This window comes from Pseudomonas frederiksbergensis, from assembly GCF_003732705.1.
Classification (GTDB): domain Bacteria; phylum Pseudomonadota; class Gammaproteobacteria; order Pseudomonadales; family Pseudomonadaceae; genus Aquipseudomonas; species Aquipseudomonas frederiksbergensis_F.
The window spans coordinates 57,672-114,311 of sequence record NZ_MOBR01000007.1 but is presented as its reverse complement, the minus strand read 5'-3'; the positions used below and the strand labels follow the sequence as shown (position 1 = coordinate 114,311).

Sequence of the window (56,640 nt, the reverse complement as noted above, 5' to 3'; positions counted from 1 at the left end):
CAACGGCGCGAAGCCGAACAGCTTGACCTCCTTGATGTAGCCCTCGTGGGACAGCAGCGTCTCGATGTAACTCTGCTGCCGACTCTCCGGCGCCCGCCGAGTAAACAACCGAAATGCATCCCCGGAAAAATGCGCCTCGGCAAAAAACACCGGCAACGCTCCGACCACCAGCAACACCAGCGCCCACGGTGAAAAATGCACCAACAGCACACCGAAACTGATCAGCACAATCAGGTTCTGGATCAGCCCCAACGACTTCATCACCAACGCCAACGGCCGGGTCGAGGCCTCGCGCCGCACCCGCACCAATTTGTCGTAAAACTCGGAATTCTCAAACTGCACCAACGATAACGTCTGGGCCTTCTCCAGAATCATCGTGTTGACCTTCTGCCCCAACTGCACCCGCAACAACGACTGCTGAACCGACAACGCCCGTTGCGTCCCGGACAACAACGCCAACACCCCCGCCTCAAACAACACATAACGCACCACTGGCCACAACGGCGCACTGCCCTGCTGCACGTGCAACTGCATGGCGGTGACCACGGCGTCGACGATGCGTTGGCCGATCCACGCGGCCAGGGCCGGGAGGACGCCAGCGATCAGAGTGGCCAGGACCAGGCCGAGGAACAATCCGCGGGAGGTGCCCCAGACGAGTAGCAAGGCGCGTTTTGCCTGGTCGAGTAGCGATGTGAAGCGGGTGAGAGTTGGCATAAATCGACAAACTCAACGAAAGGTGGACGAAGACGCGCCATGCTACTTCAGAGCAGCGATGGGTCGCGCTTAATCCTTCTCCCCGATTTCTACAGAGGCATCAGCCAGCCTTTGATTCAGCGGTAGCATTCTTGGCTGTTTTCATATCGGCCGGGCACGCATCGACCCCTGTCACACTGGCACGAGGCACAAATTGCACGGCTTTGGATTCGGTCCTCCAAATACGAACGAAGTACACACCGTCGACCTCGGCGACCACACGCAATGGACGACTGTAGCCGGGTTTGGCTGGATCGGTGATCGCCTCAATGCTCTTACTGTCAGCGGAGAAATTCATTACGGTGCAGTTGCGTCCGCCCGAGGCTGTGACCTGCAAGGCAAATCCCGCCAGTTTTGAACTGGACGGAGGGTATAAACCCAGCAGTATCACCATGGCAAACACAACAGTGGCTACGAAGGCGACCGGATTTTGATGCCGACGTGTCTTCACGACCAAAAAAGCGCCCAGCAGTTGGATCATCCAAAGAGATATCAACTCAAGGAGCATCAGCGGCAAAAGCCACCAAATATTGTCGACGTAGGCACTGGCAACAGGCAAAACAACGCTCGTGACCGTAAGAATGACGAATACTTGAACGAGGGCAGACATCACACAAATAAAGCGGAAATCAGTCGAAACCGAGACCTTCACCCCACGAGTGATGAAAAGGGTGTTCGCCAACACCGTCAGCACCAAGGCCAGGACACCACCGCCAATCCACCAACCGCTGGGCGGCACATTGGGTCCGACAATACCCACCAGCACGCAGTAAATACCGAGAATCAGCAACCCTCCCGCCCAGCGCCAGATCAACCCACGATGGCGTGCAGTCAGCTCGGGGCTGGTCTGATCGAAACTGAAATCATCACTCAGCCGCCCACCGGCGTCACCCAATGGATGGAACAGGACGAAGATCGGCATGATGATGAACGCCACCAACATCGAAATGATGAACACCAACATCGCGGACATGGCCGGTAACGCAGTGATTACGGCGGAAGAGGTGATACTCAACGGGATCTTTTCATCCTGGATGTACTGGAAAAGGTACATTCCCGCTGTCAGCAAAATGCCAATACTCAACGGCCAGGCTCGTTCATTGAGCCAAAGCAGGCCCTGGCTTAACTGTGAGTAACGGTTGGGTGGCGGAGTTTGCAGTTTTGTTTCGAGGTTTTGGAAGTCAGTCACGTCGGTCGATTCCAGTCCATGGGCACAGCGTCCTTGTTGCAACAGTGTTGAACAGAGACAACGAGGCTCGACTTTACCGGCAGTGGCGCTGCAAAACAGCAGGCTTACAAGTTAATAGGCATCGACTTACACAGCGCTCGGCAACTCGCCTTGAAACCGCGCCCGATACCGCCCCGGACTCTCCCCCGTCCACTTCTTGAACGCCCGGTGAAACGCGCTAGGTTCCTGAAAACCTAACTGCTCGGCAACCCCCCCCACACTCGCCTTGCCATGGCGCAACTGCTCAAACGCCACCCCACGGCGCACTTCGTCCTTGATCTCCTGATACGAACAGCCTTCACGCTCCAGTTTGCGGCGGAAGGTGCTGGGGCTCAGGTGTTGTTCGAGGGCGAAGGCTTGCAAGGTGGGCCATTGGCTGTAATGGCTGTTGCGCAAACGTTGGTGAACCTGGGACGCGAGACCGTGCTGGTTGCGGAAGCGGATGACCAGCCATTGCGGTGCGGTGCGCAGGAAGATTTTGAGTGACGCCAGGTCCTGCACCACCGGCAGACGCAGGTAGTGGCTGGCGAATTCGATTTCGGTGCGTTCGGCGCCGAAGGTCAGGTTGGGGCCCCAGAGCAGACGGTCGTCGGTGAGGGAGACGCGTGCATGGCGGAAATCCGCGCGGTCGATGGGGATGCGCCGTCCACCGAGCCAGCACAGCAGGCTGATCATCAACACCAGGAAGGTTTCTTCGCCCAGGCGGCTAACGTCGCTGTCAGTCGAACGGGTTTGCAGGCTGATGATTGCGCGTTTGCCACGTACGGTCAGCGTGCCGCGAAAATCCCTGAGGAACAGGGCGAAGTTGGCCAGGCATTGGCGCATGGCTTTGTGCAGGTCGGGTTCCTGGATCAACGCCCGGCAGATCAAGGCGAAACTGCCCGGTGGCATGCCGTGGCTGTCGAGGCCGAAGAACTCGTCATCAAGCTCGCGAATCTGCAGCAGCCACAACGCGGCAAAGGCGCTGGCCGGCACGCGGGCCGTGGGCTGGTCGAGCAACGCCGGGTCGATATTGGCCTGTTCCAGCACGGCTGCCAGGCGCTGGGGGTTGTCCGCCAGCCGATGAATCATCGCCCGCACAAAGTAGGCCGCCACTGAATCCTTTTCCCGCATGTGAACGCTTTGCTCCCCATCGCCCGACTGGCAAAAAACACCAGTGCCGTTGAACAGTTGCGGCATAGGACAACCGCCCTGCCGGTTCTAGACTCGCGCCATAGTACGCCTTCGGCCGTTATGGCGGCCAAGGTATCGAAGGTTTGATCGCAAGGATTTCAAGCATGAATCTGCAACACATCGGCGTGATTGGCGCAGGCACTATGGGCAACGGGATTGCGCAGGTCTGCGCGGTGGCGGGCTTTAACGTGACCTTGATCGATATCAGCGAGAGCGCCCTGCAAAAGGCTGTCGCCACCGTCGGCAAGAACCTTGATCGGCAAGTCGCCAAAGCGATATTGACCGAAGATCAGAAGCTTGCCGCCCTCGATAAGATCCGCACCAGCACCGACTACAGCAGCCTGCAAAGCGTGCAACTGGTGATCGAGGCCGCCACTGAAAACCTCGACCTGAAACTGCGGGTGCTGCAACAGATTGCCGCGCAGGTCAGCGTTGAGTGCGTGATTGCGTCCAACACTTCATCGCTGTCGATCACTCAACTTGCGGCGAGCGTCAGACAGCCCGAGCGTTTCATCGGTCTGCACTTCTTCAACCCCGTACCGGTGATGGGGCTGATCGAAGTGATTCGCGGCCTGCAAACCAGCGACGCGACGCATAAGCTGGCGCTGGACATGGCCACCACCCTGGGCAAAACCGCGATCACCGCCGGCAACCGTCCGGGCTTTGTGGTGAACCGGATTCTGGTGCCGATGATCAACGAAGCGATCCTGGTCCTGCAGGAAGGCCTGGCCACTGCCGATGACATCGACGCCGGCATGCGCCTGGGTTGCAACCAGCCGATCGGCCCGTTGGCGTTGGCCGACCTGATTGGCCTGGACACGGTGCTGGCGATCCTCGAAGCGTTCTACGACGGCTTCAACGACAGCAAATATCGCCCGGCGCCGCTGCTCAAGGAAATGGTCGCCGCCGGCTACCTGGGACGCAAAACGGGGCGCGGCTTCCATGCCTATGCCTGAGCGTTGTTCGCGCTTCGCCGAGTACCGGGACAAAGTGCTGGAGCTGTTCGCCAGCAAGGGTTTCGGCCAGGTCGGCATGCGCGAACTCGCCACCTGCCTGGGCCTCGCGCCGGGCTCGTTGTACCACCATTACCCAAGCAAGCAGCACTTGCTGCTGGACTTGATCGAAGAGTTCTACGAAGAACTGCTGGCAACGCTTGGGCGTATCGAGAAAAAGACCAAGCGCGACATACTGCCGAGGCTGATTCAGGCGCACCTGAACCTGCATCGGGAAATGCCCTGGCATTTTCGTCTGGCGGAGCGCGACAGTGGCTGTCTGAATGACGATCAGCGGCGGGGCCGGCAGTTGCGCGAGCAATACGAACGCCGGTTGATGCAGATGCTAGGGCCCAAGGCCCGACTCGGTGAGCAGGGTCAGTTGGCCGCCGGTCACGCGATTGCCAATTTGCTCAACAGCGCGCCGGGGTGGTTGACGCAGCATATGTTGGCTGACGCCGAGCGTAATGAATTGCTGGAAAATCTGGTGAGTGGCGCCGTTGAAGGCCTGCTGCGCAGCCCAGCGGGAGCAAGCTCCCTTGCCAAAGCAAGCTCCCTCGCCACAGTTAGGCAATAAGCCGCGCCCGAGCTATAGAAAAAACGTCTGAACAAACCCGGCAAAACCCCGCCTCTAACGCTTTGCTACTTGAGGTCGACCCCTATTGAAGCTGAAGGCCGTCCTGGCCTTCAGCGCCACTTGGTAACCGGGAGCACACAATGAAAATCAATCCCTACCTGATCTTCAACGGTGACTGCAAAGCCGCCTTCACCTATTACGCCAAGGCCCTGCCCGGCACCATCGATGCCATGATGACCTTCGGCGAAACCCCGGCCAAAGATCACGTGCAGGCGGACTATCACAACCTGATCATCCACACCCGCCTGTCGGTGGGCGACCAGGCGATCATGGGCTCGGACACCACACCCGACCGCCCGACCGATGACATGAGCGGCTGTTCGATTTCGCTGAACGTCGACAGCATCGCCGAAGCCGAGCGTGTTTTCACCGCCCTGGCGGATGGCGGCACCGTGCAAATGCCCCTGGAGGCGACGTTCTGGGCGGCGCGTTTCGGGATGCTGGTGGACCGGTTTGGCGTGGCGTGGATGGTGAATTGCGAGAAGGATCAGTGAACTGACTGATGCCCCCTGTGGGAGCCGGCTTGCTCGCGAAGGCGGAGTGTCAGTCAACATCTTTGTTGGCTATTTTGTTGGCTATGAAATCGCTTTCGCGAGCAAGCCCGCTCCCACAGGTTGAGTGTTCATTCTTGGGCCCTCTGGCAACTCCATGACCGTCTGCTACCTTCAACACGCCGTCCCCGTAGCGTCAACGGAGGTTGAATGAATCATCTGCTGATCGCACTGATCGTATTCACGTGCCTGTTCGGCAGCGCGTTGGTGGGCTCGTATGTGCGGCAGCAATTGCCCTCGCACCACCTGAGCGATGAGTCCGTCGCCGTCCTGAAGCTCGCCACCGGCCTGATCGCGACCATGTCGGCGCTGGTGCTGGGCCTGCTGGTTTCTTCGGCCAAAGGCACGTTCGAAACCACCAACAACCAACTGGAAAGCGCGGCGGCCAAAGTCGTCGAGTTCGACCGGGTGCTGGCGCGCTATGGCCCGGACACCCAACCGATCCGCACACAGCTCAAACACAATTACGCGGAAATCGTGCAAGTCCTCGCCTCCCGGGACCCGTCCCGCCTGACCTTGCTCGACAGCCCCGAAGCGATCAAGCGTTCCGAAGCGCTGCAACAACAGGTCGCCGAGCTGTCCCCCACCACCGACACCCAACGCACCCTCAAGGCCTCGGCCTTGCAGATGATGGACGCCGTGTTCGCCGCCCGCTGGCTGACCATGCTGCAGGCCAACCAGTCGATCCCGCCGGTGATGCTGGTGATCCTCATCACCTGGCTGTCGATCATCTTCGGCTCGTTCGGCCTGTTCGCCCCGCGCAATGGCACGATTGTGGTGGTGCTGCTGATGTGTTCCGCGTCGGCGGCGGCGACGATCCTGCTGGTTGAAGAGCTGAATCGGCCGCTCGACGGATTGATCAGCGTGTCGCTGGAACCGATGGTGCATACGATGGAGCGGTTGGGTCAGTAGGTTGGCACTACCTTTGTGGCGAGGGGGCTTGCCCCCGTTGGGCTGCGAAGCGGCCCCCAGCATTTAGTCAGTGACACCGTGCAAGCCGACTTCACGACTGCTTCGCAGCCGAACGGGGGCAAGCCCCCTCGCCACAAAGGCATCAGATAATCCTTCTCTAGAACGCCATCGCCTCCACCACACACCGCTCCCCCAACGCATCCATCCGCGGCCGACCAAACAAATACCCCTGCCCCCACTCGCTGCCGCACGCAGTCGCCAAGGCGCGGTCGGCTTCGGACTCGATCCCCTCGATAATCACGCACGGCGCCAGGGTTTTGCACAGCTGCACCAAATGCCCAAGGGTCTGGGCGTTGTTGGTTTCCAGGCGGGCGCGTTGCAGGTAGCCCTGGTCGATCTTGACGATGTCCGGGCGGGTCTTGCGGATGAACTCCAGGGTGCCCAGGCCGGCGCCAAAGTCGTCGATGGCCACCCGGCAGCCCAGTTCACGCAGGCACAGGACGAATTCGATGGCCGCCGAGATGCTCGGCGGTGTGGCGCTTTCGGTGATTTCGATCACCAGTCGCGCGGCGACTGAGGGGGCGTCGCGCAGTTGTGCCAGGATTGGCTGCCAGTAGTCGTCGACGATGGCGCTTTGCGCGGAGATGTTACAGCCCAGGCGCAGGTGTTCGTTTTGCAGCAAGCGCTCGATCACGCTGTGCACCACGCTGCGGTCGAGTTCGCGCATCAGTTGATGTTTCTCCAGCATGGCGAAGGGATAGACGCCCTCACCCTGGGCATCGATGTGCCGCAACAACCCTTCCTGGTACAGCACCCGGCTGCTGCCAGGCAACCAGACCACCGGTTGAAACGCCAACACCAACCGGCCCTGTGCCAACTCTCGATAAAAGCTTCTGACTTCGTGCATGTCATATCCGTAGACAAAGCGGCGGCCGGCCGCGGTTGAGCGTTGACTGCCGGCCATAATCGACGCTCCCCCAGCCGGCAGGAAGTGTTCCCGGATACCTTTCGCTTGTCCTCGGAAACGTGCACATACCGTTTATCGACTGCGATCATTTGTTTATTGCGATCATGCGTTGGCTAGCGCGACATCACTTAGCCATCACCTCAGGTATAACCATGCACACAATGACCAGCGCCAGTTTTCGGGTGCTTGCCGATGTCCTGACCGACGGAGGGGCAAACGTAGGAGCCTTGCTCAAGCAGTTCGACAGTGGCGAGGAGGTCTTTGCAAACCCCAAGGGTGTCAGGCTGGAGCTGGTCTATAAGGTGATGGCGGAAGCGGCCAAGCGTACAAGCAATCCGGATATTGGCCTGCTGGCCTACACTCGGGCGCACCCGGCCAATCTGGAAGTGTTGGGTTACGCGGTGATGTCATGCGCCACGCTGGGCACGGCACTGCAACGGTTGGTGGACTATCACTCGCTGATCAGCAATGGCTTTTACCGGTGTCTGGACCACAAGCCCCGGGCACTGAAGATGATCGGTTTCGACATCAGCATCGAGCCGTCGCTGACGCCTCGTTCGTTCATCGACGCCGGTGCCGCGCAAACCCTGGGGTTGGTGCACTGGCTGCTGCCCAAGCACAAACCTCTGCCGTTGGCGGCGACGTTCACTTACCCCAAACCCGCTGACACGTCTCGACTGGAACAGCTGTTGGGCAACAATCTGTTGTTCGGCGCGGCGTACAACAGCCTGTCGTTCAGCCTCGACGATTGCTCGATCGCCTTGCCCACCGCCGACCCGGCGCTGGATGTGTTGCACGTCGAATACGCTCGCGCACGCTTGAACGTGCTGCTCAACGACTCAATGACTGCGCGGGTCCGACGGGTATTGTCCGAGCGCCTGGCCCTGGGCGTGCCCAGTGATCTGGACAAAATTGCTCAGGTGGTTGGTGTCAGTGCGCGCAGCTTGCAACGACGCTTGAGCAATGAAGACATGCACTTTTCGGCGTTGCAGGATGAGGCGCGGTTGATGCTGGCGCATAACTTTTTGCGCAACTCGGCGAGGAGCGTGAAGTACATCGGCGCGCTGTTGGGGTTTCGTGATCAGAGCAGTTTTCACAAGGCCTGCATTCGTTGGTTCGGGATGACGCCGGGGCGGTATCGGCAGACTTCTTGAATTGCAGCCACACCACTGAATCCCTGTGGGAGCGAGCCTGCTCGCGAAAGCATTCTGTCTGATACATAGATGTTGAATGTGCCGCCGCTTTCGCGAGCAGGCTCGCTCCCACAGGGTTTGTGTTCCTCCAGCTGACTCCACGCCCGCCACTTGTCGCCTCCCCCCACCACAAACCTCTTTCAGGGTCTTGCGCAACCAGTATTATGGTATACCATCATACGCACAGACACTTTTAACCTGATCGGGAGCCGTTCATGAGTTTCGAAATCCGCAAGATCGTTAGCTACGTCGAGGAAACCTTTATCGAAGGCGGCAAGGCCACGGACACGCCGGTGACGATGGTAGGCCTGGCGGTGGTGATGAAAAATCCGTGGCTGGGCCGTGGTTTTGTCGAAGATTTGAAACCGGAAATCCGTGCCAATTGCTCCGACCTCGGCGCACTGATGGTGGAACGCCTGGTGAAGATCATCGGCGGCGCGGACAAGATCGAAGCGTATGGCAAAGCGGCGGTAGTCGGCGCCGACGGCGAGATCGAACACGCCTCGGCGGTGATTCATACCCTGCGTTTCGGCAATCACTACCGCGAGGCGGTCAAGGCCAAGAGCTACCTGAGCTTTACCAACAAACGCGGTGGTCCGGGCACGTCGATCCAGATCCCGATGATGCACAAGGACGACGAAGGTCTGCGCTCGCACTACATCACCCTGGAAATGAAGATCGAAGACGCGCCCCGTGCAGACGAACTCGTGGTGGTGCTGGGCTGCGCCGATGGTGGTCGTCTGCACCCTCGCATCGGCAACCGTTACATCGATCTGGAAGAGCTGGCTGCTGAAAAAGCCCAGTAATCCCGCCGGTGCAACGCCAATAAAAAAAGCATGCAGGAGCGCTCCATGATTCGGCTCACCGCTGAACGCACCCCGGCTGGCACCAGTTACCTGGCGACCGGCCAAGGCCAGCCCGTGGTTTTGATCCACGGCGTGGGCCTGAATAAAGAAATGTGGGGCGGCCAGGTCGTTGGCCTGGCCACGAAGTACCGCGTGATTGCCTACGACATGCTCGGTCATGGCGCCAGCCCTCGCCCGCAAAGCGGCACCGGCCTGCTCGGTTACGCCGACCAGTTGCTGGAGTTGCTCGATCACCTGCAAGTGCCCCAGGCTGCAGTGATCGGTTTCTCGATGGGCGGGCTGGTGGCGCGGGCGTTTGCCCTGCATTACCCGCAACGCTTGCAGGGTCTGGTGGTGCTCAACAGCGTGTTCAACCGCAGCGAAGAACAGCGCGCCGGCGTCATCGCCCGCACGGCTCAAGCGGCTGAGCACGGGCCGGATGCCAATGCCGAGGCGGCGCTGTCGCGCTGGTTCAGCCGCGAGTATCAAGCGGCGAATCCGGCGCAGATCGCTGCATTGCGCCAGACCCTTGCGGGCAATGATCCCCAGGGATACTTGACCACGTATGAGTTGTTCGCCACCCAGGACATGTACCGCGCCGACGACCTGGGCAGCATTCAGGTGCCGACGCTGGTTGCCACCGGAGAACTTGATCCGGGCTCGACACCGCAAATGGCCGAAGAACTGGCCGAGCGCATTCCCGGCGCACGGGTTGCCGTGCTCGCCGAACAGCGGCATATGATGCCGGTAGAGTCGCCGCGCCTGGTCAACCAGTTGTTGCTGGAGTTTCTCGACACCGCGCACGCCCAACAAAAACCTATAAAGGGGATCGTTGCATGACACTCGCACGCTTCCAGATGTGCATCGGCGGTGAATGGGTCGATGCCCTGTCCGGTAAAACGTTTGAAAGCCTGAACCCGGCGCTGGCCCAGCCTTGGGCGGAACTGCCCGATGCGGATGAGGCCGATGTCGAACGCGCCGTGCAAGCCGCGCAAACCGCGTTCGACAGCCAGGCCTGGCGCGGTCTGACCGCCACCGCACGGGGCAAATTGCTGCGACGTTTGGGCGATTTGATCGCCGAGAACAAGGAACAACTGGCGCAACTGGAAAGCCGCGACAACGGCAAGTTGATTCGCGAAACCCGCGGCCAGGTTGGCTACTTGCCGGAGTTCTTCCACTACACCGCGGGTCTGGCCGACAAGCTCGAAGGCGGCACCCTGCCCCTCGACAAGCCCGACCTGTTTGCCTACACGGTGCACGAAGCCATGGGCGTGGTCGCCGCGATCATTCCCTGGAACAGCCCGCTGTACCTGACCGCGATCAAACTCGCGCCGGCCCTGGCGGCGGGCAACACCATCGTGATCAAACCCTCGGAACACGCCTCGGCGACCATCCTTGAACTCGCCCGACTGGCCCTCGAAGCCGGCATTCCGCCGGGGGTGGTCAATGTGGTCACCGGTTACGGCCCGAGCACCGGCGCCGCCCTGACCCGCCATCCATTGGTGCGCAAAATCGCCTTCACCGGCGGTGCCGCCACCGCGCGGCATGTGGTGCGCAGCAGCGCCGAAAATTTTGCAAAGCTGTCCCTGGAACTGGGCGGCAAATCGCCGAACATTATCTTTGCCGACGCCGACCTCGACAGCGCCATCAACGGCGCTATCGCCGGGATTTATGCCGCATCGGGACAGAGTTGCGTGTCGGGTTCGCGGCTGTTGGTGCAGGACGAAATCTACGACGAGTTCGTCGAACGCCTGGTGGAACGTGCCAAGCGCATCCGCATTGGCAACCCGCAGGATGACGCCAGCGAAATGGGCCCGATGGCCACCGCGCAACAACTCGCCGTGGTCGAAGGCCTGGTGGCGGATGCGATTGCCGAAGGCGCGCGTCTGAAGCTTGGCGGCAAGCGTCCGCAGAATCTGGGCGACGGCTGGTTCTACGAGCCGACGCTGTTCGAATGCGACAGCAACACGATGAAGATCATGCAGGAAGAAGTCTTTGGCCCGGTGGCCTCGGTGATCCGCTTCAAGGACGAAGCCGAAGCGCTGGCGATTGCCAACGACTCGCAGTTCGGCCTCGCTGCCGGCATCTGGACCCGCGACCTGGGCCGTGCCCATCGCCTGGCCCGGGACGTGCGTTCGGGGATTATCTGGGTCAACACCTACCGCGCCGTCTCGGCCATGGCGCCGATCGGCGGGTTCAAGAACAGTGGCTATGGACGCGAAAGCGGCATTGATTCGGTGCTGGCCTACACCGAGCTGAAAACGGTGTGGATCAACCTCTCCCAGGCGCCCATGCCTGACCCGTTTGTGATGCGCTAGGAGTCTTGCGAAATGATCGAACCCGGCATCTATAAAGAAGTCATGAGCTCCTTCCCTTCCGGCGTGACCGTGGTCACCACCCTGGACCCGGACGGCGGTATCGTCGGTATTACCGCCAGCGCCTTCAGTGCGCTGTCGATCGACCCGGCGCTGGTGCTGTTCTGCCCCAACTATGCTTCCGACACCTATCCGGTGCTGCGTGACAGCAAGCAATTTGCGATTCATTTGCTGTCCGCCGACCAGACCGCCGAGGCCTACGCGTTTGCCGGTAAAGGCAAGGACAAGGCCAACGGCATCGACTGGCATTTGAGTGAACTGGGCAACCCGCTGCTGGGCAAGGCCACGGCGATCATCGAGTGCGAACTGTGGCGCGAATACGATGGCGGTGATCACGCGATTATCGTTGGGCTGGTGAAGAATCTGATCCTGCCCGAGCAAGCGGTGACGCCAATGATTTATCACAAAGGCAAGCTGGGGCCGTTGCCTTCGCTGGCCTGACGGGTCTACACCGTACATGTGGGAGCGAGCTTGCTCGCGATAGCGGTGGGTCAGTCAACATTTTTGCCGAATGTGACGCCGCCATCGCGAGCAAGCTCGCTCCCACAGGGATTGCATGGGAGGCATCGAGATGAGCAACGAGAAGTACGAAAAAGGCCTGAAAATCCGCACCCAGGTGCTGGGCGAAGCCTATGTGCAGCGCTCCATCGACAACGCCGACGACTTCACCCGCCCGTTGCAGGAGATGGTCACCGAGTATTGCTGGGGCCATGTCTGGGGCCGGGAGGGTTTGTCGCTTAAAGAACGCAGCATGATAAACCTGGCCATGATCTCGGCCCTCAACCGGCCGCACGAACTCAAGCTGCATGTGCGCGGCGCCTTGCGTAACGGCCTGAGTCGTGAGCAAATACGCGAAATTCTGCTTCAGGTCGGCATATATTGCGGAGTGCCCGCAGCCGTGGACAGTTTCCGGCTTGCCCGTGAAGCCTTCGCCGAAGCCGATGCCGAGGCCTCAAGTTAACCCCTTGGCTGTTTGATCTGACCGAGCACGCCGATTCCAGTGATCGAAGTGCTCTTTTTGCAAGGACAGCCACACTCAGAGCGGACCCCATGAAACGCCTGCCACTCGACGACAGCTTCAAGGTCAATCGCAACCCCATTACCCTGCGCGAAATCGTGCTGGATAAACTGCGAAGCGCCATCATGAACTTCCAGCTCCTGCCGGGTGACCGTCTGGTGGAACGGGATCTGTGCGATCGCTTGGGCGTCAGCCGCACGTCGGTGCGTGAAGCCTTGCGTCACCTGGAATCCGAAGGGCTGGTGGAATTCGCCGATGCCAAGGGCCCGCGTGTGGCGATCATCACCTTGTCCGACGCCGGCGATATCTATGAACTGCGTTGCGTACTCGAAGGCCTGATCGTCCAGTTGTTCACCCTGCGCGCCAAGGCCAAGGACATCAAGGCCCTGGAAAAAGCCCTCGAGCTCAACCGCCAGGCCCTCAAGGACGGCGAGTTGCAACAGGTGATCGATTCGGTCCAGGGTTTCTACGACGTACTGCTGGAAGGCTCGGGCAACCATGTCGCGGCCACTCAACTGCGTCAGTTGCAGGCGCGCATCAGCTACTTGCGCGCGACGTCGGTATCCCAGGAAAACCGTCGCGGCGCCAGTAACCAGGAAATGGAACGCATGGTCGAGGCAATCAAGAGCGGCGATCCGTTGGTCGCTCATCAGGCGTGCGTCGACCACGTGCGCTCCGCTGCCAAGGTGGCCATGGACTACCTCAAGAGCAAGCAGGAAGAGACCGGTGAAATCCCGGAGATCACCCTGCCGATCGCCCTCAAAGAACCGCGCATAGGTCGATGAAAAATGTTCAGCCCGAGCTTTTGTCCCAAGTGCGGCGGCAGTGACCTCGGTCAACAGCTGCCGCCGGGCGATACGCACGAGCGCCTGATGTGCAACGGCTGCGGCTACATCCATTACATCAATCCGAAAATCATCGCCGGCTGCATCATCGAGCAGGACGGCAAGTACCTGCTGTGCCAACGGGCGATCCCGCCGCGTCCGGGCACCTGGACCTTGCCGGCGGGCTTCATGGAAGGCGGCGAAACCACCGAGCAGGCGGCGCTGCGCGAAGTGTGGGAAGAGAGCGGCGTGCGCGCGGAAATCCTCTCGCCCTACTCGATCTTCAGCGTGCCGAAGATCAGCGAGGTGTACATCATCTTTCGCGCCATCGCGCTGGAGATCACCGGCCAGTTCGGCCCGGAAACCCTGGACTACAAATTCTTCGCGCCCGAGGACATTCCCTGGGACAGCATCTACTACCCGGCGATCCGGCAGATCCTCGAACGCTACATCGAGGAACGCCAGGCCGGGGTCTATGGCATCTACATCGGCAACGATGACAGCGGCAGGATTCACTTCATTCGCTAGCAGCACCCACTGCTTTTGTAGGAGCAAGGCTTGCCCGCGATGGCGTTCTTGAAATCGCCTTCGCGAGCAAGCTTTGCTCCTACAGGGTTTTGCGTCGTCCGCACCATTCGCGTGTTGCCCGATCTTCCGTAGGAGCAAGGCTTGCCCGCGATGGCGTTCTTGAAATCGCCTTCGCGAGCAAGCTTTGCTCCTACAGGGTTTTGCGTCGTCCGCACAACTCGCATTTCGCCCCAATCCACTGTAGGAGCGAGGCTTGCCCGCGATGGCGTTCTTGAAATCGCCTTCGCGAGCAAGCTTTGCTCCTACAGGGTTCTGCGTCGTCCGCACAACTCGCATTTCGCCCCAATCCACTGTAGGAGCGAGGCTTGCCCGCGAAGGCGTTCTTGAAACCGCCATCGCGGGCAAGCCTTGTTCCTACGGGTTATGTGGCGTTTGTCAGGCCGGTGCCACGCCTTCCACGATGATGATATCGGCCAGCGCCACGCCCGCGCGGTGCCCTTTCGCCTCCTGATACTGCTCGGAGTGATAGCACGCCACCGCTTGCTCGTAGGAGTCGAACTCGATCACCACATTGCGCTGCGCCGCAGGCCCACCTTCCAGCGCTTCGCTGCGCCCGCCCCTGGCCAAAAACCGTCCGCCGTACAACGCAAACGCCGCCGGGGCGCGCTGTGTGTACTGCGTGTATTGATCGGGATCGGTGACATTCACGTGAGCAATCCAGTACGCCTTCATAGTGACCTCTCGGTTAATTTTGTATTATGGTATACCACGTTACGAACTCCCTAGACATCGAGAATCCAGCATGGCCTTCAACAGCATCGAAGACATCATCGACGATTATCGCCAAGGCAAAATGGTGATTCTGGTCGATGACGAAGACCGGGAAAACGAAGGCGACCTGCTGCTGGCCGCTGATCGTTGCACCGCGCAAGCGATCAGTTTCATGGCCCGCGAGGCCCGTGGTCTGATCTGCCTGACGCTAACCGATGAACACTGCCAGCGCTTGGGACTAGAACAAATGGTGCCGAGTAACGCCAGTGTTTTCAGCACCGCGTTCACCGTGTCCATCGAGGCTGCAACGGGCGTGACCACGGGCATCTCCGCCGCTGATCGGGCGCGCACGGTGGCGGCCGCCGTCGCCCCCGATGCCGGACCTGCCGACATTGTGCAGCCCGGCCATATCTTCCCGTTGCGCGCCAAGGAAGGTGGCGTGCTGACCCGCGCCGGGCACACCGAGGCCGGTTGCGACCTGGCCCGACTGGCCGGCCTCACACCCGCCTCCGTCATCGTCGAAGTGATGAACGATGACGGCACCATGGCCCGCCGCCCGGACCTGGAAGTGTTCGCACGCAAACACGGGATCAAGATCGGCACCATCGCCGACCTGATTCACTACCGTCTCAGCACCGAGCACACCGTGGTACGCATCGGCGAGCGGGAACTGCCAACGGTGCATGGCGTCTTCCGCTTGATCACCTTCGAAGACCGCATCGAAGGCGGCGTGCACATGGCGATGGTCATGGGCGATGTGCGCCGGGATGAACCGACGCTGGTGCGCGTGCATGTGATCGATCCGCTGCGTGACCTGGTCGGCGCGCAGTACAGCGGACCGTCGAACTGGACGCTGTGGGCGGCGTTGCAACGGGTGGCCGAAGAAGGCCGCGGCGTGGTGGTGGTGCTGGCCAATCACGAATCGTCGCAAGCGCTGCTGGAACGGGTGCCGCAACTGACCCAGCCACCCCGGCAGTTCAGCCGTTCGCAGTCGCGGATCTATTCTGAAGTGGGCACCGGGGCGCAGATTCTGCAGGACCTGGGCGTGGGCAAATTGCGTCATCTCGGCCCGCCGCTGAAGTATGCCGGGTTGACCGGGTATGACCTGGAAGTCGTTGAAAGCATTGCGTTTAGCGAATGATCGGGAGGCGTTCCCCGTACCCGTAAGAGCAAGGCTTGCCCGCGATGGCGATTTTAAGAACGCCATCGCGGGCAAGCCTTGCTCCTACACAGAACTCTGCAAAACCCGGATTTGGCAGATAGCCGGTACGGCAAAGTGCTTGCACAAAGTTTGGAATACCATAATATGATATTCCATAGACCGGACGGTCGTAATCGACCCGATGGACCTACTGCTCCCGATAGGGGCGTTGAAAAAGCCCCACTCATAAACACAACAATGAGGGCGTGAAAATGGTGTTGAACAAAGGTGCTACCGCAATCCTGTTTGCGGGTTTGTTGGCCACAGCCAGCCACGCGGCCATGGCGGCGCAAAGCGTCAACTTCGTCAGCTGGGGCGGCAGCACCCAGGATGCGCAGAAGCAGGCCTGGGCCGATCCGTTCAGCAAGGCCAGCGGCATCACCGTCGTCCAGGACGGCCCGACCGACTACGGCAAACTCAAAGCCATGGTCGAAAGCGGCAACGTGCAGTGGGACGTGGTCGATGTCGAAGCCGATTTCGCCCTGCGCGCCGCCGCCGAAGGTTTGCTCGAACCCCTGGACTTCACCGCGATCCAGCGTGACAAGATCGACCCACGGTTTGTCTCCGATTACGGCGTTGGCTCGTTCTTCTTCTCCTTCGTCCTCGGCTACAACGAAGGCAAGCTCGGCACCAGCAAACCCCAGGACTGGTCCGCGCTGTTCGACACCAAAACCTTTCCCGGCAAACGCGCCCTGTACAAATGGCCGAGCCCCGGCGTGCTTGAACTGGCCCTGCTCGCCGATGGCGTAGCCGCCGACAAGCTCTACCCGCTGGACCTGGACCGCGCCTTCAAAAAACTCGACACCATCAAGAAAGACATCGTCTGGTGGGGCGGCGGCGCGCAGTCGCAACAGTTGCTCGCCTCCGGTGAAGCCAGCATGGGTCAGTTCTGGAACGGTCGGATCCACGCCCTGCAAGAAGACGGCGCACCGGTCGGCGTGAGCTGGAAACAGAACCTGGTCATGGCCGACATTCTGGTGGTGCCAAAAGGCACGAAAAACAAAGGCGCCGCCATGAAGTTCCTGGCCAACGCCAGCAGCGCCAAAGGCCAGGCTGACTTTTCCAACCTGACGGCCTATGCGCCGGTCAACGTCGACAGCGTGGCGCGCCTGGACTCGGTCCTGGCCCCGAACCTGCCGACTGCCTACGCTAAGGATCAGATCACTCTTGATTTCGCGTACTGGGCCAAGAACGGTCCGGCCATCGCGACACGGTGGAACGAATGGCTGGTCAAATGAAAATGACGGCCGCGTCCCGTCAATCCACTCCGATCGGGAGCGCCGCTGGCGCTGCCGGTCCGGTTCCCGGCAAGGCGGCTGTGATGAAGCAATCCCCTTCACTGGCCCAGCGCTGGCGCGGTGCCGGCAACCTGGCCCCCGCCCTGCTGTTCCTCGGCGTGTTCTTCCTGGCGCCGCTGATTGGTTTGCTGCTGCGCGGCGTGCTTGAGCCGGAACCGGGCCTGGGCAACTACCAGCAACTGTTCGCCAACTCGGCCTATGCCCGGGTCTTGCTCAACACCTTTTCGGTGGCCGGGCTGGTGACCGTGTTCAGTCTGCTGCTCGGTTTTCCATTGGCCTGGGCCATCACCCTGGTGCCCAAAGGTTGGGGGCGCTGGATCCTGAGCATCGTGCTGCTGTCGATGTGGACCAGCCTGTTGGCGCGGACCTATTCCTGGCTGGTGTTGCTGCAAGCGTCCGGGGTGATCAACAAGGCATTGATGGCCATGGGCATCATCGATCAGCCGCTGGAAATGGTGCACAACCTCACCGGCGTGGTGATCGGCATGAGCTACATCATGATCCCGTTCATCGTCCTGCCGTTGCAGGCGACCATGCAGGCCATCGACCCGATGATCCTGCAGGCCGGCTCGATCTGCGGCGCCAGCCCGTGGACCAACTTCTTCCGGGTGTTCCTGCCGCTGTGCCGGCCGGGGCTGTTCTCCGGTGGTTTGATGGTGTTTGTGATGTCGCTCGGGTACTACGTCACCCCGGCGCTGCTCGGTGGTGCGCAGAACATGATGCTGCCCGAGTTCATCATTCAACAGGTGCAGTCGTTCCTTAACTGGGGCCTGGCCAGCGCCGGTGCCGCGTTGCTGATCGTGATTACGCTGGTGTTGTTCTACTTCTATCTGAAGCTTCAGCCGGAATCCCCGGTTGGCGCCAGCAACGCGAGGTAAGCCGTCATGCTCCTGACCCCCAATGCCATGAGCCGGCGCATGCGCTTGGGCCTGTATTTCACCACGGGCCTGATCGCGTTGTTCCTGCTGTTGCCGATTGTGTTCATCGTGCTGCTGTCATTCGGCTCCTCCCAGTGGCTGGTGTTTCCGCCGCCGGGTTGGACGCTGAAATGGTACGGCCAGTTCTTTTCCAACGCCGACTGGATGAACGCCGCGTTCGCCAGCCTCAAGGTCGCGGTGCTGACGACAATTTGTGCCGTGGCCCTCGGCCTGCCCACCGCGTTCGCCCTGGTGCGCGGACGCTTCCCCGGCCGGGAAATGCTCTACGGTTTGTTCACCCTGCCGATGATTGTGCCGCTGGTGATCATTGCCGTGGCGGTGTACGCACTGTTTCTCAAACTCGGCTACACCGGGACGATGTTTGCCTTTGTCGTCAGCCACGTAATCGTCGCGCTGCCGTTCACCATCATCTCGATCATCAATTCGCTGAAGCTGTTCGATCAGTCGATCGAGGATGCGGCGGTGATCTGCGGTGCCTCGCGCTTGCAGGCGGTGTTCAAGGTGACCTTTCCGGCGATTCGTCCGGGCATGGTCGCCGGTGCACTGTTCGCCTTCCTCGTGTCGTGGGATGAAGTGGTGCTGAGCGTGATGATGGCCAGCCCGACCCTGCAAACCCTTCCGGTAAAAATGTGGACCACCCTGCGTCAGGACCTGACACCCGTGATCGCCGTCGCTTCGACGCTGCTGATCGGCCTGTCGGTGCTGGTCATGGTGATCGCCGCCGCCCTGCGCCGGCGCAATGCAATCAGCGCCTGAGCGCCCAGGAGTAAGAAATGAGTGCCGTGATCAAAGACCCCGCGCAGCAGAACAACAAGACCCTGGTCAGCCTGCGCAACCTGAACAAGCACTACGGTGACTTTGCCGCCGTGGACAACATTTCGCTGGACATCCAGGACGGTGAATTCCTCACATTCCTGGGCTCCAGCGGCTCCGGTAAAAGCACCACCCTGTCGATGCTCGCCGGCTTCGAAACCCCGAGCAGCGGCGAGATCCTGGTCAGCGGCCAATCGCTGGTCAACGTACCGCCGCACAAGCGGGACATCGGCATGGTGTTCCAGCGCTATTCGCTGTTCCCGCATTTGTCGGTGCGCGACAACATCGCGTTCCCGCTGGCGATTCGCAAACTGGCGACTGCCGAACGTGAGCGCCGGGTGGATGCGATGCTCAAACTGGTGCAACTGGAAGAATTCGCCCATCGCCGACCTTCGCAACTCTCCGGTGGTCAGCAGCAACGGGTGGCGATTGCTCGGGCGTTGGTTTATGAGCCACGTATCCTGCTGATGGACGAACCGCTGGGTGCCCTGGATAAGAAGCTGCGTGAGGACCTGCAAGATGAGCTGCGCCAACTGCATCGGCGCCTCGGCATCACCATCGTCTACGTGACCCACGACCAGGAAGAAGCCATGCGCCTGTCCCAGCGCATTGCGATTTTCAGCCACGGCAAAATCGTCGGGCTGGGCAGCGGTTATGACCTGTACCAGAACCCGCCGAATGCGTTTGTCGCTTCGTTCCTCGGTAACTCGAACTTCCTCAAGCTCAAGGCCCAGGGCAATGCGGCGGCCAGTTTTGAAGGGCAGATGCTGTCGATCCGCCTGACCGCCGGCCTGCACACCGATCAGGATGTGCTGCTGATGGTGCGCCCGGAAAAAGCCCAGGCGTTGAGTGTTCAGCAGGCGATCCAGGAACCGTTGGCGGCGGGTTGGAACGAGGTGTCGGCCAAAGTCGTGGAGGTGTTATTCCTCGGTGAAAGCCAGACTTGCAGCGTGGTGACGTCGGGCGGGACTTCAATGACCGTCAAGGCGCTGTCCGCGGCGGGTATGCCGCTCAAGGCTGGCGACCCGGTGCAAGTGCGTTGGGCGACGGCGGATGCCTGCGTTTACACCCAATGGGCCGAGAGTGATCTGAACAAGGCGGCGGGTGCGCATTGACCTGAAAGTGCCTGTGGTCCTGTGGCCACAGGTCGCCTCACTTTAATAAGCTCTTGCAAACAATGTATTACGGTATACCATAAGACCAACAAACATAAAAACCCGCCGTACACCGCCCGAGGACCCTCCAATGATCGATGCCGCCATCTACAAACAAGTCATGGGTTCGTTCCCGTCCGGAGTGACCGTCATCACTACCCTGGACGACGACGGGCAAATCGTCGGCCTCACCGCCAGCGCCTTCAGCTCGCTGTCCATGGACCCGGCCCTGGTGCTGTTCTGCCCCAACTACAGTTCCGATTCCTACCCGATCCTGATCAAGAACAAACGCTTCGCCATCCACGTGCTTTCCGGCGGCCAGCAGAACGAAGCCTATGCCTTCGCCCGTAAAGGCAAGGACAAGGCCCAAGGCATCGAATGGACTTTGAGCGAACTGGGCAACCCGCTGCTGAGCAACGCCACGGCAATCATCGAATGCGAGTTGTGGCGCGAATATGAAGGGGGCGATCACGCGATCATGGTCGGTGCTGTGAAGAACCTGATCGTGCCGCAGCGCACCACCGGTCCGCTGGTGTACTGCCACGGCAAAATGGGCGCCCTGCCCGTCCTGGCTTGAAGCGCCCGTCAAAAATAAAAATCCGAGGTAAGCGTCATGAAATTTTCCCTGTTCGTGCACATGGAACGGTGGGACGACAGCATCAGCCATCGTCAGTTGTTCGAAGACCTGACCGAACTGACCCTGATGGCCGAGGCCGGTGGCTTCAGCACGGTCTGGATCGGCGAACACCACGCCATGGAATACACCATTTCGCCGAGCCCGATGCCGCTGCTGGCCTACTTGGCCGCCAAGACCACCACCATTCACCTGGGCGCCGGCACCATCATCGCGCCGTTCTGGCACCCGATACGGGTGGCTGGCGAATGCGCATTGCTGGACGTGATCAGCAACGGGCGGATGGAAGTCGGTTTGGCCCGTGGTGCGTACCAAGTTGAATTTGATCGCATGGCTGGCGGCATGCCCGCTTCGTCCGGCGGTCAGGCGCTGCGGGAGATGGTTCCGGTGGTGCGCGCCCTGTGGCAAGGCGACTACGCCCACAACGGCGAGATCTGGAAATTCCCCACCTCCACCAGCGTGCCCAAACCGATCCAGAAGCCCAACCCGCCGATGTGGATCGCTGCCCGCGACCCGGATTCGCACAACTTTGCGGTGGCCAACGGCTGCAATGTCATGGTCACGCCGCTGATGAAAGGCGATGAGGAAGTCCTCGACCTGAAAAACAAATTTCAGGCTGCGCTGGACAACAACCCCGACGTGCCGCGCCCGCAACTGATGGTGCTGCGTCACACCCACGTGCACGCGGCCGATGACCCGGACGGCTGGAAAGTCGGGGCCAAGGCGATTTCCAAGTTCTACCGCACCTTCGATGCCTGGTTCGGCAACAAAGAAGTACCGGTCAACGGCTTCCTGGCGCCGAGCCCGGAAGAGAAGTTCGCCGCGCGGCCGGAGTTCGAACTGGAGAGCCTGCACAAGACCGCGATGATCGGCACCGCCGAAGAAATCATTCCGCGTATCAAGTACTACCAGGAACTGGGGGTGGATGAGTTCAGCTTCTGGTGCGACAACAGCCTGCCCCATGCCGAGAAGAAGAAATCGCTGGAGTTGTTTATCAAACAGGTGGTGCCGGCGTTTCGCTGACCTCGAGGCATCAGAGATACATTGTGGGAGCGAGCCTGCTCGCGAAAGCGGTGTGTCAGTCAATGCAGAAGTTGACTGACACGACGCCTTCGCGAGCAGGCTCGCTCCCACATTGGTTACTGCGCTCTAAACTCCCCCGCGACATCCTATCCATCCGCTGCCGGTGGTAGACGGCCACCCTCCACTGGTAACCTGCGCCCTGCTCTTTCAATGACGACGGTGACGCATTTGATCAGCAGTACCCCCACCCTGGCCCGGGATATCGACGGTAAAGCCATCTCCGCCCAGGTGCTCGACGAGGTCCGGGAAGAGGTTTTGGCCCTGGCCGGGCAGCAGATTTTTCCCGCTTTGGCAGTCCTGCTGGTCGGCGACGACCCGGCCAGCCATGTCTACGTGCGCAATAAACTGCTGCGAGCCAAGGAAGTCGGGATTCGCTCCCTCGAATACCGTCTGCCGGACACTGCCAGCCAGGCGCAAGTGCTGGAGCAGATTGCGCAACTGAACGCCGACGCCTCGGTGAACGGCATTCTGGTGCAGTTGCCGTTGCCGGGGCATATCGACCAGGCGGCGGTGATTCACGCCATCGACCCGATCAAGGACGTGGACGGCTTTCATCGCGAAAACGTTGGCGGACTGGTGCAAGGCATGGAAGTGCTGACGCCGTGCACGCCCAGCGGCTGCATGCGTTTGCTGAAGGAGACGTGCGGCGATATCAGCGGCTTGCACGCGGTGGTCATCGGCCGGTCGAACATTGTCGGCAAACCGATGGCGACCTTGCTATTGCAGGCGCATTGCTCGGTCAGCGTGGTGCATTCACGCAGCGTCGATGCGCCGGCGCTGTGCCGGTTGGCGGATATCGTTGTCGCGGCGGTCGGCCGGCCACACTTGATCGATGCCAGTTGGCTCAAGCCTGGGGCGGTGGTGATCGATGTCGGGATCAATCGCGTTACCGATGAATCCGGTAGCCATTTGGTGGGTGATGTTGACTACGCCAGTGCACGGACCGTTGCCCGTGCGATCACGCCGGTGCCGGGTGGCGTGGGGCCGATGACGATTGCGTATTTGCTGAAGAACACGTTGATCGCCGCCAAGTTGCAGCGCGCCGTCAAGGCCCGTGAGCCGGACCCGGATGGGTGTGATTCGGATATCAACTGACCGACACAAATGCTGTGGCTGACACTGACCTTATGGCGAGGGGGCTTGCCCTCGTTGGGTCGCGCAGTGGCCCCTGCATGCTGTGAGTGAAACCGTGCAAGCAGGTTTTGCGACTGCTTCGCAGCCGAACGGGGCGGTGCGGCGGTCCGACAAGCCCCCTCGCCACAGCAAGCCCCCTCGCCACAGGGTTCAGTGTTAGCCCCAGAGTTGCGCTGAGAAATTAGAAGCGCGGCTTAACCGTCTTCCACTCTGGCTTGTAACGCTGCATCTGCCGCACATCATCACGCTGACGAATGCCACACGTCAGGTACTGATCATGCAGCTTGCCCAATTGATCGTGATCCAGCTCCAGGCCCAAACCCGGCGCCCGAGTGATCCTCACGCAGCCATCCACAATCGGCAGCTTGCCCCCCTTGATCACCTCTTCATCCGGTTCCTGCCACGGGTAATGGGTGTCGCAGGCGTAATCCAGATTCGGCACCGACGCGGCAACGTGCGCCATCGCCATCAGGCTGATGCCCAGGTGCGAATTGGAATGCATGGACACACCCAGACCAAAGGTCTGGCACATCTTGGCCAGGGCCTGGGTGTCGCGCAGGCCGCCCCAATAATGGTGATCGGCGAGTACGATCTGCACGCTGTTCAACGCTACGCTGCGGCGGAATTCATCGAAATCGGTAACCACCATATTGGTCGCCAGCGGCAGGCCGGTGCGCTTGTGCAGCTCGGACATGCCTTCCAGCCCCGGCGTCGGGTCTTCGTAATATTGCAGGTCGTCGCCCAGCAGTTCAGCCATGCGAATCGAGGTTTCCAGCGACCAGTTGGCGTTCGGATCGATGCGCAGCGGGACACCGGGAAACGCTTTCTTCAAGGCCTTGATGCACGCCACTTCGTGTTCCGGTTCCAGCGCCCCGGCCTTGAGTTTGATGCTCTTGAAACCATAGGTTTCGATCATGCGCCGGGCCTGGGCGACGATCTGTTCTTCATTCAGCGCCTCGCCCCAACTGTCCGGTTTATAGGGCGAATCGATGTGCTGCGCGTACTTGAAAAACAGGTAGGCGCTGAACGGAATTTCATCACGAATCGCCCCGCCCAACAGGTCCACCAACGGCACGTTCAGCGAGTGCGCCTGCAGGTCGAGAAACGCCACTTCGAACGCCGAATATGCATTGCTCACCGCTTTGCTGGCGTGGGAACCCGGCGCCAGTTCGGCACCGGCAATGCTCGTGGTTTTATTGGCCGCCACGGTCGCCTGGACGATGGCGCGCAACTGGTTGAGGTTGAACGGATCGAGGCCGATCAGTTGATCCTTGAGTTGCATCTGGATCGCCAGCGCCGGGGCATCACCGTAGCTCTCGCCGAGGCCGATGTAGCCGTTGTCGCTCTCGATTTCGATGATCGAGCGCAGCGCAAAGGGTTCGTGAATGCCGCTGGCGTTGAGCAGTGGCGGATCGCGGAAGGCGATGGGAGTCACGGTCACTCGTGTGATTTTCAAAGGGTCAGGCTCCGATTATCCAAGTCTTAATGTGAAGCGGCGTGGCTCGGCACCACGACGTCGTTGCGCGGGGTTGGCTTGCCTGCTTTGGGGGTGGTGCGGGCAAAGAAGATCACCACGGCGGCCACCAGCGACGTCGCCGCCAAGCCATACAGGCCGCCCTCAATGGAACCGGTGGATTGCTCCAGGAAGCCAAACGCCGTGGGTGCGACGAAACCGCCGAGGTTGCCGATGGAGTTGACCAGCGCAATTACCGCTGCGGCGATGCGGGCATCCAGATAACTTTGCGGAATCGGCCAGAACAGCGCCGAGGCAGCCTTGAAACCGATGGCGGCAAAACAGATCGCGACAAAGGCAAAGACCGGGCCGCCGGTGGTGGACATGAACATGCCGATCGCCGCGATTACCAGGGTCAACGCCACCCAGGCTTGCTGGAATTTCCATTTGCTGGCCATTGCGGCAAAGCCGTACATCGCGACGATAGAAATGATCCACGGTATCGAATTGAACAGGCCCACCTGGAAGTCGCCCAGGTTGCCCATCTTCTTGATCATGCTCGGCAGCCAGAACGTAGCGCCGTAGATCGTCAGGGCGATGGAAAAGTAGATGAAGCAGAACAGCGCAATCTGCCGGTCGGCCAACAGCTTGAACATCGACGGCTTGGGCCCTTTCGCGGCTTCGCGGATTTGCTGTTCTTCGGCGATGGCGTTGATCAGCGCGCCACGCTCCTCGTCGCTCAGCCATTTCGCCTCGCGCGGATGGGATTGCAGCCAGAACCAGACAAAACCGCACAGCACGATGGAAGCAAAGCCTTCGATCAGGAACATCCACTGCCAGCCATGCAGGTTCAGGCCATTGACGTTCAGCAGCGCCCCGGACACCGGGCCGGAAATCACCGAGGCAATCGCCGAACCGCTGAGGAACACCGCCATGGTCTTGCCGCGCTCAGACGCCGGCAGCCACTGGGTGAAGTAATAAATGATGCCCGGGAAAAACCCGGCCTCTGCCGCGCCGAGGATAAAGCGCAGCACATAGAAACTGGTTTCACCTTTGACGAAGGCCATTGCCATCGCGGCGGCGCCCCAGGTGAACATGATCCGCGTCAGCCAGACGCGCGCGCCGTAGCGCTGCAACAGCATGTTGGACGGCACTTCGAACAGCGCATAACCGACGAAAAACAAACCGGCGCCCAATCCATAGGCCGCGGCGCCGATGCCGAGGTCCGTCTCCATGTGGCTGCGCACGAAACCGATGTTGACCCGGTCGATGTAGTTGACGATGAACATGACCACGAACAGCGGCAGCACATGGCGCTTCACTTTCGCAGCGGCACGGGCGAGTACCGTGGGTTCCGGCGAACTCTGGAGGGTATTCAAGGGGCAACTCCCGATCTTGTTTTTTTGGGGACGAACCGATCATGGACGTGGCAATTGATCCCGTCTAATCTAACTTGGCATTCGATTGATACCTGGATTAGATCAATGTTCGAACTCACCCAGCTGCGCTGCTTCACCACAGTCGCCACCGAACTGAATTTCCGTCGCGCCGCCGAACGGCTGAGCATGACGCAACCGCCACTCAGCCGGCAGATTCAATTGTTGGAGCATCACCTGGGCGTCGAGCTGTTCACCCGCACCACCCGCAGCGTCGCCCTGACCGCCGCCGGTCGCGCGTTTTTCATCGAAGCGCAGAACCTGCTGGAGCGTGCCCAACAAGCAGCGGTCACCGCCCGGCGCTTCGCCGAAGGCGACATCGGCACGGTCAACATCAGCTTCGTAGGCAGCGCAGTGTATGAATTCCTGCCCAGGGTCATTGCTGAAGCACGGCTCAAGCAACCTCACGTGAAAATCGATCTGTCGGAGATGAACACCTACCAGCAGCACGAAGCCTTGCGCGCCCGCCGCATCGACCTGGGCATCGTCCGCGCGCCGTTGCTGGAACCGGGCTACGCCACCGAATGCCTGGTGCGCGAGCCGTTCCTCCTGGCGGTGCCGAGCAATCATCGGTTGGCCAGCGCCGAAAGCGTGTCCGTGCAGGACCTCGATGCACAACCTTTCCTAATGTACTCCCACGCCGCTTACCCGCCGTTCAACGAACTGCTGACCGGTATGCTGCGCTCGGCGCGTGTGGCCCCGGAATACGTGCAATGGCTCGGTTCGTCCCTGACCATCCTGGCCCTGGTCAACGCCGGCATGGGCCTGGCCCTGGTGCCGCGCTGCGCTTCAAGTGTGGTGTTCAAGAATGTGGTGTTCCGCGATATCGACCTGGGGGAAGGCGTGCAAAGCGAGCTGCACCTGATCTGGCGCGAGAACAATGACAACCCGGCGTTTGCGATGTTGCTGGAAGGGATTCGACGGGCGGTCAGGGACGGTTGGGGTACACCGTAAAAGACATTTTAAGCAGGCGTGAAAAAGCCCAACCGTTGCAGATTGGGCTCAGGTATTCATCACTAGTAGCGGTGGTATTCCTGACCTCCGTAGTAACGACCGTGATCACGTCCATGCCCATGCCCATCATGCCAATACGGCCAGCAGCCGCCGAGCAGCAGGGTTACTGCAATCACCAACAGTAAAGGGGTCGTGCGTTTCATTTGATCATCTCCGGGCAGGCAATGCCTGACGCTGTAATCATTTGAACTGCACAAAAACAGGATGGTTCAGAACGCTCGGATCAACGGATCAGTCGGCGCTTCGCAGAAGCGGTTCTGATCCAGCACTCACCCTCGACACATTTACGGTGTTCGATCCCACCTCACTGCCCAAGCGCTCACTGGTTGCAAACATCTGCCATGGGTTATGGGTGCAGACGGCCGCTGAGCAAAGAACCCGCATTCGGCACCATCGGTTCAAGTTTCAGATGGTCCAGCATGCGCCGCACCGTGCACACGGCCGTGGAGATCGTCGCAACGCCCAACCTGTCTTCAATGAGCTGAATCGCAGGCAGTGAAGGCATTTGTACACAGGCCGAGGCGACGACCACATCGGCGCCTTGGGTGTTCAGCCGCTTGACGTCTTCGAGCAGTTGCAGGGGATCGCGCAGACCGACTTCCAGGTTATCCGGAATTTCAAAGCTGATGGCGTCAATCACTTCGATGCCTTCGTGCTGGATGTAGTCCACGACCAGCTCGGTCAATGAACACATGTAAGGCGCCATCAATGAAATACGTTTCGCGCCCATGATCTTCAAACCCTCAATCAGCGCGCCCGCAGACGTCATGACGGTCGCCATGCACTGATTCGCCCGGACCACCTCCAGCAGCTCACGCTCGGTTTGTCGGTGATAGCCTCGGCCGCTGGCCATGATCGCCACCAGGCAAGCGGTACTCATCACGTCCACGCGCGCGTCCGACAGTTCAGCGGCGCAACGCAGAGCCTCCTTGTTCATCGCCGCCAGTTCTTCTTTGGTGACTTTGTGCATGCGCATACGGCTGGAATGAAAGGTAAATCGCTCAGGCAGTATGGCTTCCCGTGCATGGAGCATCGCGGGGATTTCGGTCTCCATGGTGGTATTGGAGCTCGGTACGATCTGGCCAATTCGATAGGGGCGAATCAGGGTCATGGCTCTCTCCGGAAATGAGCAGGATGATCATTCCGAATTTACCAACTTTGACACACATGTCAAATATACAACCCAAAAGACTGACAAACTGTCAGCGCTCAATTGATGACTTCAAAGTCCATTGTGAAGGGACATACCGCCGGTTTTTCTATCGCGGCCACCTCGTTAGGGTAAGCACCAGACACATTGATCGGTTACGTCTCAGGAGACTTTTTCATGAATCAAGCTGCCGATACCGCCCTGTTCACCCTCGCCCAAGCGCTCGAAGAAAAACGATTGAGTCTGATGATAGACGCCAATATCGACGGTTTTGAGCAACTGCTTTCCAGTGACGTGGTTTACGTCCACTCCAGCGGTTATGCCGATGACAAGGCCAGCTACCTGAAAAAATTCCGTGACGGCGTGTTCGTCTACCACGGCGCTGAACAGCATCTGGAAAAAGTCAGTGCCTTGGGTGATGACGCGTTCATGGCCACCGGCAGCATCAGCATCGACGCCACCATCGGCGGTGTGCTCAGGCACTTGCAGGCGTTGTTGCTGGTGGTCTGGCGCAAGGAATCGGGCACATGGCGCTTGCTGGGCCATCAAACCACCTCGCTGCCGCAAGGTTGATGCCCGGAGGAAACCCATGAATCAGTCACTCGCCCTCCCCGCCGGGCTGGCCGAACACCCAGGCTACACGCGGGTTTTTCGTCCTGGTCACCTGAGCATCGGCTTCGTTGCGCCATTGGAGGGCTACCCCGACAGCCCCGCGCCGACCATGGCCAACCACGCGGTCATGGCTAGGTTGGCAGACGATGTCGGTATCGCGGCCCTGTGGTTGCGGGATGTGCCGTTTTATGACCCGACGTTCGGTGACGTCGGGCAGATTCTCGACCCGATGGTCTACGCCGGCTGGTTAAGCGCCATGACCCGCAACATAGCCATTGGCACTGCAGGCATCGTCGCCCCGCTACGGGATCCTCTGATCGTTGCCAAGCAAGCCACCAGCGTCGATCAGCTGCTCGACGGACGCTTCTTGCTCGGGCTGGCCTCGGGTGACCGGCCCGGGGAGTATCCCGCGTTCGGGCAGCCATTCAGTCAGCGTGCAGCGCGTTTTCGCGAGGCGCTGGAGATCATTCACACCGTCAGCGAAAAGGAATTTCCCAGCTATCGCTCCCAGCATCACGGCAGCATGGACGGCGCGTTGGACCTGATTCCAAAACCCGCAGCCAAACGCCTGCCATTCATTGCCACCGGGCGTGCGGGAAAAACGCTTGACTGGCTCGCCGCCCATGTCGATGCGTGGATCTGGCACGGCTTCGACCCACGCGGCATGACCGACGTCATTCCTCAGTGGCGCCAGGCTTGCGCCGAACACGGCTACAAGCCGTATGGCTACGGCTGCTGGTTCGATCTGGATCCCGATCCTGATGCGCCGATCGAACCGGGCCGGGTGCTGCGGGGTGGGCGTCATGCACTGATCGAACTGTGGCAGGCCCAACAGGAAGCCGGGGTCACTCACCTGGTGCTCAATCTCAAACCGACCCGACGCCGCCCGCAGGACATTTTCGAAGAGCTTGGCCGATATATCTTGCCGCTGTTCCCGGCGCACACACCGACGATAAGGGAGTCGGCCCGATGACAACGCATGGGATCGCCTCCCCCCGTGCGGCCATTCTTGAACGGCTCGATCACTTCACCTCGGGATGGGCGCTGGGCACGCCGTTAAGCCTGTTTGAATCTTCAGCGACGCTGTCCAGCAGCGCCCACGGCGAACACCATGGCGCCGCAGCCGTGGCAGACGTGCTGGCGCTGGATTGGCCCGACGGGCACGCCGTCCACATTGAGTCCACCAATCATTACGTCGGTATCGACGGCGACCGCGCCGTGTTGGGCGCCTATCTGTACGGGCGCGTCACGCCTGCCAACACGGCACCGTTGCTGTTCGGCGCGCTGCTGGTGGGCGAGCTCGCAACCTCCGACAGCGGATGGTTGTTCACTCGGTTGCAGTTGACCGTCAACTGGCTGGACGGCAATCACGCGCTCGTTGCTCGGTGGAATCCGCCACGACCACGACGTTTCTGGGACGTCGGCGACAACGCCCCGCATCTGGTCAACGAGCTGGATTCGCCCTGGGCGCGCCTGCCCGGTGCGAAAGTCGCCGGAACCGCCGAGGATGAAGTCGCCGAGGTGTTCATGCGTTACATCTGGGCCATGGACCAGGCGGATTTCGGGCAGATGCGCGACACCCTGGCCGAGGACATCGCTGGCGCCTTCCCGCCCATTGGCGACCTCAAGGGCCGGCATGAGGTCATGGGCCAACTCAAGGATTTCCGTCAGGCCTGGCCATGGATGCAGCATTTCTGCGTGCCACTGCGCATCGACATTGAGGGTGATCACGCGCAGATGCTGCTGGGTCGGGTGATCGCACAACGACCGACAACCGCCGAGGGCGCGCCGCTTTATGGCGCCCATTACCGCATCGAACTGCGTCGGCAAAACCTGCGCTGGCAGATCTTCTGGTTCGAATACGTCGAAGGCTGGATCACCACGCCTCCCGACGCGTGACGCCTTTTTTTGATAATCAGGATATTCCCATGACGCAAGCTCCAATGATCACGCTAAACGACGGTATCCAGATTCCTCAATTGGGCCTGGGCGTCTGGCAACTCGACGACGCCCAGGCCCATGCATCGTCAAAAGCAGCCTTGCAGGCGGGCTATCGGCACATCGATACCGCCATGATCTACGGCAACGAAACCGGGGTCGGTCGCGCAATCGCTGAAAGCGAACTGCCCCGCAACGAGATCTTCATCACCACCAAACTGTGGAACGCCGATCACGGTTTCGATCAAACCTTGCGGGCGTTTGACGCGAGCCTGAAACGCCTGGGGTTGCAAACCCTCGATCTGTTCCTGATTCACTGGCCGTTGCCGATAAAAAACGCCTACCTCGACAGCTGGAAAGCCATGGTGCGTCTGCGTGATGAGGGTCGCGTGCGTTCCATCGGCGTGTCCAACTTCCACCAGGAACATCTGCAGCGGGTTATCGGTGAAACCGGCGTCACGCCGTCCGTGAACCAGATCGAGATTCACCCGGACTTCACTCAAGCGCCGCTGGTGGACTTCTCCCGGCGGCATGGCATCGCCACCGAATCGTGGAGCCCGTTGGGCCAGGGTGGCGCGTTGCTCGATGAGCCGGTGCTGACGCGCATCGCTGCCAGGCTCGGCAGGAGCACTGTGCAAGTGATCCTGCGCTGGCACGTGCAAAGCGGTCATATCGTCATTCCGCGTTCGACCAACGCCGAACGCATCGCGGCGAACATCGACGTCTTCGATTTCAGGCTGGACGCCGAAGACCTCAGGCAAATTGCCAACATCGTTCAGACCGGTCGTCTCGGGCCCGATCCCGACACCTTCGACTTGGGCGCCTGATTTATTTAACCCGTGAAGTAGAGGTTTTCATGACCATCCCTAGAACCTACGTCATCACCGGCACCGCCTCCGGCATTGGCCGCACCACTCGACAATTACTCGAATCCCAAGGGCACCGGGTGATTGGCGCCGACCTGCGCGATGCCGAGATCATCGCCGATCTGTCCAGCGCCGAGGGTCGTCAGATCCTGATCGATCAAGCCACCGAACTCAGTGAAGGCATGGTTGACGGCGTACTGGCGGTGGCCGGTGTCGACATCGCCGGTCCGGCCACCGTCGCGATCAACTACTACGGCGCGCTGGCCACGCTGGAAGGCTTGCGACCGCTGCTGCTCAAGGCAAAAGACCCGCGTGCGGTGGCAGTGTCGTCCATCGTGTCGATTCACGCGTTCGATCAAGCCTTGGTGGATGCAATGCTGGATGGCACCGAAGCCCAGGCTTTAGCCCGTGCTGAAGAGGCGCCCTACGCCTACGCCAGTACCAAACAGGCGCTGTCACGCTGGATTCGCCGAGTGGCCTTGAATGCCGAATGGGCCGGCGCAGGGATTCCTTTGAACGCCATCGCGCCCGGTCTGGTGAAGACAGAATTGCTGTCGCGCCTGTTCGAGGACCAGGCGACCAAGGACCGGATCAATGCCGGTTGCCCGATGCCGTTGAAAGGTCCGTATGAACCGATGGCGGCGGCAGAGTTGCTGGCGTTTCTGGCCAGCGAGAAGAATGGTCACATGACGGGCCAGACGATCTTCATCGACGGTGGTGCCGATGTGGCACTGCGCGGCGATTCAGTCTGGTAACGATGTAATGTTTGCGCCCGGATCGCCGGGCGCAGGCCTTTTGTCAGTCAGTGACAATCATGCCTTCCAGGCGGTCGATGTCTTCGCGCAACAAGCCGATCATTTGCGCAATCCCCCCAGCGCCCGACGCATCGCGTCCGGCAATCAAGCCTTCAAGCGCCACCGCCGTCAGCTGGCTGGAGAGCTGTTCCGGGGTCAGGTCACTGGTTTTCTCGCCATGGGGATACCAGAAAGCCACCCAATTGCAGACACCCAACAACGAGAACGCCGCCATTTCATCGTTGACCGCACGACAGGAACCTTCGCGGATCGACTGCGCCACCAGATCGGTCAGTGCGGTCAGGGTGCGTTTTCGAGCGGTACGGTACTGCTTGGCCAGGGCCTCTGGAAACGCGCCTTCACTGGTCAGCAACAAACGAAAACGCTGCGGATGCTGGGCCACCTTGCACGCCATGTTGGTTACGCCTTCGCGCAAGCGGTCTATCGCGGTGCCGCTCTCGGCCCCCGCCAGACGCTCCAGATCCCGAGCGGTTTCCAGGGTGAACCCCTTCACCAGGGTCTCGAGCATTTCATCCTTGCCCTTGACGTAGTGGTAGATGCCGGTGCGCGTCAGGCCGACGGCCTCCGCCAGCTCCTGCAGCGAAGTGCCCGCCACACCCTTCTGCGCAAACAGGCGTTCAGCCGCTTCCATCAACTGGTTCATCACCAGCTCGTAACGGGCCGGTGTCTTGATTTTTGTGGTTTTGGACATGAGGTGCAGTAGATCCCGTGCAAAGTAGCCGCAGCATGCCAGCGCCAGCGGCACAGGACAAGATCGCGCATGCCCGCTGCACACCGGCAAGGCGCGCAGCGGGCCGTTGATCAGAGCGTCCAGCCGCCATCGATGGCGATTTCCGCGCCGGTGATGAAGGCGCTCTCCTCACTGGCCAGGAACGCCACCAGGGCGGCTATCTCCTGCGGTGTGCCCTGGCGTTTGAGGGGTGTCGCCAGGGTTCCGGCATCGTTGCTCGCCTCGCTGTTGGCCTTGAGCATGTCGGTACTGACGTAGCCAGGGTGCACCGAGTTGACCCGGATCCGGTGTTCGGCAAACTCATTGGCGGCGACCTTGGTCATGCCGCGCACCGCCCATTTGGTGCTGCCGTAAGCCACGGTCGCGGCCGAGCCACGCAAGCCGACCACCGATGAAATGTTGATGATCGAACCACCCCCCCGGCGCTTCAGGGGTTCGACCGCGTATTTCATGCCCAGGAACACCCCGAGCTGATTGACCCGGAACATTTTCTCCATCAGCTCGGTGTCCGTCTCGGCGATGGTGGCCGGTCGGTAGATGCCAGCATTGTTGACCAACACGTCGCAGCCGCCGAAGGTTTGCTCGACCTGGCCGAACAGTTCGCGCCACGAGCTTTCGCTGGACACATCGTGGTCAATAAACATCGCCCGCTCACCGAGGCTGTCGGCGAGTGCCTGGCCGTCCTCGGTGAGCAGATCGCTGACCACGACATTCGCGCCTTCCTGGTGAAACCGGCGAATCTCCGCCGCGCCCTGCCCTCGTGCCGAACCGGTCACGACCACAGTCTTGCCATTGAAACGAGTCATCTGGGTGTCTTCCTTTATTGTTGTTTACACGTCGATTGATTGCCGTCTGGCAGGCATGGCAAGCCCCTCATCAGGTTTGCCGAGTGCAAGGTTTCCACGTCGGGCTCGTCGAGCCGACATCGAGGTATCGGTTTTCTAAAGTGAAAAACGCAGTGGTTTCAGGACGCCGAAGCAGGCGTCACTACCGCTGAAGAAGGAGCGCGCAACACCGGGCCCGGCAAGCCGCCCTTGGTCCAGAACAGTAGACTGGCCAGCATCGCCAGCAGCGCCGGGATGGCGGCGGCCAGCAGCAGCGATTGCGGGGTCCAGCCCAGGCGCATCAGTTCGCCGCCAATCACCGGGCCGAGGATCGAGCCCAGGCGCCCGATGCCCAATGCCCAGCCAGCCCCGGTGGAACGCATGGTCGTTGGGTAAAACACCGTCGCCAGCGCGTTGAGTGCGCTTTGCCCGCCGAGAATGCAGAAGCCCGCGATGGCGATGACCACACAGGCGCTGACCATCGACGTTGCCACCTGACCGAGCACGGCGATCGCCACTGCGGCCACCGCGAACATGCACACCAGCACCGGTCCGAAGCCGCGACGGTCGACGAGCCAGCCCAGCACCAGATTGCCCACAATGCCGCCCATCCACAGCAACGTACCGGCCAGTACCGCCGACGAGGTGTCGTGGCCGGCACCGTGCATGATCACCGGCAGCCAACTGGCGAGGAAATAGGCGCCCAGCAGGTTCATGAACAGGATGATCCACAGCATCGCCGTGCCCAACCCGCGTGAGTCTCGAACCAGATCCAGCATCGAGGAGCGCTTGCCGGGCAGCGCATCCCTGACCTGTAACTGAACCGCCTCATCCAGCCGCAGTGTGCCGTCGATACGCCGCAACCAGTCTCTGACACGGCTCAACTGGCGCTGACGCAGCACCATGAATTGAATCGACTCCGGCATCAGCACCATCATCAAAATGGCCAGCAGCAACGGCGCCACCGCCCCCACCAAAAACACCGACTGCCATCCCAGCGGCTCGATCATCATCACCGCCAGGGTCCCGCCCAACGCGCCACCGACCACGAACCCGCAGGACGTCAGCATCATCAGGGTGACGCGGATGCGCGCCGGGCTGAATTCACCGGCCATGGCCATGGCGTTGGGCACAATGGCGCCCATGCAGAACCCGGCGAGAAAACGCAGTATCAGGAGATCGCGAACGCTGTCAGCCGTCGCAGTGGCCGCCATGCCGGCACTCAAGCCGACCAGGGCGATGATCAGAATCAGCCGTCGGCCAAAGCGATCGGCAAGGATCCCCGCCAGCGGCGCCCCCAGGGCCATGCCGATCAACCCGGCACCGAACACCGGCCCGAGGTCCGATTTGTTGATGCCCCACTGTTGAATGATGGCCGGCGCGACGTAGCCCATGGCCTGAACGTCGAACCCGTCAATGATCATGCAAAACCCGCACAGCACCAGTACCAGCACTTGCAAACGGCTCAGCCGACTGTTGTCGATCACCTCGCCCACGTCGATCGTGTTCATGATTGGCTCCATCAAGCATCGTTTATTGTTGTTATTGATTGATTGATATGCGTCGTGCGGCCGAGGCCGCACAGCCTCGGGTCTAGCCAGTTGCGACCTGCAATGAGGGAGCACGCTTTTCCACCGCCGCGATGAAGTGCGGATCACGCTGGCGCAAGTCATCGTGGGAGACCTGGCCGGTGCGCCCCATGTAGTCATAGGCGAAGCTGACCGGGTCCAGGTGCAACTTGTCGGCGACGTTTTCGTACCAGTCGAGACTGCGCGCCGCAGCGGCCTGGAAGCTGCTGGAGGCCCCGCGCCGCGCCGATTCGAACAGGTCAAATGCCGCGCGCACATCGGCCGGGTGCTCCACCAGCGCTCGATGCAAAGCGATGGCATCTTGCATGGCCATGCGCGTTCCCGAGCCCAGGGAGAAATGCACCGTGCGCAGGGCGTCACCCAGCAGGACGACGTTGCCGTGGGTCCAGCGTTCGTTGCGCACGACGTTGGCTTCGAACCACTGGGAACGGTTGCTCAGCAACTCGTTGCCACCCAGGTCGGCGGCGAAAATCTCGCCGCAAATCCGTCGGCTCTCGTCCTCACTGGCGTGTTCCAGACCGGCCCGCTGCCAGGTCTGCGGATCGACTTCCACCAGAAAGGTGCTCAGTTGCGCGCTGTACTGATAGCTGTGGGCAATGAACACACCGTATTCACTCTCACGAAAAATCAGCGACACCGGGTGGAAGCGTTGTCGGGTGCCGTACCAGGCGAACTTGTTGCGCCGACCTTCGAAGCTCGGTTTGAACTGTTCGGCGTAGTGGGCACGCACCCGACTGTTGGTGCCATCGGCAGCGACCAACATATCGACCTGGCTGGCCAAGGTGTCGAAGTCTTCGATGCGCTGGCCGTAATTGACACGCACGCCGGCACGCTCACAGGCGTTCTGCAGGGTGTGCAGCATGTCGATTCGCGAGGTCCGGGAAAAATGATTGCCGTGAACCTGCACGTGGGTGTCGCGGTGGACAATTTCGAGGAAATCGCAAGCCACGTGATGGGCGATGAATTCCTTGTGAAACTCCGGATCCGCCTCGGCAAAAGCCGCCAGCCCGACATCGGAAAACACCACGCCCCAGCCGTAGGTCGCATCGCGGGCATTCTGCTCGTAGACCACGATGTCATGACGCGGGTTATGTTTTTTCGCCAACAGGGCGAAGTACAGACCGGCAGGACCGCCACCGACGATTGCGATTTTCATAAGGACACCTCAGAAGCCTTTGCGTGATTACGCTGATAGCTCAACAGCGCTTCGCGGAACACGTGCGGAATGACAATGCCTATGCGTTCGTCACGGGCGATGCACACCGGGGTGTGCGTGGCGATGAACACGATGTCACCGGTCTGGGTGCGTGCGGTCAACGTCAGCACGAAGCTGCGATTACGGACTTCGCTGACCTGCACCTCGGTATCGAATTCGTCATCGGGGCGCAACGAGCCACGGAAATCGAAAGCCAACGCCCGGGTCGGCGTACCGAAGCCATGGCGTTGTTTGGCGTGCTGGGGCGACATGCCCAGCAGTTGTTCGTAGAACAACTCGGCGATGGAGATCACGTACTCGCCGAACACCGGCGTGTAGACCACGCCCGCCGGATCGCAATCACCCCACTTGACCCGGCGCCGCACAATAAACGGCACCTGGCTGATCACCGCTTCGGTGCTATTCATGATGCGCGAGCCTCTTCCAGGGCCATGCGTTCAGCCAGAACGCGCTTGAGTGCAGGCTTGTCCAGCTTGCCGACTTTGGTCACCGGGAACACGTCGATCAGCTCGATGCGCTCCGGCGACTTGAACTTGGCCAGGCCCTGCCCTACCAGAAACTCACTGAGTCCTTTGAGGTCCGGCAACACCGCGCCGGTGCGCGGGATGATAAAGATGCAGCCTTTCTCGCCGTAGATCGGATCGGGCATTGCCACCAGTTTCGCGTCGGCAATCGCCGGGTGGCGACAGACGAAGCTTTCCACTTCTTCACAGCCGATCTTCTCGCCACCGCGATTGACGTTGTCCCGCAAACGGCCTTCGAAGGTGTAGTGGGTCACGCCCTCGATCACATGGGCCGTCATCATGTCGCCCGAGCGGTAGAAACCGTCCGAAGTGAACGCACCGTGATTGGCCGCCGGATCATCGAAATAGCCGTTCAGGGTCGACGGGCCGCGGAAGCACAACTCGCCCATCTGCCCGGGGCCGACCGGTTGTTCGCTGTCAGGATCGAGCAGGCGTAACTCGTCAAAGACGCAGCCCGACGTGCCCTGGGTCTGATGCCGCACGAATTGCGGCGCATCCGGAGCGGCGCCAAACAACAGGCCCTCGGTCAAGCCGTAGAGGTTGGAACACGGCACGTTCAGATGCGCTTCGAGAATCTCCGAGCGACTCATGGTGGCGAACATTTTCAGTGAACGCAGGTCGTGCTTTTTCACTTCTTGATAGGCCAGCAACTGCGGAGCGACCGGGCCGATGGACAAGGCGTGCGTCACCTGGTGTCGCTCGATCAGGTCGAGCATCAAAGGAATGTCGACTCGGGACATCAGAACGGTGGTCATGCCGAACAGCAGCGGCGGCAGCAAGGCGTAGAGCTGCCCGGCGTTATGCAGCAGCGGCAGCGACCAGATGACTTTGCTGTGCTCATCGACCTGATACAGCTTGGCCAGGTCCCGAGAGTGGCCCAGGTATTCGGCGTGGAAGCGCGGGATGATTTTCGGTGTCCCGGTAGTACCGCCGGACAGTTGAAAGCTCAGGACATCTTCGCTGCCCAGCTTCACCCGCGCGAGACGCTTGCGGGCAAGGTTCAGGGGCATGTCGGCAATCAGCGAATCGACATTGGCCAACCCGGCCAATGCACCGCGCACCACGATCAGGTGCTTGAGGGTGCTGCTTTGGGCCAGCATGCCGCGAGCGAAGGCCACCAGGTCGTCACGGCCGAAATCTGCCTGGACGAAGTAGCCACGGGCCGATGCCTTGTTGGCCAGTTGACCGATTTCCACTTCCCGGTGCTGCGGCAGCGAGCACACCGGAACGATCCCGGCCTTGAAACACGCCATCAGCACAATCACGGTTTGCAGCGATGTGCCGAGCTGGAAGATCGCCCGGTCACCGGTGTTCAGGCCCATTTCCAACAGGGCTGCGCCCAGCCGTTCGCTGGTGTCGTCCAGTTCGGCGAACGTCAGGCTGACATCGTCGCAAATGAACGCGATGCGTTCCGGGTGACGCTGGGCTGTTTCACGAAGGATCTGGCCGACAGTCGCATCGACCCAGGCATCGTTGGCAAAATATTCCGTGGCGCGTTGCGCCAATGGATAAACCACCCCGGCGATGGGGCTGTGTATACCTTTCATTACTGCTTGCCTCCTGCTCCGGAAAACCATCCCGTAGCGGTTACTTATTTTTATGCAAGTGCACGGTATTCAGGGCATTTTCGGGACGGTTGCTTTCACGCCAGGCCTGCAACTCGATGTCCCGTTGCTCTTAACTCGCCAGGGCCGGCGCGATGCGCACGCGGTCCCGATCCAATACCTCGATAGTGCCGTGAACGCCACCGGTGAACAGCCCGTACCAGATGGCCGGTTTGACCCCGAGCACGCTGCGCTGGAATTCGATGGGCCCATCGGCATCGATGCGGTCGTAACCGGTCATCGGCACCACCCGGCAATCACCACGGTGAGCCGCGTCCTTGACGATCGAGGAAAACTCTTCGACCTGTGGGATATAGAGCCGGATCGGTGCGCTGCCGCTGCCGTTCCGGGCATCGATCAGTTGGGCTTTGCGCGCCCACACCTCGTCAATTTCAGTGACCCGGCGACCCTCCTCCCGCGCCTTGTCTTCGGCGTCCAGCGCGGCTTGCAGGGTCAGCAGACCGTCGCTGGCGTCCAGCGCACCCAAGGCGCGCAACTTGCGGGTGAACTCGATGAAATAACCATTGGGGTCGCGTACGTAAATCGACTCAATGACTTCATGGCGGGTTTCCACCGAGACGTTCAAACCGTGAGATTCCAGACGCTGTTTCCAGGCCTGCAATTCACCTTCACTCTGCACTTCCCAAGCGGTGTGGGTGGCGTCGAACACGTGGTCGTCCGGCGCCGGACGCATGTCGCTGCGACCTTCGAGAGCATCGGGCTGATCCGAGCCCAGGTAGTAGAAAAAGGCGATGGTGCTGCCCTTCCCGCTATCAAAGAAAAAGTGCAGGAAGTCGGGATGGGTTTCCGGTCCCCAACCTCTTGCAGAAATCACATGAATCAGCGGCAGACCGAGTTTGTCGCGGTAGAACTCGATGGTTTCTCGCAGCTTCCAGGTTGGACGCGCGGTGTGGTCGACACCGTGCAGCTGCAATGTAACGGGGGTGGGTTCCAAAGCGGTCATGGACGCCTCCAGCGTGGATCGAACGGGTTGGGTTACTGAGCAAAATGCTGATGCAGCCAGGTCGCCAGACGTTGACCGGCCTCACGACGGCCTAACGGGCCACCAGGCTGAATCGAACGACCGTGGTGGTCGCCGCTGACGCGATGGTGCTGTTTGTCCGCAGCACCGAGTGCATCGAAAATCTTTTGCACATCACCGGGAAAACAGGCCTGGTCACCGGTGTATTCGACCACCAGCGTGGGCTGGGTCAAGGCGTAGGCTGCTCGCGCCAGCGATGCATTGGACGACAACGCCGACCAGGTGGAGAGCCAGCTTTCGGGAGTGCATTGGCGGGCGAAGCCGACCGCGCCGTAGTTGGAAACGTAGGGATCACTGCCCCACAACGATCCAAAACGGCGCTCGGACGGGTCCAGGTTCAGGTCGAAACAGCGCAAGTCGGCGTCGGTGCGCCAGACATTGATAATCGGGGTGTGCGCGGCAACACGACGGTCTTCGGCGCTGGCGTCGCGGCCCAGTTCCTTGACGCGTTTGCGGGCAGCCTGGCGACGCTGGATCAACTCACGGGCCTGCTGATCGAGTCGTGCGACGCGTTCGTGCTGAGCCTCGCGATAGCGCTGGATGAAGGCTGGCGAATAGCGAGTGTCACTCGGGCCGTTGAAGCCATTGCCTGGGTTCAAGGGATCCAGTGCAGGATCGATCGACAGCGGATCGTTCTCGTCAGTCACCGACGGGTCGATGCAGTTCATCAACAGCGCGCCCTGCCCCGGATGCGGACCGATGAATACCAGTCCGGCCGGGATCGGCATGTTCAGCTCGGCCAGCAAGGTCGGACGCCCGCCCGGGGTTTTGGCGATGCGCTCGTCACCCGGTAGCGAAGCCTGTTCGGTGTAAAACGCATACAGGCCGGCACCACCGGAATTGCCGAGCAGAATGATTCGTTTGAAACCGATGGATTGCAGGTGATTGAGGCCGGCGGCCACGTCGTGCAGCGCCAGTTCGTGTTCCAGGCGCAGGTCGTTGCCGACCGAACGTGGTGCCTGGGACCAGGCGGCGTAGCCGGCTTCAACGATGTCCGGGATCAAGTAATGACAGGCCATGAACTCCCGTGGGTGCATGACGCAGACCACGGTATCGGTAGCGGTGGCTGGCTGGTACAGCGAACCGGAGGTCGCGGCCTTATCGGCAGTGCGCAGCACCACATTAGTGGTCGTGGTACTGGCGGGCACGTTACGTGGATTCCAATCGGTATTGAGGAATCCGGCAGTGGCTTGGGAAGACGCATGACTGTTCATTATTTTTCTCCAAACATCCGGGCAGCGATGTGCACGAATCTAAATTCGCTCAATTCGACACTTGTGTCAAATAAAAAACCAATTAGTCGACAAAAACAAAAAAACGCTCTCAACGCTCAATGCCAGTCACTGCAATCCATGTGTGAGCGGGCTTGCTCGCGAAAGCGGACTGTCAGCCACCCTTGATGCTGAATGACCCGCCATCTTCGCGAGCAAGCCCGCTCCCACAGGGCTTGCGGTGTCCTTGACTGAATGCCTGACCGTTTCAGGGCCAGGCATCGGCAACCAATGACGACCTCAGGAATCAGTGCCCTGCTTGGATTCCCAGCCCGTTAACGGCGTCTGGTAATGCAATTCGAACCGGCGCACCACAAAGCCCCAGCGTCCATTACGGCGTTCGAATGTGTCGGTGTAGAGCCCGCCGATCTGGGTCGGTCCGTCGTCGTTATCGATGACGAAGCAGTCCAGCGCTGCACGTGATGTGGCTTTATCGCCGTCGACATCGATGATGACGTTGGCCATCCAGTGGTGCATATGACGGATCTGGCTCCAGAACCCGTCGGCGGCTTTGACGATAGCGTCAAGTCCGTCGTAGTCACCGAACGACCCCATCAATAGCCTGGAATCGTTGAACCACAACGACTTCACCAGCGCCGGATCGCGGCTGTCGAATCCTTGGGCGTAACTGTTGATCAGGCGTTCGATGGCGATGCGACTTTCCAGGGCATCCAGGCGAGCAAGCAGTGTTTGGTCAGTCATGATGTTTCCTCGTTTTTATTGAACATAAAGTTTACTAATAGACATCCACGTCAATTATCGGGCGCAAAAAATCGCGACTCACTGCGCGGTATAGCCACCGTCGATGTACAACTCGGTGCCGGTAATGAACGCCGCCTCATCGCTTGCCAGAAACAGCATGCCCGCCGCGATATCCTCCGGCCGGCCCATATGCCCCATCGGCGTCTGGGCGATAACCCAGGCGTTCTTCTCCTCGGCTTGTTGATCGACAATCGGCGTGCGGATCAGCCCCGGGTGCACCGAGTTGACCCGAATGCCACGCTTGGCATAGGTCAACGCAGCGTTTTTGCTCAAATGACGAACCGCGCCTTTGCTGGCGTGGTAACTGGCAACGCCTTCAACCGCCACCGTGCCCCAAATCGAAGAGGTGTTAACGATGGCGCCCTTGCCCTTCTTCAGCATGCCGGGGATCACCGCGCGCATGCCCAGCATTACGGCGGTCTGATTGACCGCGATGACCTCGTTCCATTTATCCAGCTCGACCTCGTGCAGCGGGGTGTGGTCGATGATCCCGGCGTTGTTGATCAGCACGTCGATGTTGCCGAAGCGACCTTCGAGTTCGGCGACCAACGCGCTCCAGAATTCAGGATCGGCAACGTTACCCTGGCGGAATTCCTGGCCCGGAAGCAGTGGGTAACGGGGTTCCTCGCGATCGACCACGACCACCCGTTTCGCGCCCTCGGCAGTAAAACGGTCGCAAACCGCGCGGCCAATACCGCCGGTTCCGCCGGTGACTATGGCAATTCTTCCTTCAAGCTTCATCGTGAACGTCCTCTCTTGTTTTGATTACAAGCGCACCAGTCCACCGTCGGCCATGATGGTCTGGCCGGTCACCCAGGCACTGTCCTCGCTGGACAGAAACATCACGGTGCCGACGATATCCTCGGCGGTGCCGGGGCGCTTGATGGCCTGGGTCGCGGCGAGCATCTGGATCACCTCAGGATCGATACCCGACTTGCCCCCAGGTGTCAGTGACGCGGTGGGCCCCACGGCGTTGACGGTAATGCCATGCTCGGCGACGTCAGTCGCCAGCCCGCGAGTAAAACCGATGACCCCGGCCTTGCTCGACATGTAGTGGGCCAATCCGGGGGCTGCCAACCCCAGCGAGTTACTGGTCAGGTTGACGATGCGACCCCAGTGGCTCTTGATCATCGACGGCAGCACAGCCTTGACCATAAGGAACTGCGAATCGAGGTTGATCCTGTGCACTCGCTGCCACAGGGCGAAATCCACTTCGGCGAAAGGCTTGTTCGGATAAATCCCGGCGTTGTTGACCAGGATGTCGCACCGACCGAATGAGCTATCGATCAATTGCTGCAGCAGCGCGGTGGATTCCGGGTTCGAAACGTCGGCCCTGAGCCCCACGAAACGCGCGCCCAGGTCGGTCACTTTCGTGGCGGTTTCGGCGCAATCGGACAGGTCGACGCCGATCACATCGACGCCACGCTTGGCGAAACCGACGCTGATCGCCTGGCCGAAACCCTGAGCAGCGCCGGTCACGACGGCCACTTTACGAATGTCACTCATGATGGTTCTCCAATGAGGGCCGACCTTCAGCCGGCCGATAATGATCAGGCTGAGCGTTCAGCGGCCTCTTCAGCGAAGGTCGGTCGGCTTTTCTGTCGGGCAGCGTTGAGCCCCGCGACGTAGCCCATGGTGATGATCGGCCCCAGCGTGGCGCCACCGGCCCAATAACTGCCACCGGACATGGCGCCCGCGCAGTTGCCCACGGCATACAAGCCGTCGATGGGGGCGCCGGAGCGATTCAGGACTTGTGCGCTGACATCGGTGCGCGGACCGCCCTTGGTATCGAGGGTCGCCGGCGCGAGCAATGTCGCGTAGTAAGGCCCTTCGCTTGAAATCGGCCAGAGCGTTTCGTTTTTGTCGTTGCCGGGGCGTGCGCCCATGTTGAAATACAGCTCGATGGGCGTTTCGCCGCGATGAAAATCTTCGTCGCGCCCCTTCTCGGCAAAGCCGTTGAAGCGTTCGATGGTGCGATGGAGATTATCGAGAAAGCCGCCGTCCAGATTGAAACCGCCGGTATGGGTGGCAAAGCTGTCCAGACGCTCACGGAGCTTGCCTTCCAGCTCTGCCAGTGTGGCCGCTTCAAGAATGTGCGAGGTGTCGCCGCCATCCGGGCCGGTACCGCCGGAACTCTTGGCCCGGCCGATGGGATTGCCGTACTTGTCGCCCGCGTGAAATTGCCGGGTGGCCTCGTCCCAGAGCATCACCAGAATCAGATTCGGGTATTCGGCCTTTTGTGACTCCCAGGCCCAGAACGTCGGCACGATGTCTTGATACGGGGCTTTCTCGTTCACCACCCGACGGCCAAAACGATTGACGAAAATCATGCTGTCGCCGGGAATACTGAACGAACAAGTGGCGTCCGGCCGGTTGGCGATGGCACGGTCCAGCACCATCGGTGCCAGCCAGGAACCGTTCATGTTGACCAGTTCGGCACCCAATGCCTGGGCAATGGGAATGAAGTCGCCGGTGTTGGATTTGGCCGCACAGCCGCCAAACACCGGGCCTGGTAATGATTGCGTGCGCAGTTCGACGTTGTGGGTAAAACCACCGCTGGCGAAAATCACGGCTTTGCGCGCTCGAATCGCAACGGAGCCCGCGTCGGTGTGAGCGATGACACCCACCACCTGTTGCTGATCATTGACCACCGCCTGGCTCACGCGGTGCCCGGTACGCAGGTCGATGCCCTGCCCTTCAGCGGCTTTGGCGAAGACTTTGATCATGTCCGTGCCGTCGCCGACTTCATCGACGCCACCGCCGAACAGGTGCGGATAAATGATGCGGCCGTAGGGTGCCTTGTTTTCCGGCATTTGCGCGTAGTAGTCCGGCTGAATATCCCAACGTACCGGCTCCAGCGCGCCCCACTCGGTCAAATGCTCGATGGCTAAACCTGCGTTGTCATAGAACGCTTCGGTCATGCGGTATTCCCATTCGGTCAGGCCCAGATGAGGCTTGCCGGGGTCGTAGGACGCAGGGCGGGTCAGACGCGCCATGTATTTCAACGCGTCGGTCTTGGGGTCCTTGCGGCCATCGCCGCGCATAAAGTGATTGTTCGGCACCCAGTAGGCGGCCGCGGCTTTTTTCGTGGTACCGCCGATGTGCGCAGCCTTTTCCAGCTGGATCACCGAAGCGCCGTGCCTGCTCGCGGTGATCGCTGCCGAGAAGGCCCCGGCACCGGAGCCGACGACAACGATATCGGCTTCATCATCGAAGCGAACAGCGGATTCGTGAATCAATTCAGTCGCAAATCCTGAAAGGGACATGATGCTTCCTCGTTGTTTTTGTTATCGGGAAGGCTGGCTTGTCGAGCCAGCCTGACAGCGTGGTCTCGCAACTTGACTGGCGGTCGCGCCAATCAATAGGGGTAAGGCGGGACCTCCATCCGTGTCGTCACCCACTGCCACTCGGTGAACTGATCAGCGTTGGTCAGCGTGCTGTGGTTGAAACCGTTGCCGGACACGCCGACACCACCGATGGGACCGTAGACTTCATGCAGCACGGTCTGATCATTGATGTGAATGATCCCGGAATGCAGACGGTCAGCCATGCGTTGGGCGCGTGCCAGATCAGGCGTGACGATGGCGGCACTGAGGCCATAGTCGGTCTGGTTCGCCAGTGCGATGGCCTGCTCGTCGTTGCTGAACGTGGTGATGGCGGCCACCGGACCGAAGATCTCTTCATCGAACAACGACATGCCCGGCACGACATCTCGGATCACGGTCGGTTGGTAGAACAATCCGTCCCGTGAACCCCCGGCCACCAGCCTGGCGCCTTTGGCCAAAGAGGCGGCAACGATCCGGTCGACACCGGCGGCCTGGCGTTCATTGACGATCGGCCCCAAGTGCACGTCCCCGGTCGCCGGGTCGCCCACCACCAGTTTCTTCGCGCGTGCGGCCAGTGATTCGACGTACCTGTCGACAATCCGCTCATGCACCAAATGACGTCCGGTGGTCAGGCAGATTTGCCCCTGGTGGAAGAACGACCCCCAGGCACCGGCACTGGTGGCGGCTTCAATGTCGGCATCGTCGAGGACGATGTAGGGATTGTTGCCCCCCAGTTCCAGCGATACCCGCTTGAGCATCTCGCCGGCAATGCCGCCGATCTGGCGCCCGACTTTGGTCGAGCCGGTGAAGCTGATCATGTTCACCAACGGCTCGCGAACCAGTGCGTCTCCGGTTTCAGCGCCACCCGGCAGCACATGAAACAGGCCTTTGGGCAGGCCAGCCTCTTCCAGCAATTGGGCGAAGAACACGCCACCACAAATCGGCGATTGCGGATCCGGTTTGAGAATGACCGCATTGCCCATGGTCAACGCCGGGGCCACGGCGCGGGAGGCCAGCAAAAACGGTGAATTCCACGGAGTGATGATCCCGACGACACCAATCGGCATGCGCCGAGCCACGCTTTGCCGACCGACTTCCGCCGAGGCCGTCAGCACACCGCCGGGCTGACTGGCCAGCGCCGCAGCCTCCAGCACTTCACGCGCCGTCATGTGCACTTCCCATTGGCCTTTGGGTCGGATGGAGCCAGTTTCACGAACAATCATCTCGGCGATTTCGTCGCCGTGTTCAAGGACCAGTTGCGAGAAGCGCCGGATCACATCACCGCGCTGTGGCGCCGGCAAAGCAGCCCAGCTGATTTGCGCGGTTTTGGCAGACGCGGCCGCTGCGGCAACATTGCTGGCAGACGCGAAGCCGATGCGACCGAGTTCGGCGCCGGTGGCCTTCTCCAAGACTGCTTCAGTTCCGAGGCCGGGTTCGACCCAACCCTCGCTGTAGATCTTGCCGGCCCACAAGGCAGAGGGCGCAAGCCGTTGGTTACTCATGTTCAACTCCTTACGTTGTTATAGATCGCGGGCAAAACAGCCTGCCCGTTGAAGTCGTCGTGAAATGATCTTGCTCCGCTGAAAAATCACTGTCAATCACATAAGTCTATTATTAGACACAACAGTCAATTCAAGAGCCGAACAAGAAATCGAATGCTAGAAGGAAAACGGGTAATCGATGATGACCCGCACCTCATCCAGATTAGGCAGATCCGCGCGCTGCACCGCGGCATCCGAGCGCAGGGTGGCTTGGCGAACCCGTATCGACAGATCCTTTGCCGGCTCGCTCTGGACCACGTATCTCACTTCAAGATCGCGCTCCCAGCGGCTGCCATCGTCTATGGCCTTGAACCGCGAATAGGCGCCCGTTCCATAGCCACTGCCGTCGATGCCATCGCTGGTGAGGTAGCGCCCCATCAACGTCAGGCCTGGAACGCCGAATGCGACCATGTCCAAGTCATATCGCAGCTGCCAGGAATGTTCATGAGGCAGGTTGAAGTCAGCGTTCTGCGACTTGTTGGCAAGGAAGCCAACGGCGTCACCCGGCATGGTGCCAAACCCAAGGTAGTCATAGGGTTGGTTACCGTTGACCACCTGCCGTCCCAGTGTCAGTTTATGCGGGCCGCGTTTATAGGCCAGGCTCGCCGACCAAGTGTTGTTGTCAATACTTCCCGCCAATGATTTGCCGCTGTCCTCGGTGTGAAAACCGGCGAGTGACAGGCTGACAGCCTGCAAATTATCGATGGCCCAAACGTAATCGGCACTGGCGAAATACTGCTTCCAGATGTCCTGATAATGGGCGGCGAAGGCACCCAGCTTCAAGTTATCGGTGGCCTTGTAGAAGCCCCCGAAATAATCGACACGGGTAGCGTCAATCCGGGCATAGAACGCGCTCAGCGGGCCGTCATCATTGGTCGAGTTGACGCCGTTACCCGAAGTGAAGTGCCCGGCGTCGAAGCTCAAGCGTGGAATGTCGGTGCTCAACAACTGAAAGCCCTCGGCGCTGGAGGGAAACAAGCGCGCATTGGCCATGGCGAACACCGGGTTGAGCGGCATCAGGTTGCCGTACTTCAATTCGGTGCCAGACCAACGGACTTTCACCGCCCCGCCCCCTTCAGACCACTCGTCCTCCGGCTCGCCCTTGCTGTTAATCGGCAACAACATGTTGGGCGAGCGCCTGGGGCTGCCGTCGAGCTTGATGCCGAGCATGCCGTAGGCGTCAACACCAAAACCCACGAGTCCCTGGGTATACCCCGACTTGTAATCAAGAATGAACCCCTGTGCCCACTCCTGACGCAGATTGGTGGGGCCATAGTCACTGCGAAAATCACGATTGAAGTAGAAGTTGCGGCTGAGGAGCTTCGCCTTGCCGTCTTCGATGAAACCGGCGGCATCGCTCTGATCCTGCGCGAAAGAGAGGTTTGAGAAACCGATGAGCACAGCGGCCCAGGTCATCTTTGAAGGGATAACGGTCATGGTCATTTCATCCTGTATTTTTTGGATTTGTTCAGGATTTATGTTTGGAGTGCGGCCAGCTCATTACGGTTGCAATGCACCGGCACGGCGCTCCCGTTGTTTTTAGGGTGGTGCTCCCGGTGTGGAATGGCGCCTGTAGCAGGCGCCCGACAGACCTTCCCTTCATGCCGGAAACAATCTTGATCCGGCAAAATCCGGCCGTCAATCACAAAAGTCTAATATTAGACACAACAGTGAATCTCAGGACAAAACTGCCTTGGCATATCAGAGCAATGCTCAAACCATCATGGCCGCAATGTGTTCCGCCGCTGCGATGGTGGTCACGTTGGTCGCTGCCGAAATGGCGTCCGGAAAAATCGACGCATCGACCACCCGCAACCCTTTGAGTCCATGCACACGCCCCTGCAAATCCACCACCGCCGCCGGGTCGCTCACCAGCCCCATGGGTGCAGTGCCTGCCGGATGCTCGTAACTGTCCAGCGTTGCTTTGATCGCGGCGAGTATTTCTTCATCACTCCTGGCCCCCTCACCCGGCATCAACTCACTGGCGATCATCTCGCTCAACGGCGGACGTTTGGCGATGTTTCGCGACAGTTTCACCCCCTCCAGCAAACGTTCACGATCGTGCTTCTCGGCCAGGAAATTCAGATCGATGCGCGGTGCCGCAGCCGGATCGAGACTGTCCAGCCAGAACTTGCCACGAGACAACGGACGCGTCAGGGCCACGGCCAGCACAAACCCGGCACCGGTGGGGCTTTTGTCCTGAGGAAACAGGTGCGTCGCGGTGATATGCAGATCCAGTTCGCCGCGCGAGGCTGTTGAACTGTGCGTCCAGAGAAAGGCGCCAATCGCCGGCGACTGCGCGCCGAGTTTTTCCGGGCGTGCCGCGTAGGCGTTGTAGTAGAACGGATGGTCCACCAGGTTCTGCCCCACCGGCAGGTCGGCCACCACCGGCAGCCCCAGGCGCCGGGAATGCTCGGAGGGTGCAATGCCTGAGCGCATGAGCACCGCCGCGCTCCCGTAGACACCCGCCGACAACACGATTTCATGAGCGCTGTAGGAAGCACCATTCGCCAGCCGGATGCCATTCGCACGTTTTTGATCGAACAGCACCTTATCCACCAGGCCGTCCGAGATGATCGTCAGATTAGGTCGGGCGCGTACGGCGGTGGTCAGGTAGGCGATACCGGTGTTGATGCGTTCACCGTTGACGACATTCATCGCGTAAGGACCGACACCGTTTGCGTCCTCACCGTCAAAATCAGCGACGGCCTTGAATCCTGAGGCGACTGTTGAGTCGATGAAGGCTCGCTGCATCGGCGTCACATCAGCGTGGCTCAGTTGATGAACCGGCAGCGGGCCGTTTGCGCCATGTCGGCCGGTCGCCCCGCCGCTGTGCGTCTCGAGTTTGATAAACGCCGGCAGCACTTCGTTATAGCTCCAACCGGGCAGATTCCAGCGGGCAAAATCCTCTGGCCGCGCCCTTGCAGCCACCGCGCCGTTGATCGCGGAACTGCCGCCGACGACTTTGCCGCGAATGGCCAGAATCGGATGCCCGACATATCCCGGCTCGGTCTTGTAGCCCCACTCGAAGCGCGGGTCCAGGTTCGCGCCCACGGTGTCCGATTTTGCCAACACCTCAGGATAACTGCCGGGCGCGTAATTGTTGCCCGCCTCCAGCAGCAACACACGGCGCTTCGGGTTCTCGCTCAAGCGCGCCGCCATGACAGCGCCGGCCGATCCAGCACCGACAATGATGACATCGAAGGGAGCATCACCACTGCCGAGCTTGCCGTCGGCGTAGGCTTCACGTCCGACACCCAGGCCTGCGCCGACCAGGGTGACGGCGGACAACGCCAGTGTTTGTCCGAGAACGTTCCTTCGACCGGGATTGATCAAATCGGTTGGATCACTCATGAAATCACCTCGTTTGGCCGGCTCTGCCGGGAATAGTCACGGCAGAATCTAGGCGTGGAGCCCTACGAGGAACAGGTAGTAAAAGCCGATTCAGCGTTCGGTAATTCCGAACGACTCGAAGGAAGACCGAACGGATTGGCATGGCATAGACTGACGTCTACGCAAGGGCTGCGATGTCACGCCAACAGAGCAAAGGGCTGAAACGAGTGAACAAACTGGTCGAAATGAGCACGTTCGTGGCCGTTGTCGATGCCGGCAGCCTGGCCGCCGCCGCGCGCGGGTTGGGCACCAGCAAATCGGTGGTGAGCGCCCGCCTCGCGGCGTTGGAATCGCGCCTGAAAGTCCCGTTATTCAGTCGTGATCGACAGCTCCACGTCAACGACGCCGGACTGCGTTTCTACGAACATTGCGTCAGCATTCTGGATGATGTCGCCAGCGCCGAGGACGGCATGCAATCCGCCTACGCAGGCTTCAGTGGCAATCTGCGTATCGCCACGCCGATGGTGCTGGGGCTGCGCTACCTGTCCCCCATCCTGACTGAATTCGCGCTCGTCCATCCCGACCTGCGCCTGGACATCCGTGCCAGCGACGACTTCGTCAACCCGCTGGACGAAAGCTTCGACCTGATCATCCGGGCCGGCCGGATACCTGACGGCGCGGTCGTCGCCAAACCGCTGGTGCCCAACCACCACGTTATTTGTGCCAGCCCTGCATACCTCGCCAAACGCGGCACGCCGCGGCATCCCATCGAACTGAACCAGCATGACGGGTTGTTCTACAGCCTTGGCCAAAACGACCGGTTCTGGAATTTGCCGGTCGGCGACGAACTCCAGCGATTCAGCATCCGCTCACGACTGCGAAGCGACAGCGGCTTTCAATTGCTGGATGCCGCCAAGGCCGGTTTGGGGATCGCGATCATGCCGACCTTCCTCGTTGCCGATGCGATTGTGGCGGGTGAACTGGTGGTTGTGCTGGAGGACTATGCGCCAAAGGGCAGCGTGATTTCGGTCATCTTCAAACCTTCGAAACGTGGTTCGCAGAAGATCAACGCGCTGGTTGAATTGCTCAAGGCGCGTTTGGGTAACCCGGCGGTTTGGGATCTGGCGATACACCGCATCAGCCTGAGCGAAACGGAACGCCTTGCCGACACAGCACCCGTTGCCACTCGGTAATTCGGACGATGATCACGGTGACAGGTGAAATCCCTGTATCAGCCCTTGGCATAAAACATCGTTAAACATGTTTCATGAACAGACGCTGCTTATCACCTACCCTCGAGTTTCCAACATAGTGAAATACAGGAGTACTCCACCATGTTCTCGCACGAAAGCATCCCGCTGATTTCATTCTTCATCATCATGCTGCTTTGTGTACTTGCGGCCGTTCTCCATCCCGTACACGCCTTAGTGAGCTGGGTTAACAGGCGAAAACGCAGAGCCACCCTCAAACATACGGAGCAAGTGAGGAAGCTTTATTCGCGCTGATTGATGTCCAAAGAGGCCCGGCCAAGTCCGGGCTTTTTATTGTCTGCCAGAAACGAAAAAGCGCAGCAGCCACCGGTTAAACACCGGTTACTGCCACGCCTTGATCAAACGCTCTTGAATACTTGCCTGAGTGTCGCCCTATCGGCCATTGCGAATCATATCCGCCGCCTTTTCGCCAATCATGATGCACACCGAGTTGGGGTTGCCTGAAATCAACGTGGGCATGACCGACGCGTCGGCCACTCGCAGCCCTTCAATGCCATGCACCTTCAGATCCGGGCCGACCACCGAGCGCTCATCCACGCCCATGCGACAGGTGCCGGACGGATGCAACGCCGCGTGGGCCTCTTCGTGGCAGAACTTCTTCATGGCCTCGCGCGACGTGACCGATGCGTCCGGCACATGACGCCGCGCCAGATAGGGTGTGAAGGCCGCCTGGGACATGATTTCCTCGCCCACCAGGCAACCGTCCACCAGGCTTTCAATGTCGTAAGGGTCGGAGAAATAGTTGGGCACGATACGCGGCGGCGACATCGGGTCGGCGGAATACAGCTCGACGTAGCCCCTGGATTTTGGACGGATCTGGCCCAGGTTCAGGGTGCAGCCATTGCCCCCCGGAACAGAGTCAACGCCCTCTTCAATGCCCGCGCCCACGACCATGAAATACTGGATATCCGGATTCGTGGCCGCTTTGTCGCCCCACCAGAATGCCCCGCCTTCAATCAGGTTGGAGGCTGCCGGGCCTTGCCGGAACAGGGCGTATTGCAAACCCGCCATCATCTTCCAATGCAGTTTTTTGTACTTGTCGTAGCTGTGTGGGCCCGTCAACTCATACACCAGCGACACTTCGATATGGTCCTGAAGGTTCTGCCCCACGCCGGGCAAATCCTTGATCACTTTGATGCCGTGCTTTTCAAGCTGTGCGGCGGGGCCGATACCGGACAACATCAACAAACGCGGTGAGTTGATCGCGCCGGACGACAGGACGATTTCCTTTTCGGCATGCATCACCTGACGCACACCCTTCTCGATGTATTCCACACCAATGGCCTTGTTGCCCTGCATCAGAATGCGGATCACACGGCAACCGGTCTTGATCGTCAGGTTCTTGCGTGACTTCGCGGGTGCCAGGTACGCCACTGCCGCACTGCTGCGAAAACCATTCTTGGCCGTGATCTGATACAGCCCGCAACCTTCAGGTTTGCCCGAGTTGAAGTCCTCGTTGTAAGGCAAGCCGTACTGCTGGCAAGCACGCAGCCACACTTTGGTCAGTGGGTGAACATTGATCGGATCAGATACCCCCAACGGCCCACCCACGCCGTGGACGTCGTTACAGAAACGCTCGTTGTCTTCGGCCTTCTTGAAGTAAGGCAACACGTCCTTGTAAGCCCAGCCGGTGGCGCCCTGCTCGGCCCAACTGTCGTAGTCGGCGGGTACGCCACGGATGTAGATCATCGCATTGACCGAACTCCCGCCTCCCAGCACGCTGGCCTGGACCATGGTCGGCGTTTCAGTCCTGCGTTGATCTTCGGTGGGTTCCCAGGCATAGCGCTTGAGCAGCGGGCCTTGCGCCGTTTTGTAGTACGCGCCGGGAATATGGATGTAGGGGTTGCGATCGCGAGGCCCCTCTTCAAACAGAACCACGGACGCAGACGTATCTTCGCTGAGTCTCGATGCCACCGTGCAGCCCGTCGAGCCGCCTCCGATTACGATGAAATCCACCATGACGACTTAAGACCTTTTATGGGGTAACGAGGGAGTGATTAATCCGAGGGAACGACGCTTTATCGTCCAACGAGGCTGACTAAAAGCGCCTTCAGCTCTTTCGCGACCTCATAGCTGTTTTGTTGCTGCTGTTTCTTGCAAAACAACTCGCAGCTCCACCAGCCGTCGTAACCGGTGGCCTTCACCGCGTCCGTCCACTCGGCGAGGTTCAAGATCCCGCTTCCGGTCGGTATGTCCCGCAGGATTTCTTCATTGGGAATGCCCCCGGCAAACGGCAGTGAGTCACACACGTGCACGCCGTAGATCACGTCTTTGTTCATGCGCGCGATGTCTTCGGGCCTGACGCCGGAGGTAAAGCAATGCCAGTAATCGATCACCATTTTGACGTTGCTGCGTTCGGTGCGATCGATGAGCTGTAGTTGATGGGCCAGAGTGTTCAGTGGCGTCCAGGACAGTGCTTCGAGATAAAGCAGGACGTCGTATTGCTTGGCCAAATCCGCCAGCAGCGCAAGGTTGCGGGCGGTCAATGCAAATTGTTCAGCTTCATCGTGCCCCAGCAAACCGCTGTAATAAGCACTGGTGCCGTGCTTCTGCCAATCGATCACCGCTTGTACGTTGATCGGCCCGGTGAGCACTTGCACACCTTTGGCGCCGGCCAGATTGGCCAGTTGAAAAAGCCGTTCCGCCTCCTTCAGCAAATCGTCGCGTTCGGCGCCCAGGCGTTCGATGTCCCTCAGGTAGCCGATCCCGGTGACGTGGGTATTGCTCAGCAGCGCTTTGAGTTCCGACTCGGAATGACCGGCCTGCAAATAGGCTTCCAGTTTGCCGCTGTAGATCTCCAGCGCATCGAAACCGACGGTCTTTGCAATGTCGATATCCATCGCCAACGTCGAATGTTTGGCGACGGTGGAATGCAAGGCCAGGATGTTGTTTTGAGTGTGCATATCAGGCTCCTACCGTTGACATTCAGTGTAGAGCGATAGGGTTTCGGCCGTTATTTCGCACTCGAGGCAAATGCGGCGCAACCTGACGCAGTCACTGCGTCAGGTGTCGATGCTCCCACAAGGGTTACAGGACAGAATTCGCGAGGCGGTTGGCCAACGTGGAAACGGCCATTGCAGCCGAGTCCAGTCGCTCCTGCGACAACCGTCCCTGAGCGACAGCCGCGGTGATGGTGCGAACGATCTGCGGAATGTCAGGCATCGCCTTGGCGGAAATCAGCAACAGATCCGCCCCCGCGTTCAGCGCCGCCACCGCCACTTCACCGAGCGACAGGTTTCCGATGGTTGAGCGGTGGTCCAGGTCAATGGTCATGACCAAGCCCTTGAACCCCAGTTCCTGGCGCAGCAAACCGATCAGCTCGGGAGAAATCGATGCGGCTGCAGGCGGCTCGCAGGCCGCAAAGATTGCCGGCCCCATCATCACCGCTTCCGCCCCGGCCTCCACTCCGGCTTGAAATGCAGGCCAGTAGGCACGCAGTTGATCCAGCGACTCGTTGACCACTGCCACTTCAGTGGCCGGTTGCTTCAGCAGCACCGGATGCCCGGGAAAATGCTTCAACGTGCTGGCCATCCCGGCCCGTCGCACGCCGCGGACGTAAGCACCCACCATCGCAGCCGCACGCTCGACATCATCGCTAAGCGTGCGCCCCTGCAACCAGACGTTGGTGCCGCCCACCACATCGGCGGTCGGCGACAGCAGCAGATTCACCCCTGCATTGCGCACGGCTGTCGCGACCTCAAAGCACGCCTCTTCAAGCTCAACCATGTCCATCGCCCTGGCCCGTTCGGGCTCGGGCAGCGCCGGGGCTATGCCTTGCAAACGGTGCACGGCGGAGATGTCTGCATCGGCGGCGAGCAGCAACGGACCGCCCAGCTCCGTTGCCGTGCCGGTGAACCGTTGCCATTTTTCCAGGGTTTCCGCTTGCAGGCGGCTCGCGCTCATTTTGCCGCTGACGTACTCCTGCGCGGTCTCGCCGAAAAGCAGGCTGCGCCCGCCACTGCCGAGGAAACGGCGCACGCCATCATTCATGTCCAGATCGAGCAAAACCGGAAACAGGACGCTGTATGCCTTGCTTTCAAGAGTGCTCATGATCAGCTCCGACGGTCGTTATTCGCCGCTGCCAGTTCGCGAACCTTGGTGGCCGCGTCCAACAGAAGCTGACGGTCCAGAACGCCTTCGTGAACTGCCGCCACAATGGCCTCGGCGATGGCATCCAGGCCCGATTCGCTGGACACCAGCAACAGGTGCGCGCCCGCCGCCAGCGAAGCAACAGCGGTGTCGGTGATGGAATGGCCCCTGAGAATGGAAACCGCATCCAGGTCATCGGAAATGATCAAGCCGTCGAAGCCGAGGGTGTCACGCAAAACTCCGATCACCTTGGCCGAGGTCGAGGCTGAGTGATCAGGGTCAATGGCCGGGAAAACCGCAGGCCCCGGCATCACCGCTTGCACACCGGTGGCGATGACTTGCTTGAACACTTCCAGGTTGTCATTAAGCAATTCCAGCGGTCCGGGCACCGTGGCTTCAGCGATTGCCGGATCCTGCTCGGTGACGTAATGGCCGGGAAAGTGCTTGGCGGTGGCGATCACTCCGGCGCGCTGTACGCCGCGAATAAAGGCACAGGAAACCCGACTGACTTCGACCGGATCGGCGCCCAAGTGCCGGTTGTGCAACCACGGGTTGGCGCCCGTGACCACATCGACGATCGGCGCCAGGAACAAATTGACCCCCAGGGTTCGCGCCACGCTTGCCATTTCAAAGCAGCGTTGCTCAATGTCTTGAGCACTGAGGCTCTGGAGCTGTTCTCTCGAAGCAACGGCCGGCACCAGTTGATGCAGACGCTCGATGCCACCGAGTTCCTGATCCACGGCAATCAGCACGGGCGCCCCGGCCAATGCCGCCGCCTCTGCGGCGATGTTGATAAAGTCAGCCTGGGTCTCGGTGCTCTTGCGCGCCGGGCTCATGTCCCGGCCGACGTACTCGTCCCGGGTCTCACCGAGCAAAATGGAAACGCCGCCACGGTTCAAATAACGACGGACGTTGTCGTCCAGGCGCAAATCCCCGAACGCGGGCAGCAGGACCGAATACGCAGCTTGATGCAGTTCGCTTGACATCGCTTTTCCTCAACACCGTTTTTTTGAGCAGAACGCTCAACTTTATTGACGCATGACGGGGTGCCACGCATGATACCGCTCAACTTCGAGCACAAAATATGCAGCTTGTGCTCGTTTGCGCTCACTCTACACAGGGAATCGATTTAGTCAATGCTCACTCATGAAGCTTTCCCAGGCGAACGGCAGAACCTGATCGCGCAACGGCTGGCGACCCATGGCCGGGTCC

At 60.3% G+C, this 56,640-nt stretch carries 56 protein-coding genes (2 of these 56 running past the window's edge); 28 read left to right on the top strand and 28 right to left on the bottom strand.

Annotation, left to right across the window (positions count from 1 at the left end):
• The 3 genes from BK667_RS08320 to BK667_RS08310 form a co-directional block, all read right to left on the bottom strand.
• Positions 1-714, bottom strand: the beginning of a protein-coding gene (locus BK667_RS08320) for an ABC transporter ATP-binding protein (RefSeq protein ID WP_123597310.1). Its footprint begins 1,098 nt before the window's first position; 714 of the gene's 1,812 nt are visible here — the first part of the coding sequence; the start codon lies at positions 712-714; its stop codon lies off the left edge, out of view.
• 100 nt (positions 715-814) lie between these two features.
• Positions 815-1,942 carry a hypothetical protein gene (locus BK667_RS08315; RefSeq protein ID WP_123597309.1) on the bottom strand — a complete coding sequence of 376 codons (1,128 nt, stop codon included), beginning with the start codon at positions 1,940-1,942 and terminating at the stop codon, positions 815-817.
• A 126-nt stretch (positions 1,943-2,068) separates the two neighbouring features.
• Positions 2,069-3,094, bottom strand: a complete 1,026-nt coding sequence (locus BK667_RS08310) for an AraC family transcriptional regulator (protein WP_123597408.1) — start codon at positions 3,092-3,094, stop codon at positions 2,069-2,071.
• Between the two features lie 164 nt (positions 3,095-3,258).
• Between BK667_RS08310 and BK667_RS08305 the strand changes: the two genes are divergently transcribed.
• The 4 genes from BK667_RS08305 (at position 3,259) to BK667_RS08285 (ending at position 6,246) form a co-directional block, all read left to right on the top strand.
• Positions 3,259-4,110, top strand: a complete 852-nt coding sequence (locus BK667_RS08305) for a 3-hydroxybutyryl-CoA dehydrogenase (protein ID WP_123597308.1) — start codon at positions 3,259-3,261, stop codon at positions 4,108-4,110.
• Positions 4,097-4,723, top strand: a complete 627-nt coding sequence (locus BK667_RS08300) for a TetR/AcrR family transcriptional regulator (RefSeq protein WP_123597307.1) — start codon at positions 4,097-4,099, stop codon at positions 4,721-4,723. The genes BK667_RS08305 and BK667_RS08300 overlap by 14 nt, the downstream gene beginning before the upstream one ends.
• A 140-nt stretch (positions 4,724-4,863) precedes the next feature.
• The gene (locus BK667_RS08295) at positions 4,864-5,277 is read left to right on the top strand and encodes a VOC family protein (protein WP_123512907.1); all 414 of its coding nucleotides are present in this window, start codon (positions 4,864-4,866) and stop codon (positions 5,275-5,277) included.
• Positions 5,278-5,484: 207 nt separating this feature from the next.
• Positions 5,485-6,246 (top strand): bestrophin-like domain, encoded by a 762-nt coding sequence (locus BK667_RS08285; RefSeq protein WP_123512905.1) that lies wholly within the window; start codon positions 5,485-5,487, stop codon positions 6,244-6,246.
• 157 nt (positions 6,247-6,403) lie between these two features.
• Here the strand turns inward: BK667_RS08285 and BK667_RS08280 are convergent, their stop codons facing one another.
• Positions 6,404-7,153: an EAL domain-containing protein gene (locus BK667_RS08280; RefSeq protein WP_123597407.1), complete on the bottom strand. Its 750-nt coding sequence runs from the start codon at positions 7,151-7,153 to the stop codon at positions 6,404-6,406.
• A gap of 212 nt (positions 7,154-7,365) precedes the next feature.
• On the opposite strand from BK667_RS08280, the gene BK667_RS08275 reads away from it, so the two are divergent.
• From BK667_RS08275 to BK667_RS08240, 8 genes are all read left to right on the top strand, one after another.
• On the top strand, positions 7,366-8,367 hold the full coding sequence (locus BK667_RS08275) for an AraC family transcriptional regulator (RefSeq protein ID WP_123512903.1): 1,002 nt from the start codon (positions 7,366-7,368) through the stop codon (positions 8,365-8,367).
• Positions 8,368-8,621: 254 nt separating this feature from the next.
• A complete protein-coding gene (locus BK667_RS08270; RefSeq protein WP_123512901.1) occupies positions 8,622-9,212 on the top strand; it encodes an amino acid synthesis family protein in 591 nt (196 codons plus the stop codon).
• 45 nt (positions 9,213-9,257) lie between these two features.
• The gene (locus tag BK667_RS08265) at positions 9,258-10,091 is read left to right on the top strand and encodes an alpha/beta fold hydrolase (protein WP_123512899.1); all 834 of its coding nucleotides are present in this window, start codon (positions 9,258-9,260) and stop codon (positions 10,089-10,091) included.
• Positions 10,088-11,569, top strand: coding sequence for an aldehyde dehydrogenase (locus BK667_RS08260; RefSeq protein WP_123512897.1), 1,482 nt, complete (start codon positions 10,088-10,090; stop codon positions 11,567-11,569). The genes BK667_RS08265 and BK667_RS08260 overlap by 4 nt, the downstream gene beginning before the upstream one ends.
• 12 nt (positions 11,570-11,581) lie before the next feature.
• Positions 11,582-12,067 carry a flavin reductase family protein gene (locus BK667_RS08255; protein ID WP_123597306.1) on the top strand — a complete coding sequence of 162 codons (486 nt, stop codon included), beginning with the start codon at positions 11,582-11,584 and terminating at the stop codon, positions 12,065-12,067.
• A gap of 130 nt (positions 12,068-12,197) precedes the next feature.
• Positions 12,198-12,587 (top strand): carboxymuconolactone decarboxylase family protein, encoded by a 390-nt coding sequence (locus tag BK667_RS08250; protein WP_027613073.1) that lies wholly within the window; start codon positions 12,198-12,200, stop codon positions 12,585-12,587.
• A gap of 89 nt (positions 12,588-12,676) precedes the next feature.
• Positions 12,677-13,429, top strand: a complete 753-nt coding sequence (locus BK667_RS08245) for a GntR family transcriptional regulator (protein WP_123512894.1) — start codon at positions 12,677-12,679, stop codon at positions 13,427-13,429.
• 3 nt (positions 13,430-13,432) lie between these two features.
• Positions 13,433-13,996 carry an NUDIX hydrolase gene (locus BK667_RS08240; RefSeq protein ID WP_123597305.1) on the top strand — a complete coding sequence of 188 codons (564 nt, stop codon included), beginning with the start codon at positions 13,433-13,435 and terminating at the stop codon, positions 13,994-13,996.
• Between the two features lie 435 nt (positions 13,997-14,431).
• Here the strand turns inward: BK667_RS08240 and BK667_RS08235 are convergent, their stop codons facing one another.
• A complete protein-coding gene (locus tag BK667_RS08235; protein WP_123597304.1) occupies positions 14,432-14,728 on the bottom strand; it encodes a DUF1330 domain-containing protein in 297 nt (98 codons plus the stop codon).
• A 70-nt stretch (positions 14,729-14,798) separates the two neighbouring features.
• On the opposite strand from BK667_RS08235, the gene ribBA reads away from it, so the two are divergent.
• The 8 genes from ribBA to BK667_RS08190 all read left to right on the top strand — a co-directional run bounded on the left by ribBA (position 14,799) and on the right by BK667_RS08190 (position 22,983).
• Positions 14,799-15,908, top strand: a complete 1,110-nt coding sequence (gene ribBA / locus BK667_RS08230) for a bifunctional 3,4-dihydroxy-2-butanone-4-phosphate synthase/GTP cyclohydrolase II (protein WP_123597303.1) — start codon at positions 14,799-14,801, stop codon at positions 15,906-15,908.
• A 272-nt stretch (positions 15,909-16,180) separates the two neighbouring features.
• Entirely contained in the window at positions 16,181-17,206 is a 1,026-nt protein-coding gene (locus BK667_RS08225; protein WP_123597302.1) for an ABC transporter substrate-binding protein, read from the top strand.
• On the top strand, positions 17,203-18,144 hold the full coding sequence (locus BK667_RS08220) for an ABC transporter permease (protein ID WP_185058190.1): 942 nt from the start codon (positions 17,203-17,205) through the stop codon (positions 18,142-18,144). Before BK667_RS08225 ends, BK667_RS08220 begins: the two co-directional genes overlap by 4 nt.
• A 6-nt stretch (positions 18,145-18,150) precedes the next feature.
• Entirely contained in the window at positions 18,151-18,960 is an 810-nt protein-coding gene (locus BK667_RS08215) for an ABC transporter permease (RefSeq protein WP_123512882.1), read from the top strand.
• 17 nt (positions 18,961-18,977) lie between these two features.
• The gene (locus BK667_RS08210; protein WP_123512880.1) at positions 18,978-20,132 is read left to right on the top strand and encodes an ABC transporter ATP-binding protein; all 1,155 of its coding nucleotides are present in this window, start codon (positions 18,978-18,980) and stop codon (positions 20,130-20,132) included.
• 130 nt (positions 20,133-20,262) lie between these two features.
• On the top strand, positions 20,263-20,748 hold the full coding sequence (locus BK667_RS08205) for a flavin reductase family protein (protein ID WP_123512877.1): 486 nt from the start codon (positions 20,263-20,265) through the stop codon (positions 20,746-20,748).
• A 36-nt stretch (positions 20,749-20,784) separates the two neighbouring features.
• Positions 20,785-21,828 (top strand): LLM class flavin-dependent oxidoreductase, encoded by a 1,044-nt coding sequence (locus BK667_RS08200; RefSeq protein ID WP_123597301.1) that lies wholly within the window; start codon positions 20,785-20,787, stop codon positions 21,826-21,828.
• Positions 21,829-22,056: 228 nt separating this feature from the next.
• A complete protein-coding gene (locus tag BK667_RS08190; RefSeq protein WP_259697961.1) occupies positions 22,057-22,983 on the top strand; it encodes a bifunctional 5,10-methylenetetrahydrofolate dehydrogenase/5,10-methenyltetrahydrofolate cyclohydrolase in 927 nt (308 codons plus the stop codon).
• Between the two features lie 220 nt (positions 22,984-23,203).
• On the opposite strand, the gene BK667_RS08185 is transcribed toward BK667_RS08190, so the two are convergent.
• Together BK667_RS08185 and BK667_RS08180 are read right to left on the bottom strand one after the other, a co-directional pair.
• Positions 23,204-24,478, bottom strand: coding sequence for a glucarate dehydratase family protein (locus tag BK667_RS08185; RefSeq protein ID WP_123597299.1), 1,275 nt, complete (start codon positions 24,476-24,478; stop codon positions 23,204-23,206).
• Between the two features lie 26 nt (positions 24,479-24,504).
• Entirely contained in the window at positions 24,505-25,854 is a 1,350-nt protein-coding gene (locus BK667_RS08180) for an MFS transporter (RefSeq protein WP_123512869.1), read from the bottom strand.
• A 105-nt stretch (positions 25,855-25,959) separates the two neighbouring features.
• Here BK667_RS08180 and BK667_RS08175 point away from each other — a divergent pair, with 105 nt between their 5' ends.
• Positions 25,960-26,865: a LysR family transcriptional regulator gene (locus BK667_RS08175; protein ID WP_123597298.1), complete on the top strand. Its 906-nt coding sequence runs from the start codon at positions 25,960-25,962 to the stop codon at positions 26,863-26,865.
• A 62-nt stretch (positions 26,866-26,927) separates the two neighbouring features.
• On the opposite strand, the gene BK667_RS33210 is transcribed toward BK667_RS08175, so the two are convergent.
• Together BK667_RS33210 and BK667_RS08170 are read right to left on the bottom strand one after the other, a co-directional pair.
• Positions 26,928-27,068 carry a hypothetical protein gene (locus tag BK667_RS33210; RefSeq protein ID WP_185058184.1) on the bottom strand — a complete coding sequence of 47 codons (141 nt, stop codon included), beginning with the start codon at positions 27,066-27,068 and terminating at the stop codon, positions 26,928-26,930.
• Positions 27,069-27,271: 203 nt separating this feature from the next.
• Positions 27,272-28,030, bottom strand: a complete 759-nt coding sequence (locus BK667_RS08170; RefSeq protein WP_311198933.1) for a maleate cis-trans isomerase family protein — start codon at positions 28,028-28,030, stop codon at positions 27,272-27,274.
• Between the two features lie 222 nt (positions 28,031-28,252).
• Between BK667_RS08170 and BK667_RS08165 the strand changes: the two genes are divergently transcribed.
• The 5 genes from BK667_RS08165 to BK667_RS08145 are packed head-to-tail and all read left to right on the top strand — an operon-like array spanning position 28,253 to position 32,246.
• Positions 28,253-28,648 (top strand): nuclear transport factor 2 family protein, encoded by a 396-nt coding sequence (locus BK667_RS08165; RefSeq protein ID WP_123512863.1) that lies wholly within the window; start codon positions 28,253-28,255, stop codon positions 28,646-28,648.
• A gap of 16 nt (positions 28,649-28,664) precedes the next feature.
• Entirely contained in the window at positions 28,665-29,660 is a 996-nt protein-coding gene (locus BK667_RS08160) for an LLM class oxidoreductase (protein WP_123597296.1), read from the top strand.
• Positions 29,657-30,586, top strand: coding sequence for a nuclear transport factor 2 family protein (locus tag BK667_RS08155; protein ID WP_123597295.1), 930 nt, complete (start codon positions 29,657-29,659; stop codon positions 30,584-30,586). The genes BK667_RS08160 and BK667_RS08155 overlap by 4 nt, the downstream gene beginning before the upstream one ends.
• A 29-nt stretch (positions 30,587-30,615) precedes the next feature.
• Positions 30,616-31,452, top strand: a complete 837-nt coding sequence (locus BK667_RS08150) for an aldo/keto reductase (protein WP_123597294.1) — start codon at positions 30,616-30,618, stop codon at positions 31,450-31,452.
• A gap of 29 nt (positions 31,453-31,481) precedes the next feature.
• Positions 31,482-32,246, top strand: coding sequence for an SDR family oxidoreductase (locus BK667_RS08145; RefSeq protein ID WP_123597293.1), 765 nt, complete (start codon positions 31,482-31,484; stop codon positions 32,244-32,246).
• Positions 32,247-32,289: 43 nt separating this feature from the next.
• Here the strand turns inward: BK667_RS08145 and BK667_RS08140 are convergent, their stop codons facing one another.
• The 15 genes from BK667_RS08140 to BK667_RS08070 form a co-directional block, all read right to left on the bottom strand.
• Complete coding sequence (locus tag BK667_RS08140; protein WP_123512852.1) at positions 32,290-32,997, bottom strand: TetR/AcrR family transcriptional regulator; 708 nt, start codon at positions 32,995-32,997, stop codon at positions 32,290-32,292.
• A gap of 110 nt (positions 32,998-33,107) precedes the next feature.
• Positions 33,108-33,842 (bottom strand): SDR family NAD(P)-dependent oxidoreductase, encoded by a 735-nt coding sequence (locus tag BK667_RS08135; RefSeq protein ID WP_123597292.1) that lies wholly within the window; start codon positions 33,840-33,842, stop codon positions 33,108-33,110.
• Between the two features lie 158 nt (positions 33,843-34,000).
• On the bottom strand, positions 34,001-35,371 hold the full coding sequence (locus tag BK667_RS08130) for an MFS transporter (protein ID WP_123597291.1): 1,371 nt from the start codon (positions 35,369-35,371) through the stop codon (positions 34,001-34,003).
• A gap of 82 nt (positions 35,372-35,453) precedes the next feature.
• Positions 35,454-36,605: an FAD-dependent monooxygenase gene (locus tag BK667_RS08125; RefSeq protein ID WP_123597290.1), complete on the bottom strand. Its 1,152-nt coding sequence runs from the start codon at positions 36,603-36,605 to the stop codon at positions 35,454-35,456.
• Positions 36,602-37,072: an acyl-CoA thioesterase gene (locus BK667_RS08120; RefSeq protein ID WP_123597289.1), complete on the bottom strand. Its 471-nt coding sequence runs from the start codon at positions 37,070-37,072 to the stop codon at positions 36,602-36,604. The genes BK667_RS08125 and BK667_RS08120 overlap by 4 nt, the downstream gene beginning before the upstream one ends.
• Entirely contained in the window at positions 37,069-38,736 is a 1,668-nt protein-coding gene (locus tag BK667_RS08115) for an AMP-binding protein (protein WP_123597288.1), read from the bottom strand. The genes BK667_RS08120 and BK667_RS08115 overlap by 4 nt, the downstream gene beginning before the upstream one ends.
• Positions 38,737-38,866: 130 nt before the next feature.
• Positions 38,867-39,757: a VOC family protein gene (locus tag BK667_RS08110; RefSeq protein WP_123512840.1), complete on the bottom strand. Its 891-nt coding sequence runs from the start codon at positions 39,755-39,757 to the stop codon at positions 38,867-38,869.
• 32 nt (positions 39,758-39,789) lie between these two features.
• On the bottom strand, positions 39,790-41,049 hold the full coding sequence (locus BK667_RS08105) for an alpha/beta fold hydrolase (RefSeq protein WP_123597287.1): 1,260 nt from the start codon (positions 41,047-41,049) through the stop codon (positions 39,790-39,792).
• 297 nt (positions 41,050-41,346) lie between these two features.
• Positions 41,347-41,808, bottom strand: coding sequence for a nuclear transport factor 2 family protein (locus BK667_RS08100; protein ID WP_123597286.1), 462 nt, complete (start codon positions 41,806-41,808; stop codon positions 41,347-41,349).
• A gap of 78 nt (positions 41,809-41,886) precedes the next feature.
• Positions 41,887-42,609 (bottom strand): SDR family NAD(P)-dependent oxidoreductase, encoded by a 723-nt coding sequence (locus BK667_RS08095; protein ID WP_123597285.1) that lies wholly within the window; start codon positions 42,607-42,609, stop codon positions 41,887-41,889.
• A gap of 24 nt (positions 42,610-42,633) precedes the next feature.
• On the bottom strand, positions 42,634-43,374 hold the full coding sequence (locus BK667_RS08090; RefSeq protein ID WP_123597284.1) for an SDR family NAD(P)-dependent oxidoreductase: 741 nt from the start codon (positions 43,372-43,374) through the stop codon (positions 42,634-42,636).
• 44 nt (positions 43,375-43,418) lie between these two features.
• Positions 43,419-45,134, bottom strand: coding sequence for an FAD-dependent oxidoreductase (locus BK667_RS08085; protein WP_123597283.1), 1,716 nt, complete (start codon positions 45,132-45,134; stop codon positions 43,419-43,421).
• Positions 45,135-45,226: 92 nt separating this feature from the next.
• Positions 45,227-46,696 (bottom strand): benzaldehyde dehydrogenase, encoded by a 1,470-nt coding sequence (locus BK667_RS08080; protein ID WP_123597282.1) that lies wholly within the window; start codon positions 46,694-46,696, stop codon positions 45,227-45,229.
• A gap of 156 nt (positions 46,697-46,852) precedes the next feature.
• Positions 46,853-48,172, bottom strand: coding sequence for an OprD family porin (locus BK667_RS08075; protein ID WP_123597406.1), 1,320 nt, complete (start codon positions 48,170-48,172; stop codon positions 46,853-46,855).
• 276 nt (positions 48,173-48,448) lie between these two features.
• Positions 48,449-50,089, bottom strand: coding sequence for a GMC family oxidoreductase (locus tag BK667_RS08070; protein ID WP_123597281.1), 1,641 nt, complete (start codon positions 50,087-50,089; stop codon positions 48,449-48,451).
• Positions 50,090-50,295: 206 nt separating this feature from the next.
• Between BK667_RS08070 and BK667_RS08065 the strand changes: the two genes are divergently transcribed.
• Positions 50,296-51,261 carry a LysR family transcriptional regulator gene (locus BK667_RS08065; RefSeq protein WP_123597405.1) on the top strand — a complete coding sequence of 322 codons (966 nt, stop codon included), beginning with the start codon at positions 50,296-50,298 and terminating at the stop codon, positions 51,259-51,261.
• A gap of 450 nt (positions 51,262-51,711) precedes the next feature.
• Here BK667_RS08065 and BK667_RS08060 read toward each other — a convergent pair whose 3' ends face one another.
• The 4 genes from BK667_RS08060 to BK667_RS08045 form a co-directional block, all read right to left on the bottom strand.
• On the bottom strand, positions 51,712-53,298 hold the full coding sequence (locus tag BK667_RS08060; RefSeq protein WP_123597280.1) for a GMC family oxidoreductase: 1,587 nt from the start codon (positions 53,296-53,298) through the stop codon (positions 51,712-51,714).
• Positions 53,299-53,357: 59 nt separating this feature from the next.
• The gene (locus tag BK667_RS08055; RefSeq protein WP_123597279.1) at positions 53,358-54,242 is read right to left on the bottom strand and encodes a sugar phosphate isomerase/epimerase family protein; all 885 of its coding nucleotides are present in this window, start codon (positions 54,240-54,242) and stop codon (positions 53,358-53,360) included.
• A 124-nt stretch (positions 54,243-54,366) separates the two neighbouring features.
• Positions 54,367-55,389: a glycoside hydrolase family 3 N-terminal domain-containing protein gene (locus BK667_RS08050; protein ID WP_123597278.1), complete on the bottom strand. Its 1,023-nt coding sequence runs from the start codon at positions 55,387-55,389 to the stop codon at positions 54,367-54,369.
• 2 nt (positions 55,390-55,391) lie between these two features.
• Positions 55,392-56,414: a glycoside hydrolase family 3 N-terminal domain-containing protein gene (locus tag BK667_RS08045; RefSeq protein ID WP_123597277.1), complete on the bottom strand. Its 1,023-nt coding sequence runs from the start codon at positions 56,412-56,414 to the stop codon at positions 55,392-55,394.
• Positions 56,415-56,564: 150 nt separating this feature from the next.
• On the opposite strand from BK667_RS08045, the gene BK667_RS08040 reads away from it, so the two are divergent.
• A protein-coding gene (locus BK667_RS08040) for a DeoR/GlpR family DNA-binding transcription regulator (RefSeq protein ID WP_123597276.1) crosses the window boundary here: on the top strand, positions 56,565-56,640 show its 5' portion. 686 nt of this gene lie beyond the right edge of the window; 76 of the gene's 762 nt are visible here — the first part of the coding sequence; its start codon is at positions 56,565-56,567; its stop codon lies off the right edge, out of view.

What these genes read in the sequence shown, in the direction of transcription:
- BK667_RS08310 (WP_123597408.1), bottom strand. Translation starts at nt 3,094, where the DNA reads ATGCGGGAAAAGGATTCAGTGGCGGCCTACTTTGTGCGGGCGATGATT.
- BK667_RS08305 (WP_123597308.1), top strand. Translation starts at nt 3,259, where the DNA reads ATGAATCTGCAACACATCGGCGTGATTGGCGCAGGCACTATGGGCAAC.
- BK667_RS08300 (WP_123597307.1), top strand. Translation starts at nt 4,097, where the DNA reads ATGCCTATGCCTGAGCGTTGTTCGCGCTTCGCCGAGTACCGGGACAAA.
- BK667_RS08295 (WP_123512907.1), top strand. Translation starts at nt 4,864, where the DNA reads ATGAAAATCAATCCCTACCTGATCTTCAACGGTGACTGCAAAGCCGCC.
- BK667_RS08285 (WP_123512905.1), top strand. Translation starts at nt 5,485, where the DNA reads ATGAATCATCTGCTGATCGCACTGATCGTATTCACGTGCCTGTTCGGC.
- BK667_RS08280 (WP_123597407.1), bottom strand. Translation starts at nt 7,153, where the DNA reads ATGCACGAAGTCAGAAGCTTTTATCGAGAGTTGGCACAGGGCCGGTTG.
- BK667_RS08275 (WP_123512903.1), top strand. Translation starts at nt 7,366, where the DNA reads ATGCACACAATGACCAGCGCCAGTTTTCGGGTGCTTGCCGATGTCCTG.
- BK667_RS08270 (WP_123512901.1), top strand. Translation starts at nt 8,622, where the DNA reads ATGAGTTTCGAAATCCGCAAGATCGTTAGCTACGTCGAGGAAACCTTT.
- BK667_RS08265 (WP_123512899.1), top strand. Translation starts at nt 9,258, where the DNA reads ATGATTCGGCTCACCGCTGAACGCACCCCGGCTGGCACCAGTTACCTG.
- BK667_RS08260 (WP_123512897.1), top strand. Translation starts at nt 10,088, where the DNA reads ATGACACTCGCACGCTTCCAGATGTGCATCGGCGGTGAATGGGTCGAT.
- BK667_RS08255 (WP_123597306.1), top strand. Translation starts at nt 11,582, where the DNA reads ATGATCGAACCCGGCATCTATAAAGAAGTCATGAGCTCCTTCCCTTCC.
- BK667_RS08250 (WP_027613073.1), top strand. Translation starts at nt 12,198, where the DNA reads ATGAGCAACGAGAAGTACGAAAAAGGCCTGAAAATCCGCACCCAGGTG.
- BK667_RS08245 (WP_123512894.1), top strand. Translation starts at nt 12,677, where the DNA reads ATGAAACGCCTGCCACTCGACGACAGCTTCAAGGTCAATCGCAACCCC.
- BK667_RS08240 (WP_123597305.1), top strand. Translation starts at nt 13,433, where the DNA reads ATGTTCAGCCCGAGCTTTTGTCCCAAGTGCGGCGGCAGTGACCTCGGT.
- BK667_RS08235 (WP_123597304.1), bottom strand. Translation starts at nt 14,728, where the DNA reads ATGAAGGCGTACTGGATTGCTCACGTGAATGTCACCGATCCCGATCAA.
- ribBA (WP_123597303.1), top strand. Translation starts at nt 14,799, where the DNA reads ATGGCCTTCAACAGCATCGAAGACATCATCGACGATTATCGCCAAGGC.
- BK667_RS08225 (WP_123597302.1), top strand. Translation starts at nt 16,181, where the DNA reads ATGGTGTTGAACAAAGGTGCTACCGCAATCCTGTTTGCGGGTTTGTTG.
- BK667_RS08220 (WP_185058190.1), top strand. Translation starts at nt 17,203, where the DNA reads ATGAAAATGACGGCCGCGTCCCGTCAATCCACTCCGATCGGGAGCGCC.
- BK667_RS08215 (WP_123512882.1), top strand. Translation starts at nt 18,151, where the DNA reads ATGCTCCTGACCCCCAATGCCATGAGCCGGCGCATGCGCTTGGGCCTG.
- BK667_RS08210 (WP_123512880.1), top strand. Translation starts at nt 18,978, where the DNA reads ATGAGTGCCGTGATCAAAGACCCCGCGCAGCAGAACAACAAGACCCTG.
- BK667_RS08205 (WP_123512877.1), top strand. Translation starts at nt 20,263, where the DNA reads ATGATCGATGCCGCCATCTACAAACAAGTCATGGGTTCGTTCCCGTCC.
- BK667_RS08200 (WP_123597301.1), top strand. Translation starts at nt 20,785, where the DNA reads ATGAAATTTTCCCTGTTCGTGCACATGGAACGGTGGGACGACAGCATC.
- BK667_RS08175 (WP_123597298.1), top strand. Translation starts at nt 25,960, where the DNA reads ATGTTCGAACTCACCCAGCTGCGCTGCTTCACCACAGTCGCCACCGAA.
- BK667_RS33210 (WP_185058184.1), bottom strand. Translation starts at nt 27,068, where the DNA reads ATGAAACGCACGACCCCTTTACTGTTGGTGATTGCAGTAACCCTGCTG.
- BK667_RS08165 (WP_123512863.1), top strand. Translation starts at nt 28,253, where the DNA reads ATGAATCAAGCTGCCGATACCGCCCTGTTCACCCTCGCCCAAGCGCTC.
- BK667_RS08160 (WP_123597296.1), top strand. Translation starts at nt 28,665, where the DNA reads ATGAATCAGTCACTCGCCCTCCCCGCCGGGCTGGCCGAACACCCAGGC.
- BK667_RS08155 (WP_123597295.1), top strand. Translation starts at nt 29,657, where the DNA reads ATGACAACGCATGGGATCGCCTCCCCCCGTGCGGCCATTCTTGAACGG.
- BK667_RS08150 (WP_123597294.1), top strand. Translation starts at nt 30,616, where the DNA reads ATGACGCAAGCTCCAATGATCACGCTAAACGACGGTATCCAGATTCCT.
- BK667_RS08145 (WP_123597293.1), top strand. Translation starts at nt 31,482, where the DNA reads ATGACCATCCCTAGAACCTACGTCATCACCGGCACCGCCTCCGGCATT.
- BK667_RS08140 (WP_123512852.1), bottom strand. Translation starts at nt 32,997, where the DNA reads ATGTCCAAAACCACAAAAATCAAGACACCGGCCCGTTACGAGCTGGTG.
- BK667_RS08135 (WP_123597292.1), bottom strand. Translation starts at nt 33,842, where the DNA reads ATGACTCGTTTCAATGGCAAGACTGTGGTCGTGACCGGTTCGGCACGA.
- BK667_RS08130 (WP_123597291.1), bottom strand. Translation starts at nt 35,371, where the DNA reads ATGAACACGATCGACGTGGGCGAGGTGATCGACAACAGTCGGCTGAGC.
- BK667_RS08125 (WP_123597290.1), bottom strand. Translation starts at nt 36,605, where the DNA reads ATGAAAATCGCAATCGTCGGTGGCGGTCCTGCCGGTCTGTACTTCGCC.
- BK667_RS08120 (WP_123597289.1), bottom strand. Translation starts at nt 37,072, where the DNA reads ATGAATAGCACCGAAGCGGTGATCAGCCAGGTGCCGTTTATTGTGCGG.
- BK667_RS08115 (WP_123597288.1), bottom strand. Translation starts at nt 38,736, where the DNA reads ATGAAAGGTATACACAGCCCCATCGCCGGGGTGGTTTATCCATTGGCG.
- BK667_RS08110 (WP_123512840.1), bottom strand. Translation starts at nt 39,757, where the DNA reads ATGACCGCTTTGGAACCCACCCCCGTTACATTGCAGCTGCACGGTGTC.
- BK667_RS08105 (WP_123597287.1), bottom strand. Translation starts at nt 41,049, where the DNA reads ATGAACAGTCATGCGTCTTCCCAAGCCACTGCCGGATTCCTCAATACC.
- BK667_RS08100 (WP_123597286.1), bottom strand. Translation starts at nt 41,808, where the DNA reads ATGACTGACCAAACACTGCTTGCTCGCCTGGATGCCCTGGAAAGTCGC.
- BK667_RS08095 (WP_123597285.1), bottom strand. Translation starts at nt 42,609, where the DNA reads ATGAAGCTTGAAGGAAGAATTGCCATAGTCACCGGCGGAACCGGCGGT.
- BK667_RS08090 (WP_123597284.1), bottom strand. Translation starts at nt 43,374, where the DNA reads ATGAGTGACATTCGTAAAGTGGCCGTCGTGACCGGCGCTGCTCAGGGT.
- BK667_RS08085 (WP_123597283.1), bottom strand. Translation starts at nt 45,134, where the DNA reads ATGTCCCTTTCAGGATTTGCGACTGAATTGATTCACGAATCCGCTGTT.
- BK667_RS08080 (WP_123597282.1), bottom strand. Translation starts at nt 46,696, where the DNA reads ATGAGTAACCAACGGCTTGCGCCCTCTGCCTTGTGGGCCGGCAAGATC.
- BK667_RS08075 (WP_123597406.1), bottom strand. Translation starts at nt 48,172, where the DNA reads ATGACCGTTATCCCTTCAAAGATGACCTGGGCCGCTGTGCTCATCGGT.
- BK667_RS08070 (WP_123597281.1), bottom strand. Translation starts at nt 50,089, where the DNA reads ATGAGTGATCCAACCGATTTGATCAATCCCGGTCGAAGGAACGTTCTC.
- BK667_RS08060 (WP_123597280.1), bottom strand. Translation starts at nt 53,298, where the DNA reads ATGGTGGATTTCATCGTAATCGGAGGCGGCTCGACGGGCTGCACGGTG.
- BK667_RS08055 (WP_123597279.1), bottom strand. Translation starts at nt 54,242, where the DNA reads ATGCACACTCAAAACAACATCCTGGCCTTGCATTCCACCGTCGCCAAA.
- BK667_RS08050 (WP_123597278.1), bottom strand. Translation starts at nt 55,389, where the DNA reads ATGAGCACTCTTGAAAGCAAGGCATACAGCGTCCTGTTTCCGGTTTTG.
- BK667_RS08045 (WP_123597277.1), bottom strand. Translation starts at nt 56,414, where the DNA reads ATGTCAAGCGAACTGCATCAAGCTGCGTATTCGGTCCTGCTGCCCGCG.